Here is a 57,671-nt window from a genome sequence, read left to right as displayed (position 1 = left end):
CACAGCTTGGTTAAGTTGTACCATGAACGCTGTAATTTTATCTGCCCGCCACTTTACCCATGCCGCATCTTGGGAATTACTTGGGGGAGGATTCTTCGTTTCTTTGGTGTACAAAGCAACTGTATATTGGTCGTAGCCAAATTCGTGGGGCAAACTCATGTGATCGTCAAACTGAATGCCATCGGCATCATATTGGGTGACAGTTTCCAGCACTAGATTAGTGATAAACTGTTGCACTTTTGGATGGAACGGATTGAGCCACATCACCTCACCAGCCGCACTGATTGAAGTTTGGCTACCATCCCGCTTTTGTGTGAACCAATCAGGATAATTCATTGCCAATTCAGAGGTTGGGGGAGCCATAAAACCAAACTCGAACCAGGGAATTACCAGCAATCCTTTGCGATGGGCTTGGTTAATCAGGTCTGCAAGAATATCATGTCCATCTGAACCTTTGTAGACAAAAGGTTGAATACCTGCACGTTGTGCGATCGCACTAGGATACATTACATAGCCAGAATTCCACACCACAGGATAGATTGTGTTAAAGTTCAGCCGTCGTAATTGACTCACCGCATCTTGCACTTTGTCCCGATTTTTGAGGGTGTCAAAATCATTGTTGGTCATCCAAACCCCACGGATTTCCTGACGGGGTAACTGTGCGATGGCAGGGGTGAAACTGTCCACCAGTAATACGGTAAAAAAGGATATTAAAATGAGAATCGGAAAAAGAGACTTGAGTAGTCGCCGCCAAGTTTGAACAATAAAAGGTGATTTCATAGATTTGAATGATGCATTAGCTACCCACACACGCCATTGCTCGCTTTTACGATTGAATCTACTAACCATATAGTCTACAAGTATTTATGCTTAGTACAGGATTGATGAGTTGGTAGTTGTTCGTTCCCTGCTTATGGAACTTTTGCACCAGAAAAACTAAAGCAGACAATATTTAAGATAGTTGACGCAGCAAGTAGGCATTTGTGCCCAATAGATATTGGTATGGGGAATAGGGCATTGGGCATTGGGCATTGGGCATAGAGAATAGACAAGGGAGAGGGGGGAGACAAGGAAGAGACTTGTTCAATAATTCCCCCTTGCCCCCTGTCCCCTGTCCCCTGTCCCCTGTCCCCTGATCTTCACACTCCCCCACACCCCACCTGTGTCACAATAGAGAACTGTAATAAGAAAAATATTGTTAAGGTAATTTAGTGAGTCCAACTGCTCAATCCACGGCAAGTGCGCGTCGCGTGGTATTTCCTTTTACGGCAATTGTGGGCCAGGAAGAAATGAAACTGGCGCTCCTATTGAACGTGATTGACCCCAAAATTGGTGGTGTAATGATCATGGGCGATCGCGGCACCGGGAAATCCACAACTATCCGGGCGCTGGCGGATCTGCTGCCAGAAATTTCTGTGGTTGCCAATGACCCTTTCAGTAGCGATCCTAGCGACCCCGACTTGATGAGCGATGAAGTCCGCCAACTGTTAGAACAAGGGGCGGAAATTCCTGTAGCTCACAAAAAAGTCCAAATGGTAGACCTGCCGCTAGGAGCTACAGAAGACCGAGTTTGTGGCACAATCGACATTGAGAAAGCTTTATCTGAAGGTGTCAAAGCTTTTGAACCGGGACTGCTGGCAAAGGCTAACCGGGGCATTCTTTATGTGGATGAAGTCAACTTACTAGATGACCACCTTGTAGACGTGCTACTAGATTCCGCCGCGAGTGGATGGAACACTGTAGAACGGGAAGGTATTTCTATCCGTCACCCAGCGCGTTTCGTTCTTGTGGGTTCTGGAAACCCAGAAGAAGGCGAACTACGCCCCCAACTGCTCGATCGCTTTGGGATGCACGCAGAAATTCACACCGTAAAAGAACCAGCCTTGCGGGTGCAAATCGTGGAACAACGGGCGGATTTTGACCAAAATCCTCTAGTATTTCTCGAAAAGTACAAACCCCAGCAAGAAGCATTGCAACAGCAAATTGTCAATGCTCAACAGCTTTTGCCAGAAGTCAAACTTGACTATGATCTGCGGGTAAAAATTTCTGAAGTCTGCTCAGAACTGGATGTAGATGGTTTGCGGGGTGACATTGTTAGTAACCGCGCCGCCAAAGCCTTAACAGCATACGAAGGACGTAATGAAGTTACGGTTGATGATATCCACCGCGTAATTACGCTATGCTTGCGTCACAGGCTGCGGAAAGACCCCTTAGAATCGATTGATTCTGGCTATAAAGTCGCCAAAGTTTTTAGCCGCGTCTTTGGTGTCGAACTGCCAGAAAGTGATGCTGCACAAAAGAATGGCACAGGTCAAAAGTTAGGGGCTAGGGGTTAAAAGTTAAGAGTGAGGAGTTAGGAGTTTTGAATGGAAAGCTGCTTCATAACTCACAACTTTAATTCCTCACTCAAGACTGAGTATATAACTCACAACTCCTAACTCAGCATTCAACACTGACTATATAACTCCTAACTCATAACTCCTAACTCATAACTCCTAACTCATAACTCCTAACTCAACACTTAACTATGAGATTTTGGTCTTTTTGGCTCAACAGCTTTATTTTATCTAGCCAATACAACCCGCCCAGGTTTGTAGAATTATTGATGCTCTTATTAGCGATCGCTATGCTGGCAATAGCCAGTATTTTACCGGATATACCCTATTTAATTTTAGGCTTGAGCTTAGTAGTTGGGGCATCTATTTCCATCTTAGTGCGAGAAGCGATCGCCCCCTCACCTCAGACTCGAATTACCCAACTAACAGCATCGCTATTGCTTATCATCAGCCTCTATGGCTTTGCTGACTTAATGTACACTCTATAAAATTAGTTAGGAGTTATTAATCGTGTCTCTCCTAACTCATGTACAGACGCGATTAATCGCGTCTCTTTTCAATTACCAATTCTGCATTTCCACCAATTCCATACACAAATCATTGATTTGTTCCAAATCAGGTTTGTGAGGTAAGGCGGATTGTTCGTAAACAATTTCCATTTCAGTGACCAAATCTTCTGCCATTTTCATCACCTGCTCATAAGAATACTCACCCTTTAAAATAGCTTTTAAATCCTCAAAATCACCAGCTATTCTCCTATCTACAATCACTTCAGCCCGCCGTAATATTTCTACTCCACTGCGTAACAATCTAATGCAGTGCATCCCATGTTTGAGGTCAAAACCCGACTTTCTTTCCATTTCTGCTCTAGCTGGATTCCTATTTTCCTGCCAAGATAAGTAAGCCTTCCATTCTCTTAAAGCTATTTGATAACTTTGGCTTTTCTGAAGCAGGCGGATAAAATCTTTACGGCTATTAGTTAAATGTTGAGTATATTCCAAAGTTTCATTGGGTAAAGTATATTGTTTTAATACTCCTTTAAAATCAATATCTGCCGTCAGCAATTGGTATAGTTGTTCCGCTTCTTCCAAAAACTCAATCCGTCCTCTGATTAAGTTATAAAGATATTCCAAAAAAGCATTTAACTCATCTTTGCTGAGGGGTGCTTCGTCTTCTATGGCGAAGTCAGATGGCATTGGTTTTTTTTGCGGTGGTTTTAACAACCATTTTCGATGAGTTTCCATCTTTTTGATTTGGGCAAAGGCATAACCAGTGTAAGTATGTTTTACCTTTTTGCTCAAAAATAACTGTTTATGATTAATTAAATGCTGTCCAACGGCGCTTACAAAAGGATAGTTATTTAACCACAGTAACTCTAAAACATTGGGATTTGCGCCCGCTAATAACTGGAGGATTTTTCTTAATTCATATATAACTGTGTCTTTGTTGCCATCCAGGAATGGAAATATTCCTGGTTCATCCCAACCAGCATCCTTTTGTTCTATGCGATCAAATCCTAAGTAATACCTTTTGGGTGCGATAAATACTCCCCGATAATCAAAGTCTGAATCAGGACGATTTAAACCATAGCCGTGGCTACCTGCCAAACCAACTAAAATAGTTCTTTGCTCAACTTCTATTCTTTCCATATCACCTGATTAAAATATAGTCATCCTAACTCATGAGTTAAGCAGGTGGGAAGACGGAAAGTAGAGTTACTTAGTTTAACAGAAATGCCCCTAAAGGAGATGATGCAACGATATATCCTTGAGGAGCAAAACTTGTCAATTCAGTTGTTTTGATACTTTCGGTTTCCTAGAAAAGGAATTATCTAGGATTAATGTGCCGTCTAGTCCCCCATCCTGGATTGACAATGGCAGCTAAATCTTCTTCAGACAATTTGCTGATTTCACTGTCTAGTTCTTCGACGCTGAAATCATAGCCACGCTCTTGAGCAATCTTGATGAAGGCTTCTGGATCATCTGTTGCTTTGAGTCTTTGCTGTAATGCTTGATCTTGTTTTACGGCTTGAAAAAGTCGGGTAGCATTTTGCTGTGTCATGACAGTCTGTCTCCTGTTTTAAATATCAGGTTTGAATGTAGTAATCTGACTTCTGTGGATTCACTAAATTTTGTGAATAACCTTTAGATTAAGCGTGTAAATTTAATTTTAAAACAAAGAATAAAAATGTGTAGATTCTGATAAGAAAATATAAGTTTTAGTTTAAATATTTCTGCTAATTTTTAAAATTCAGCCCTAAGATGGAAGCTGTATTTATCTAAATAAGATTGATTTGGAATTGCAAATGCATTTTACATTTTTCGCGTAGATAATTCAGCCATGACGATTTTTAGCAAATGAAAGCTTGACTTGACACCTGTTAATAAAATAATATGTTAGATTGTCTGTCTAATTCCTGCTCGGATCAGGTAGACATAATTACAAAAGCTGGCAAAAGCGTCTCTACACGAGATAAAAACCAGCTACCTGTACGGCAACCTCAAGGACAATTCCATGACCTACGCGATTATTGAAACTGGCGGCAAACAAATACGAGTAGAGCCAGGGCGGTTTTACGATATTGAACTGCTTCCGACCGAACCAGATGAAAAAGTTACAATAGACGCTGTATTACTCGTGCAGCACGATGGTGAAGTCACCATTGGACAGCCACTAGTGACAGGTGCGACTGTAGAAGGGACTGTAATGCGACATTACAGGGGTCGTAAAGTCCTGGTATACAAGATGAAGCCCAAAAAGAAAACCCGCAAAAAGCGGGGGCATCGTCAGGAAATTACCAGACTTATGATTGATTCCATCACCCTTAACGGTGCAGTGTTTGCTTTCCAAGGAGAAACGGAGAAGGAAACCCCCGTTTTAGATGAGACTCCTGCCGAAGAAGTTGAAACCGCTGCTGAATAATAATAAAGAGAAGATACACAAGAGGAAATCATGGCTCATAAGAAAGGAACAGGTAGTACACGCAACGGTCGTGATTCTAATGCCCAACGTCTGGGTGTAAAGCGTTATGGCGGTCAAGTTGTGCGTGCAGGAAACATTCTCGTGCGTCAGCGTGGTACCAAATTCCACCCTGGTAACAACGTCGGTATTGGTAGCGATGACACTCTGTTTGCCTTAATCGACGGTGTTGTAATGTTTGAGAGAAAAGGCAAAACCCGTAAAAAAGTTAGTGTTTATTTACCCATAACTGCTGCTGAGGCAGCCCCTGCTGAGGCAGTAGCAAGTTAGAGTGTTTGGGTGGGAATAAGTGCCCACCCTAATCACTAGTTAGGGCTGGGATGTCCCAGCGGTTGCTTAAAAGTCGCTTTGTTCCTGTGTCGCGCATAGATTAGTATCAGAAGCATCAAAGCGCAGATATTCTTCAATAATAAAATATTACACACAGAAATTGGATTGCGTAGCTTGCCGTCGCAGGCATCGCATATCAAGCCTTAGGTACCAATTTTTGTCAGCTTTCGGATGATTGCACTAGATGTTCCAAAGTTTAGGATAGCCAGCCAGAGATATTATTGGTTCTGAAACTTTATGGATTAGGCGATGTGGTCTTCTGGGTCTAGTGACTTTATCACTGTCATACTATTTACAATTACTCATTTCTTACTTGCCCTGAAGGTAGGAAGCATCCGTCTAATTAAGTCTATGTTCCTGTAGAGGTTCTATGAGTCTGATTCTTCCCAAACGCACTTTATCCCGTCGTCGGTTACTGCAAGTATCTGGACTTTCAGGCGTAGGCTTTCTTTTAGCCGGCTGTGGGACAAATTTGTTCTCAGATAATCTGCGGCAAATATCTGAGCCACTAAACCAAAGTCTTGAAGCACTCCTGCTAACTCAAAAACCTGTACCTGAATTTCCTGTCAGTGCCATAGAACCAGACAAATTGCTGATTAATACCTTTGACTTCACCCCGCAAATTGATCCGGCGCAGTTTCGCCTGAAGATTGATGGCGAGGTTAGTAACCCGATACAATTGAGCATGGCAGATATTCAAAAACTCCCCTTGACTTCAATGGTAATTCGCCATGTCTGTGTTGAAGGCTGGGCTGCGATCGCTCAATGGGGAGGTGTGCGATTGCGAGACTTAGTAGCGCTGGTACACCCTAAGTCAAATGTCCGCTATGTCTACTTCAAATCTGCGGATGGCTACTATGAAAGCTGGGATATTGCCTCTGCTGTACATCCCCAAACTCTCATGGCTTATCAAAAAAATGGACAACCTTTATCAGTTGATAATGGTGCACCTATGCGTCTAGCATCCCCAATTAAACTTGGCTACAAGCAAAGCAAGTGGGTGACTCAAATTACATTCGTCAGCAATTTGTTACCTCGTAAAGGTTATTGGGAGGATCAGGGCTATGAGTGGTTTGCTGGGCTATAAGGGAGCTGGGGGAGAAAATTTTACCTTGTCATTCTTGTCCCTTGGCAATGGGATGTTTTTTTATTTGGAAGTTCCTTACATTTCTACACTATAGAGGGATGGGGAATTACGGGGATTAGTTAAAAATCCTTTGGTAAGTCACAAAAAATCGGACACCCAATATCTGAAACTCCCTATCCAGAATTGATTTTGACGAGCTAACTCGGACACGAGTTTTAGTCTACAAAGCACGGAAAAGTAACAGCATGACTACAGAGAAACTAAGTACCTTGCCATCATCTCCAGCCCAGACCGAATTAGAATTCATAGATTCCCCCGGTTGTCAATCAACGAGTCTGCACGATTCGGATGTCCCGGAAGTGGACTTGTTTAGTCCACTGAAAATTCGAGATATCACCCTGCCCGATCGCATAGCGATGTCACCAATGTGTCAATACTCAGCAGAGAATGGATTCGCAAATGATTGGCATTTTGTCCATTTGGGGAGTCGGGCTACTGGAGGCACTCATCTGATTGTAGTCGAAGCGACAGCCGTGACACCCCAAGGACGAATTACCCCCGGTGACCTTGGTCTTTGGGACGATATGCACATCGAGCCACTAGCTCGCATTGTCCGCTTTCTTCGTGAGCAAGGAGCGATCGCAGGGATTCAATTAGCCCATGCTGGCCGGAAGGCGAGTTGCAATGTTCCCTGGCTGGGTGGTACACCGTTAACACCTGAAGAAGGCGGTTGGCCGGTAGTCGGGCCAAGCCCAATTCCGTTTCAAGAGGGCGGTCCCGTTCCCATACCCCTCGATGAGGCTGGGATTGAAGAGGTGATTGAAGCCTTCGTTGCCACAGCGCAGCGTGCCGTTCAAGCGGGCTTTCAGATTATCGAAATCCACTCGGCTCATGGATATCTACTGCATTCCTTTCTTTCACCGCTAAGTAATCAACGAACAGATCGTTACGGAGGTTCGTTGGAGAACCGAATGCGTTTGTTACTGGAGGTTACAAGACGAGTCCGAGAGATTCTGCCAAGCGGGATGCCGCTTTTTGTGCGCCTCTCTGCTACCGACTGGGTAGAAGGAGGTTGGGATCTCAAGCAGTCAGTGATATTATCCCGTGAACTAAAGGAATTAGGCGTTGATTTGATCGATGTTTCCACAGGAGGCTTAGTCCCTCATGCCAGGATTCCCGTGCAGACAGGTTATCAAGTGCCTTTTGCTGCCAAAATCCGAGAAGAGGCTGGGATTAGGACAGGGGCTGTGGGGATGATAAAGGAGGCTGAGTATGCCAACCAAGTAATTACTCGTGGATGTGCGGATTTGGTTCTTATCGGTCGAGAAATGCTCCGCGATCCATATTGGTCGATTCATGCGCGTTCCCATTTGGATGAAGAACCGAACTGGGCTTTGCCCTACGGCTATGCTGTTAAACAACGCAGACAGGGTAAATAAATCTAAATGGCAGATGTTGCGATCGCAATTGATTTGTGTTTAACCGCAGATGATATTATGGCGATCGCTCTATCTGTTTTCACGAAAAAAGGCTACAGCGTTTATCTTGTAGCCTTTTCAAGGTATTTTGTATTCCCGCAAGAGTCGAATGAACTGATGGTCATTAGAACTTGGGGTTTAAGCCCCAAGTCTTGCCATATCTACTCTTAAACCTTAGTCGTGAGAAATCTTGATATTTCTGCATGTGCCAACACAGCAGCAGGTTCGCGCTGGAGAGCGTTGTAATACTTTCTCTCAAAGGTGTTGCCCGTCTCTAACGGTACAATCAGCGTGCGGACATCAGCAATCAACTTTTCAAAATCGTCCATCGATATCGGTTCATCTGCTTCGAGCATTTCATCAACTTGCACAACCACCTTAGAAATGCGATGTAGCCAAGCAAATTGTTCATGAGCGATAACTAGCTGAAGAAGTTCTCCGCTTGATACTCGTCCACTAACCTGTTCGTAGGCAATACGTTCTGTCTCCAGCAACATCTTATGAAGGTGGAGTAATTTGTTTCGTAAATCACGCAGATATTGATGTTGACGTATTCTTTGTGAAAGTGTGTTAGAAGTCAATGTTACCCATCCTTTCGTTACGATAGTCTTCAATGGCTTAAATAATTTCTGCGTCAGTATTCATCACGAATAGACTGTAGCGAACAACTGACCTAATACGGTTCGGTTAACAGTTTGTCTCTCGAATATCCGCCCAACCCCCCGATAAATTGGCGGGCTTTTTCTCCTCTTCACCCTCTTTGTAAGGGGATCACCACAGGCGGGGGGATCTTATCCGAACCCTATTGTCATCTGCCCAATCTCAGTTCATGTATTCGGTATCCTTTTTGAGACGCATGACATTTAACATATCTTTTTATGAATGTTATATCTTATATTTGATTACTCATATATTAGCATAAACTTATAAGAAGTACATAGTGTAGAACCTATCGAGAAAATATCAATTATGGGAAAACAGTCTTAATGTCGCTAGCATATGTAATTTTAGGTCTTCTTCAGCAGCAAGAAATGACAGGCTACGACCTCAAAACGAGCTGCTTTGATCAATGCATTGCTCATCTGTGGCCAGCAGACCAGGCACAAATTTATAGAACTCTCGATAAGCTAGTTGAGCAAGGCTGGATTACCTGTAAGATTGAGATTCAGCACGATCGCCCTAACCGCAAAGTCTACAGCGTAACGGAGGCAGGGAAAGCCGAATTTGCCCGATGGCTTGGGACTCATCAGCCGTTACCAACTGTACGAGAACCAATGCTTGTCCAGTTGCATTTTGCAGACCAGTTGCCGAATGAAACCATCATTTATCTACTGGAACAAGAATTGGCAGCTCGAAGCAAAAAGCTTGCTGAATGTGAAATCATTGATTTGCCATCACTTGATGACGAGTCTGCCAACCGTGAGCAGGTGATGCAAAGGCTTGTGCTGGAGTTGTTGATCCGAAGAGAACAGACTTATATTAATTGGTTGAAGATAGCGATCAATGTTATCAGTCACCAAAAACCATATGCATCACATTATCAGATTCTATAAATCAAGGCAATGACAACAATAGCAGTCAATCCGTATCTCGATCGCAATTTTGCTCCAATCCATGAAGAAATCACCACAGACAAATTGCTAGTCATCGGTGAATTACCCCTTGACCTATCGGGGATGTTTGTCCGAAATGGCCCTAACCCTCAATGGACACCCATCGGTGAATATCATTGGTTTGATGGGGATGGGATGTTGCATGGTGTGCAAATTAGCAACGGCGTAGCTACATATTGTAACCGCTACGTCCAGACAGCCGGATGGAAAAAAGAACGAGAAGCGGGTAAGGCTCTCTGGAGTGGGTTGTTAGAACCACCACAAATGGATAACCCCCACGGTGGCTACAAAAATACTGCCAATACTGCCTTGGTGTGGCACGCTGGTCAGATGTTGGCGCTGAACGAGGGAGGTAAACCTCACGCCATCAAGCTTCCTGAATTAGAAACTATTGGTGAGTACACCTATAATGGCAAGCTAGTTTCTGCCTTCACAGCCCATCCTAAGGTAGACCCGGTTACAGGCGAAATGATCTTCTTTGGCTACTCTCTGTTTGTGCCACCGTATCTGCAATATAGTGTAGTCTCAGCCCAAGGCGAACTGTTGCGGACAGTGCCAATTGACCTGCCAATGGGGGTGATGATGCACGATTTCGCTATCACTGAAAACTATACGATCTTTATGGATTTGCCGCTGACTTTTAGCGCCGAGCGATCGCAACGGGGAGAACCCGTTATGATGTTTGAGCGCGATCGCCCAAGTCGTTTTGGCATTCTACCACGTCACGGTAATAACAGTAATATCCGCTGGTTTGAAAGTCCCTCTTGCTACGTCTTCCATACCCTCAATGCTTACGAAGAGGGAGATGAAGTAGTGCTTATTGCCTGTCGCATGAGTTCTACCACTGTTTTGAGTTCTGATAATTTGCAACTCGACCCAGAAGGAAATATCTCCCGTTTACATCGCTGGCGATTTAATCTCAGTACGGGGACAGTGCATGAAGAGATGTTGGACGATGTAGCTTCAGAATTTCCCCGTGTCAACGAAAATCTGTTGGGGCGAAAAACCGGATATGGCTACAGTAACAAAATGGCAAATAGTCCCCTACCTTTATTTGAAGGGATCATTAAGTACAACTTCAGCAGTGGACAGTCCCAAACCCACGAATTCGGACAGGGGCGCTATGGCGGTGAAGCTGTGTTTGCGCCGCGTCCTGGTGCAATTGCTGAGGATGATGGTTGGCTTATAACTTTCGTCCACGATGAGAATTCAAACACTTCCGAATTAGTAGTGGTGAATGCCCAAGATGTAACTGCTGAACCTGTAGCGCGGGTGATAATTCCTCAACGAGTGCCTTATGGATTTCATGGTGCTTGGGTTGCACAGGAATAGTCAACTTAACGCTAAATGGGCGGTTACAAACCGCGTCTACACAGACAAAACCCACCTCCGCGGGTTAAAAAACCTTAATTTTCTCTTAGCCCACGGAGGTGTAGCTCCTGTTTGTGTAGCCACGATTTTTAATTGCTAGATATATTCTTCCTATTCCTCCTTGCTAACCTCAAATTATTGTTCCCTATACCCCCCAGCGTAGTTAATTACGCAGATTGTTCTATATGATTTGTGAGTTCCATAAGCAACACCAGACACTTTAAAAGCGGCGTTAAAAATGTTTTTTCTATGACCGCGATCGGGCACACCATCATCAATAATTAATTGCATGACAATATCTTGAGCGGTGTTTGGGCCATAACTGATATTTTCGCCTGCGGTTGTTTGCCATCTACCATAGCGGTTAATGCGATTAAAGGGGTTGCTACCATCGCTACCATCATGACCTGTAGCACCTTTTGGGCCTTGGTCTTTAACATGGTCTCTTGCTCCTAAAGACATACCTTTAGAGGCACTCAACGCTCCTACAGGACGTGCTGATTTCAAAAATGCGATCGCTTCATTGACTGCTTTGACTCCTTCTTGAGTTCGCAAATAGGTATTATTAGAAATTTTGACTCGGTTCCCCTCAAAGCGCTTTTTATAGTTTTCCATAATTGGAAGGTATGCTTTGGGGTTTGTTCGTACCTTATTTGTTTCCACAATTACCTGTTGTTCCAGCGGTGAAAGATAACTTGCCTTTGCTAATAAAGTTGGACTAGTTGGTTGAACTACTGCTGGATTAGAATTTGCCACAGACGGGCTAGATTGAAACAGTTGATTTGAGCAGCCGAAAATCAGGGCAACTGGCAAAAATACCCAAAATTTAATGCGATGCATTCATTACCTCACAATTTTTTTATGGATTAATTTAGTGAATTAGAAGAAATAATAATTTTTAACACCCAAAGAAGTTTGTAGACGCTTCTTTGTTTGAAATTTCAGAAGCGGCTTGTTGCCAGACATCAGAACTTTGATCAGTTCCCTAAGAAGAATGGAAATGAGTTGTTCAAGAGTATAGATAACGCTGCGATTGTCTTTGTTCCTTGAGTATTAAAAAAGGATTACTTAATACCTGTTGTAACCTAGCTAACACTCAAACGTAAAGCACAAAAAAATATTTCTACTTTATTACGCCTGTTTTTAAGTACAATAATTCAGAAAATTGGCTAATAAAAAATATAACGTAAATAAAAAGTTTGCATATTTGCGTTTGATAGAAAAACCCAGAGTTTATATCATGTCCGCTCAAATAGTGTTATTGCGATCGCTCGTTCTCAGCATTACCATAGGCGATCGCATCGTTTCACTCGCAATTCAACTAATTATTACACTTTGAGAAACCAGCGTTGCCGATACATCAGAACACCAACAGCCCACCACAACAACACGGTGACTATGGCAAACAACAGGGAACCATTCAAAACTCCCGCCCAAGATACGAAAAAATTCTGGTAAATCCAATTGTAGGTACTGGGAGCGTCTTTGCCTGTACCGATAGTGGTTCTGACTAAGATTTTAATCAACAAAACGGATGGAACGAAAAGTGCGATCGCATTTAAGCCCATAATTTCAAAAGGTTTACTCCAGCGACGTATCAGCCGGACTTCGATGAGTTCATAACAAGCTGCTAATAAAAGTAACGCCCAACCGCTGGTGAAAATTACATAAGAACTTGTCCATAGCTTTTTGTTAATGGGGAATATCCACCCCCACGCCCAACCGATAATTAAACAAGCAACTCCAAATAATCCTAAACCTATACTTGTGCGTGACTGTACAGGTTGGCTGCGTATCCATTGACCAGTGAAGTAGCCAGCAAGGACGTTTACTATAGCGGGAATACTACTGAACAGCCCCTCTGGATCTCCCATAAAGTTGAAACCATCACCTTTATATAGATGTGCTTTGGGAATAATCAGGCGGTCAATATAAGCGCCAAAATTACCTTCTCGCGTCAGCATTCCCGCGCCATAATCGGGCACTGGTAAATACATCATCGTTAGCCAGTAGCCGATAAGTAGCACTGCTGTAAGTATCCATTGCCCTTTACGCGGAAGGTTGAGAACTACCAAGGAAGCCAGCAAATAGGTAATGCTAATGCGCTGCAATACTCCCATCATGCGGATACTATTTAAGTCAAAAGTCCAAACACCTTGATTCCAAAAGCCATTTAGTAGTAAGCCTAAGGCAAAGAGAATGGCAGCGCGGCGTAAGATGCGCCAGTAAACATCTGAGGTTGGCTTATTATCTTTGGTGTATTTTGACAGCGAGAAAGTCATTGCTACGCCGACAATGAAGAGAAAGAAGGGAAATACCAAGTCTGTTGGTGTGCAACCGTGCCAATCGGCGTGGGCTAAGGGAGGATATACATCATCTGCGACTCCCGCCATATTGACGAGAATCATCGCAGCTATGGTAATGCCGCGAAAAACATCCAGTGAAGTCAGGCGCATAAGCGGAATTTTATGTTAGATGAGTATCTAAACTACCCCGCCTGATGCAGGTAATCAAGCAAAATTTATAATATGTCTAATCAAGAAATTGAATCAACTAAAGATTTTGAGCAAAACAGGATAATGAAAGAAAAATAAAAACTCCCTGAAGAATTAAATAATTTAAATCTTCCGCCAGAAATCAAGAAGAAAATAAGAACTTTTCTTTCTATGGGTCGCTTCTCGGAATAATCTATCTGAATGGAGCAAGAGGACTCCCTTTACAGTCGTCAGACTTAACGGGATGATGAATTGCGACCAATATAAAATTGAGCGTAGCAAATCATTGTTTTGGAAGTTCAAAGGTTATCAACGTAATTATTTAATTGTTCAACCGTGACACCTCCACAACTAGCCCGGAGGCGGAGCATCTCCGGCTCCGCACAAAATACGCACCAGTCCAAAAGTAAGGTTTGTTATAGAAGTATTTTTTAGCCAACCAGGGGTATTCTTTACGAATTAATCTACTACTCACTGTTTTGATATTTCCAATCAGTGTTGATAGTGGCTTATCTGGTTTATAGTCAATTAATAGATGCACATTGTCTGCTTCGCCATTAAACTCTAGTAATTCACAATCCCATTTTTTAAGGGTATCTGTGATGATTTCTTTTAGCCTGTTTAGTATTTCGGCATTAATAGCTTTTCTGCGGTACTTCACAACTAGAACAATGTGAGCGTTAAGCCTGTAAACACACGTAAAACCATGATGTTACATATATTGACAAGAGGTAGCGGTAAGCAGTATATTACCATAAGTTTCTCAATGCTGTATTGATGTTAGACGTACTGAAGGTCAGAATTTACCCAAACAAAGAACAGGAAATACCCCTAGCTAAAAGCTTCGGATGTTCCCGTTTTATTTGGAATTTCTACCTTAATAAAACTAATAATCAGTACGAAGAAACTGGTAAGGGAATGACTTACTGCCAGATGGCTAAAGACCTTACTCAGTTGAAGAAACTAGCTGATTTTGAATGGTTGCAAGAACCAACTGCTGCTGTTCTACAACAGTCACTAAAAAACCTGGAATCTGCGTTTAAAAACTTTTTTGCAAAACGTACAGGATTCCCAAAATTCAAAAGCAAGCATTCTAAACAGTCAATCCGATTTCCTGAAAGCTGTTCAATCAAAGATGGCGGATTAAAGCTACCTAAACTCGGTATTGTTAAAGCTAGTCTCTCAAAGAATATTAATGGCAAGATTAAATCTGTGACTGTTTCTAAAACAAGTACAGACAAATATTTTGCAGCAATATTATTTGAAACTGGAGATTTAACAAACGCTAAGGAAGGAAAAATATCAGGAATTGATTTAGGATTAACCAGTTTAATAACTGTATTTGACGGTGAAAGCTGTTATAAAGTTGACCCCATCAAACCCACTAGAAAATATGCCAAACGACTGCGAATTAGACAGAAAGCTTTATCTCGTAAAGTAAAGGGGTCTAGCAATAGATATAAAGCAATTAAAGTAGTTGCTAAAGTTCACGAAAAAATATCAAATACAAGACAAGACTTTCTCCATAAACTCTCACGAAATTTAGTTGATGATAACCAAGTCATAGTAACTGAGAACCTTTGTATTAAAGGGTTGACACGCACCAAATTGGCTAAGTCAATACATGATGCTGGTTTTGGCATGCTGCTTAATTTCATTAGTTACAAACTAGAGAGAGAGGGAGGTAAATTTGTTCAAGTTGACAGATTCTTTCCTAGTTCAAAGCTTTGTTCATGCTGCGATCATAAGAATGACTCGTTGAATTTAAGTGTCCGTGAGTGGATTTGTTCAAGTTGCCAAACAACCCATGATAGGGATGAAAATACCTCACGAAACTTGAGAGAAGAAGGCATAAAAATACTGTCAACAAATACGGTAGGACATACCGAACTTCAAGCTTGTGGAGAAGCAGTAAGACTCGTTGGTACTTGTACCCAAAAGCGTGTTTCTGAGAAGCAAGAATCTCCCGCTAACCGCTTTGCGGTGTAGCGGTCAGAGTGTCAATTCGCCAATTCTAGATAAAATTAATCAACAGCACATTACAAAAATACTTGAAAGTGTAGAAAAAGATAGTGAAAGAGATTGAGCTAGCTTATGGAAATAATGTAACGTGCGCCTCCGTTGGAGACTCACGTTAATGTAGTGCGTTACACTGCGTTAACGCACTCACAAATAAATTAACCCTTAAACTTCACCATTCAAAGTACGCACCAAAAAAGCCCATTTGTCTGCGGCTTCTTCGATAATTTTAGCTGTGGGTTTACCTGCACCATGTCCTGCCTTAGTCTCAATTCTAATTAACACTGGCGCATCACCTGCGTGAGCCTCTTGCAAAGCTGCGGCAAATTTGAAACTATGAGCAGGGACAACGCGATCGTCATGATCGGCTGTGGTAATTAAGGTTGCTGGGTAAGCTGTATCTGGTTTGAGATTCTGCAATGGCGAATAGGCATAGAGTGCAGGAAATTCCTCTGGATTGTCCGGGGAACCATATTCGGAAGTCCAAGCCCAACCAATGGTGAATTTGTGGAAGCGCAACATATCCATCACGCCGACTGCTGGTAAAGCTGCACCAAACAAATCGGGACGTTGCGTCATACAAGCACCCACCAATAAACCGCCGTTACTACCACCTGCGATCGCTAGCTTATCAGTCTTAGTATACTTATTAGCAATTAACCACTCAGCTGCACCAATAAAGTCATCAAAGACATTCTGCTTTTTATCCTTCATTCCTGCTTGATGCCATTCTTCGCCGTATTCTCCACCGCCGCGTATATTGGGCATAGCATAGACACCACCCATCTCCATCCACACCAACAGACTCACAGAAAAGCCAGGTGTCATTGAGGTATTAAAACCACCATAAGCATAGAGATAAGTGGGGTTATTTCCATCTAATTTAATACCCTTTTTGTGCGTAATAAACATGGGTACTCTAGTACCATCTTTGCTCTGATAAAAAACCTGTTTTGTCTCATAATCGTTAGGATTAAAATCTACCTCTGGCTGGCGAAAAACAGTACTTTTACCAGTTATCATATCGTAGCGATAGATAGTTCCTGGTGTAGTGAAACTGGTGTAACTATAAAAAGTTTCGGTATCATGACGCTTACCACCGAAACCACCTGCTGAACCGAGTCCAGGTAGTTCTACTTCTCGAATAAATGCACCTTTGAGGTCAAAAATTTTAATTTGGCTGTGAGCATCTTTGAGGTAATCAGCAACAAATTGGTTATTGAGTATCCCGACACTTTCCAATGTTTCTGCTGATTGGGGAATGATTTCTCGCCAATTTTCCTTGGCAGGATTTTTCGTGTCAATCGCAATAACTCTTCCCCGTGGTGCATTTAAATCTGTGCGAAAATAAAACACGCTATCATCATTGTCGATAAAGCTGTAATCTGCCTCAAACTGGTTAATTAGCTCTAAGACTTCAGCATTAGGGTTAGTCAAATCTTTGGAGAAAACCAAATTTTTGGAGTCAGTACCCAGCCAAACTGAAATTATTAGATAGCATCCATCTTCAGTAACACCGCCACTAAAACCCCATTCTTTTTGGTCAGGACGATGATAAATCAGTACATCTTCTGACTGGGGTTGACCTAATTGATGATAGTAGAGCTTTTGATAATAGTTAACATCTTCTAATTGAGTTTTTTCATTTGGCTCATCGTAGCGACTGTAGAAAAAACCTTGATTATCATGTGTCCACGACGCACCAGAAAATTTAATCCATTTCAACTGGTCTTGTAGGTCTTCACCAGTTTCGACATCCCGGACTTTCCACTCTTGCCAATCAGAACCAGAGGCGGATAAACCATATGCTAAAAGTTTAGCATCCTCGCTAATAGATAATCCTGAAAGAGCAACAGTGCCATCTTCTGAAAGTTTATTTGGGTCGAGTAAAACTTTGGGTTTGTCGTCTAGGCTTTTCAGAGTGTAGAGGACACTTTGATTTTGCAGTCCGTCATTTTTAAAATAAAAGTAGCGTTCGGTAGAACTATCTTGCAAAGATTCACCTTCTTTAAAAGGGATACCATATTTTTCATAATCCCAAAGTTTGGTGAGGCGCTGTTTAATTTTTTCCCTGGTAGGAATTTCACTCAAGTAGCCAAAAGTAATTTGATTTTGTGCCTCAATCCAAGTCCTTGTTTCTTCAGAGTCAGGATCTTCTAACCAACGATAAGGATCTGCGATTAAAGTACCGTGGTAGTTATCGACTTGATTGTTCTTGTGACTGGATGGGTAAGTGAGGGATTTTTTAGAGGAGTTCATAATCTCAGGTCAAAAGTGCTTCTTTACCGAAAGATTGGGTCTAAAGCCCTGTGCAAGTATTTGGTGTGGCAACCGTTGCTGTTCCACCTCACTACACTAGCCAGAACTGCTCTAACTGGGGGGAAGTCGTCAAGAAGTCTTTGAGTACAAGAACTCATAAATGTCTTGAATGTGGGCTTGTGCTAGATAGAGACTGGAACGCTGCTCGGAACATACTTGAGATTGGACTTCGTACCGTGGGGCACACGGGAACGCTCAACGCCTCTGGAGACATCGACCTCTGCATTGGTGGGGAAACTCCTCAATGTAAGCCGAGTCGTGGAAAGAGGAAACCCAAAGAGTGATCTTTGGAATCACCGTGGCTTTAGCCCGGTGAGGATGTCAAATACTACAAAGATAGACCCAAGACATTGAGCATAGACTGAGTAAAAGTATTTTGTTTTAGAGGCAAAGCGCGTTCGCTTTTAGCGTCTCGTAGAGAAAAAAGCGAAAAATGCGGTCTTGAGGAAACCCTAAGAGGAGCAATTTTTCAAGACAAATAGGACTTACGCATGAGTACCGGAAAAACACAGAAGTATTCGCAAAGCGTCTTGTAGAGAAGCGGCTGGTTGCAGACTACCACAGAGACACAGAGAACACGGAGTAATAAGAGATTGAGAGAGTTTTTGCGTAAGTCCTCAGGATTTAGGAGACTATTTGCCACCAACCGAATGCTGGGCCAATAAAACGGATAGTTGCCCATCCAATAACCATAAGGCCAATGCCTATCCAGGCACCACGAGTAGTCCAACTAACAAATAGTTCGGCTTGATTTTTTGTGATGGGAAGCCAAGGCAAGATCCGAGTCTCTTGACCGTATGTTTCCCCTAGTGTGGTTTTACGACGCTTTGCTTCACCCATAATCAGCAACTCAAATTTTACTTAGGTTCTAAATTTATCTTGCCAGGAATAATGGCTACACAAAGGTGATGAATGGCATCACCTTCATAAAATGTAAATTGAGCATAGGGCATTGACAAATTGCTTTAGGCAGAATTTTCTTCATCGGTATTAGAAAACAGACTGGGATCGAGATAGTTAATGCGTGCCAGAGGACTTAAGGCGGCAAGAATTTGAGCGCCGTAGCTGCGGTTAACTACACGACTATCAAGTAAAGCAACAATGCCTTGACTTTCTCGCACTGGAGCGATCGCTCTTTGTAATTCATTCAAGGCAGCCGGCAACAAATATAACCGAAACCAATCTTGATGCGATCGCTTATAACGAGCTACCCTACCAGCTACCAGGGGATTTTCTAAAGATGGTAGCGGCAAAGTAGCAATAATTAACAAATGAGGTGCAGGCAAGACTCGTTGATGTTCTCGCCAAAATTCCCAACCGCTAATCAAAATACCATTTTCATCTAAACAAGTTTTTTCTACTTGCACCCGCGAACCAAACTCTGAGGCCAGAATTGCCGCAACTTGAGACTTAAGTGGCACATCCCCCACCAAGATAACCGTTAATCCCGGTGCTGTAGCACTTAGACAAACCAGTGTGCGGACTTTGTGAATAAATGCCGCTTGAAATTCTGGCGTGTTAGGTAGGGGCAACTTATAAGGTACATACAGTTGAATTGCTTCTGCTTGACTCTCCGAAGAGAACTTCAAGCAAGTTAAATCGTCCAAACCCAGGCGCTGTCGGAAAAGAGGAGCCTCAGTTTCCGGTTCGATAGCGCTACCAATTAAAACTACTGGTTGTCGCTGCCAAATAGGCGAGAGGATTTCCCCTAATTCCATTGGGGCATAGTGTAAAGAAAATAAACCTTGTCGATGGGCAATTATCGCCCAGAAGAGAGGAGAGGGAGAAAGATTTTCATCAAGGCTTTGAAATTGCTGCCAGAAATTTTTCCAATTATCTGGGAGGTTGGCTTGATCTAAAGCCAAATACAGACGACTCAAAATTTCTATTTCTGGCTGGGAAATTAGATAACACTCATAGGGATTAGCTGGATGCTGAAAAAGCTCGTATGCCAGTTGTATCCGTGCTTCGCTAATTGCCTCAGCTTGGTTTGGGCAAGCCAGCATGAGTTGATCCCAATCATGGGGTTGAATATCTTGGGTAAGTTGATGACGCACCCAATCTTCGAGATCATCTACTCCATCAATAATCGTGGGAATGCCTTGGGGAAAGCGATCGCCACCAGCAAATTGTCCTTTTAACCAAGCTTCTGGGGAGGTCAACAGTAGCCCTTGGAACTCAGCACCAGGCCAAGCGTCACCTGTTCTAATCGATTTATTGGCTGGTAGCCACTGCTGTAGACGGGGAATTTCCACCCGCAGCAGAAGTTGCTGCACCGCTTCTTGAGCAACAATAATTACAGGGCCATGCCACATTAGGGCTGATGCTACGAAACTGGTACGATACCGCCCTTGATAGCCACAAACTGCCCCTACTTGAATGAGGGCGCTACGTCCCAGGCGCAAGGCGCGTGCTACCAACCGTGCCATCGTCAAATGATGGGGCCAGGAAGGGAACCCCGCCTGCGATCGCAAAAAGTTATGTAGTGAAAAATGAACTTCTGCCTCAATCACACGCTTTTAATTCCATACAAAGTGACTTTTACTTCCAATTGCCCCATTTCTATTATGTTGTTCTTTGTCATTGGTCATTTGTCCTTTGTTTTTGATCAATGACCAATGACTCATGACTAATCACCCAATACCCTGAATTATGCCAACTTACACAGGAATTTCCAGCGAAGCCTTCAGGCATCCACTAGATCGCCAAGCCGAGCAAGCTTTACGAAATTTACCAGGATTTGATTTAATCGCTCGTAAATTTGTGGAATTTATCTACGAACGCCCTCAGTTAGTCTATCTAATGGGTAACACCATCCAAGTCGGGCCGCGTCAATATTCCACTATTTACCAGATGTTTCGGGAATGCGTCCGAGATTTGGACATTTACCCAGAACCGACACTGTTTGTCTCGCAAAATCCCCAAGCAAATAGCTATGCGCTGGGGCAAGAGAATCCTTACATAGTCATAAATACAGGGATACTAGACTTACTAGACGAAGCCGAGATTCGGGTGGTGCTAGCCCATGAACTGGGGCATATTAAATGTGGTCATACTATTTTAATTCAAATGGCGATGTGGGCGATGAGTGCTGCTTCCGCCTTGGGAGAATTGACCTTCGGTCTCGGTAATATTGTCACACAAGGTTTGATTTATGCCTTTTTTGAGTGGCGGCGTAAAGCCGAGTTATCGTCAGATCGTGCCGCACTACTAGTGATGGATGACTTGAATCCTGTGATGACAACGATGATGAAACTTTCTGGCGGTAGTAACAAATATGCCAACGAATGTAGTTTACAAGAGTTTATCAAGCAGTCAGAAAATTATCAGGCACTGGATGAAGATGGACTAAATCAGATATATAAATTTTTGATCTACAATGGCGCTCAGGGTACGATGTTGAGCCATCCCTTCCCAGTGGAACGCTTGCATTACTTACGGGCGTGGGCAGTATCAGAAGAATACCAGCAAATTCGCCGAGGAAATTATCAGCGATCGCCTGCTTCAGGATCAGTAAATGTTGCAGCAGAATCTTCTGCAAATGAAACAGAAACTTTGCGCCGGCAAATTGAAGAATTACAACGCGAAATCGACAGAATGAAAAGGTCTGAGTAAATTCTTTTAGGGTTGCGTTGGACAAGCCTTTTTGAGGGGAGCCACTTGCTGATAAGGGAAATCCTTATCAGCAAGTGGGTTGCTGGGATCTTTCGGGGTAAAATATCACTAACCCAAGCATATTGTGGCAAAGACTATTTTTAGCCGTAGTTTACAAGTAACAATCTATTAATTGCATCAGGTTGAGTCCCGCAATTTTCTACAATAAGCGCAGGGACTTTGATTAAAGGTGTCAGTAAATAAATGCCTAAAACCGTTGCCGATGTGATGAGCCGCGATCCAATTGTCGTTCGGGCAGAAACTCCACTCAAGGAAGCTATCCAAATTCTCGCAGAACGCCACATCAGCGGATTACCTGTTGTGGATAATGTCGGTAAATTGGTGGGTATTATCTCCGAAACCGATTTGATGTGGCAAGAAACTGGTGTGACTCCACCTGCATACATTATGTTTCTTGATAGCGTTATCTATTTAAAAAATCCTGCTACATATGAACGTGACTTGCATAAGGCACTAGGACAAACCGTTGGGGAGGTGATGAGTAAAAACCCGATCACTATTTCCCCTGACAAAACTTTAAGGGAAGCCGCTACAATCATGCACGATCGCAAGGTTCACCGCTTGCCAGTACTTGAGGGCACGGGTCAAGTAATTGGTATCCTCACTCGTGGTGATATTATTCGGGCAATGGCAGCAAGTCAAGATTAGTCAGTAGTCATTAGTCATTAGTCAAGAGTTTTTTGACCCTTGAGTGTTGACTCATGCTGTTTTTTACACATTTGAAAATCAAGGATAACTAAATGAGTATTACTCCGGAGTCTGTTAAGCAATTGCTCAGTTCTGAGGATTTAGGCGATCGCTTACGTGCAGTAAATCAAATCCGGGAACTGGAACCTGCGATCGCCTTTGAATTGATTCAAACTGCTATTGGTGATCCCAATTCCCGTGTCCGTTACTCAGCAGTGAGTCAAATGGATACATTGGGAGCACAAGATTTACAGTTATCCTTGGATATTTTGCGCGATCGCTTGCTTCATGACTCCGAAGTAGATGTACAAGCGGCAGCAGCAGACTGTTTGGGTGCGCTTAAGTTACATGAAGCTTTTGAAGATTTGCAGCAGCTTTATCATACAACTGGTGAATGGCTAATACAATTCAGTATTATTGCTACATTAGGAGAGTTAGGCGATCCACGAGCCTTTGAACTACTCAAAGAGGCACTCTCATCAGAAAACGAATTAGTCCAAACTGCTGCTATTAGTTCTTTGGGTGACTTGGGAGATTTACAAGCAGTTCCCCTGTTGGCTCCCTATGCTAACAATCCAGATTGGCAAATTCGTTACAGACTTGTACAAGCCTTGGCTCGTTTGGGTAGTGCAGAAGCCAAATCTATATTAGAAACTCTAGCTGATGATGAAATGGAAGCGATCGCAACTGAAGCTAAAAATTCTTTGCAGTCAGTTTAAGGCTATCTTAGGTTAAGAAAAGTCATTCTTAAATAGATTTGTCTGATGATAAAAAAATTTCGACCTAGTTGGAAAAATGTTGCATTCCAGCTAAATCGAATAGATAAATTAGAGTTACTTTTAGTTTCTAAAAGTAACTTTTTTCTATTGAGGGTCTATTGAACGAAACTTTTACGTCGGCGAGACATAGCCATTACTGCACCGACTGCACCCAAGCCTAGTAATGCAGCTGGTTCAGGAACTGTACTTACCGCAAATCCTGTGAAACTTCCATAAACTGTTTGACCTCCCTCATAAGCTACTTTTGCATTAGTGTAACTTCCATCTAAAGGATTGTCTTTAATAGCAAAAGTGATATATCCTTCTGCTTTACTTCCATCCTCAAAGAGTCCTTTGAAACCTAAGTTTATATCTATTCCTCCAGGTTGGAGTTTGACATCTGCTGGAGCGATACTGGTCAAACTAAGCAGTTTTGTTCCGTCCAAAAGACCAACATCAATAAACGCAGAAGGTGAAGTAAATGGATTTATTTGGAAGCTTTTGATAAAACCTTTAGAATTAAGAATATTTGCAAAATCTCCTGTCCGCTGTGTAAGTGCAATTGATCCGTTATTGGGAATGAAGTTTACAAAGTTTTTGCTAAGAGCGACTTCAGTTAGCTCACCAGAAGAGTTGGCATCATAAGGTTGGTAGTTAAATGAACCAATATATGCTTGTGCAGAACCAGCAAAGCTAAACATCCCAGCAGTAGCTAAGGGGAGTGCAGCAGCAACAGCTAAAGTTGCATTTAGTAATGTAGATTTAAAACCAATCATTGTTGTTTGAAGCTCCTAGTAATAACCTTAAATCAAAGCAATTGCTTTACTTTTAATCTCAGTAATTTATGGAAAATACTGTCAGTGAAAGCGAAACTTGCGTGATGTATTTCTTATCTCCATAAAATCACATATATCCAAGGCCCGCAAGATTTACTTAGTTAGCTTCATCACATCTTTAATTAGTTTGTCATCTTCATAAAATTTTAATTACTTGTATAACTAGTCTTCGTATCTTTTTCATTCTATAGGGTTGAACAAGGGCTGGGAGTGAGGGCAGAACCTTGAAACAAAGGAGATTTTCCCTCAAGTTGAAACCAATGTACAGATCACACTCCTACCTATGTAGAGGAATCAGATTTTATTTTGGTAATGATTACGTACACTTAAAGTAAGAGGTGATTAATCTTTCTCTATTACCTGAAAATGCTAAGAGCCAAAGACCTGTGGCCAAGTTGTCACAACAAAAACTACAACGGCTGCGATCGCTAACAACCCTTGAATCAAATTTCCAACCAAAGACCCAACTACAATTCCTATGCCCGCCTTAACCGCCAACCGGAATTCACGTCGGTAAAGATACTCACCAATAATTGCTCCCAAAAGTGGCCCTAGTAAAATACCTAACAGTGGGCCGCCAAAAGGCAAGGTTGGCAATAATCCCAAAAAACCCACTACCAAACCAACAATTGCGCCAATTTGCCCCCACTTGCTAGCTCCAGCTTGTTTTGCTCCTACATAGCTAGCTAAAAAATCCACTCCGACACTGAGCACTAAAACTATAATTGTCACAATTAATGGAATCTTGATAGCTGCAAAAGAACTACTAACGATTCCCCAGACGATAATTGCAATTAAAATTAAGCTGCTACCAGGAATGGCAGGAACTACAGCACCGATGATACCCACAAACATTACAGCAAGTAATAGCCAATAAATAATTTGCATAGATAGAATTGTAAATTTCTAAATTTCTGAGTCAGTTAGTCATTATTAGGGGTGCACAGCTAGTTGTGCGCCCCCATTGCATATTGTATCTGGGCGAGATACTGAAAAATGCTGAGATTTCAACCTGAACCAAATATAATTTTCTAGTTCAATCTGCTAAAATCTCTCTCTAGATCGCTCTTGGCTCGTCTTGGGAAATGTCGGTTGTGGGGACTAATTAAGTTGCTGGACAGATGCGATTTACACTGTTAAAAAAACTGAACAGCAAGCGCCTTACCTGCGGTTTGTTTATTACCCAAAACTCTAACCACAGGCGTAGTGAAAGCACAAGCCGTTCGTACTAAGTAACTGAACTTCCCAAACACTCCAAGACAAAGTTTAAAACCAATGACGAGAAAAATTTTAACTGGACTGAGTTCAGCAACCTACGAACACCCTTTTGATCGCAAAGCCTTGGCTTCTTTGCAAAATATGCCTGGTGTCTCTTTGCTACTTAAAAAAATTAACGAATACGGCATCGATCGCTTACTCAGACTGCAAAGCCTTGGTAGTGAAATCAGAATTTCATCCCGTAATTTTCCCCAACTACATGAGACATTTGTAGAAACCTGCCAAATTCTTGATGTTACTCCACTTCCTGAACTGTATCTGTTTCAAGGTACAGGTCACATTGAAACTTACATTGTTGGGGTAGAAAAACCCCTTGTCGGTATAAATTTAGATGGAATGGAGTGGCTTGACGCAGATGAGTTGCTTTACGTTTTCGGACACGAAATCGCTCGCATCAAGAGTCAGCATATGGTTTATCACCAAATGGCAATTGTTATGCCAACTTTGAAAAATTTGTTGAGCAGTACCACATTGGGTGTCGGTGGCTTGGTAGCTAGCGGAATGGAACTGGGTTTGTATAATTGGCGGATGATGGCTAGGTTTACTGCTGATCGGGCTGCAATGCTTGCTTGCCAGGATATTGACGTAGCAACCACTACACTGATGAAACTGGCAGGTTTACCAGATGAGTACTTGACTCCTGCTGTAATCGAAGATTTCCTTGTCCAAGCCCGTGAGTTTGCATCTAATAGCTTTGATACTGTTGATAAGGTCACTAAAGTATTAAGCTATACAGAACCTGGGCTTTCCTGGGTAGTTATGCGGGCTGGCGAGTTATTGAAATGGGTTGATTCAGGAGAATATGAGAATGTAATTCAACAGAAAAATTTAAAGACACCGGAAGATCCGGAAGCAAAAGAAGTAAATGCACCAGAAGAGAAGGAAGGGTGGAATTTTTTGACTTCTTGGTAACTTAATAATTCGTAATTCGTAATTCGTAATTCGTAATTAACTAGATGGCATTTCTTGATGTAGAGAGGTACAGCTTAACCTCACTCCAAGCTGTGCTTTATCTCCCCTCTCCTTATCCTTCGTAAGGAAAGGGGCTGGGGGTGAGGTTTTGACATGTACTTTATGCATCTGGGAAACACTATAAAGTCGAGCTAAGAGTAACTGCTAATTTATCAGCAATTCCTGCAATCCAGTTTTCATCTTGTTTGGTGTAACTGCGAGGAGCATTCGCGCCCAAAATTAGGGCACCTTGGTTACCAATAGGTTGACAAATGACACCTTGAGTATTCTCTGGTAAATAATCAAATTCAAGCCTACCTGGATATATTTTTAGAGCAACTAGATAAATCGGCTTTTGTTTTTCGAGTACCTGTTTTAAGATTACTCCTGGTACAACCTCAGATTTAGTACCCAGAATCCCGCGACGCAACAAAACTTTACCTTGATAAAAAACCACCAGCGATCGCGTTACCGTATTAGTCAACAATAAATGAGATGCCCAGGCTAGTTCTGTTTTAACGGTATCTGGTAAATCTGCTGCTAGTACAAAACCTTCTTCTCCAATTAGTTCTACAGTATCAGGCGATCGCGGCTGAACTTGCTGCCAAATTAAACCCGTCAAAATTAACACTGCACTCAAAATTACACCCAGCACATCACCACGCGATTGAGACTGGGTTAATTCCGGTGTTAATAAACGGTTAATCAGCAAAAGCACAGCGCCTAGCCCACCCACGACAATGGGTAGGCGCCGCAAAACTCGATTAGGATCAGGTTTAGTCATCCTTGGAAAAAGTTATGAGTTATAAGTAAGTTATTAGTTATGAGTTGAAGAAAGTTTTTAACTCCTCGCTTCTAACTCCTCACTCCTAACTATTTTCATTCCTCCCCTGGTTCAATAATTCGCTGGAAAAGATAACCAGTACCTCGTGCTGTAAGAATCAATTCTGGGTTGCTAGGATCATCTTCTAACTTTGCCCGCAAACGAGATATATGCACATCCACAACGCGGGTATCAACATGGCGCTCTGGTGTGTAACCCCAAACTTCCTGCAAAATTTCTGAACGAGAAAAAGCTTCTCCAGAGCGACTGACTAACAACTCTAACAAGCTGAACTCCATACCCGTCAATCGAATCCGCTCATCGCCTTTGTAGACTTGTCGCTTATTCGTATCGATTTTAATATTAGCGACATGGATTACTCCAGAACTGGGAATGCCAGTTCCACCGGTTTTGTCTACCCGCCGCAACACCGAGCGAATTCTAGCTTCTAGCTCTTTGGGGGAAAATGGTTTAACTACGTAGTCATCAGCACCCAATTCTAGCCCGGTGATGCGATCGGCTACATCCCCCAAGGCTGTTAGCATAATAATGGGGACATCTGATTCTTTTCGTAGTTCTTGACATACACCATAGCCGTCTAGCTTTGGCATCATTACATCCAAAACCACCAGATCAGGATCAGTTTTGCGAAAAGTTTCTAAAGCTTCTTCCCCATCGCCAGCCGTCACAACATCGTAGCCAATCATGGAAAGGCGCGTTTCCAAAATCCGGCGAATGCTGGCCTCGTCGTCTACCACCAAGATTTTTTCTTTATGGCTTTCCAAGTTTCTCTATGCTCCTTCACTAAAAATTTACATGATTAATTTTTAATACCATAATATTAAGATATCATTCCATCAATTGATTTGGAAAAAGCTCCAAATACTACTATTATTGGTTTTTAGTTTTTTTCAAGAATTAAGTAAATATTAAGATTATTTAATAAGATTTAAGAATGGCAAAGCCAAAAACCTTTTACGTTTGTAACGAATGTGGAGCAGAATCGCCCCAGTGGTTTGGTAAATGTCCAGCTTGCGGCACTTACAATTCTCTAGAAGAACAAATTTCTATTCAGTCCTCAGTAGATGTACCCAGCCGGGGAGGAGTGAGTAGTTGGCAATCAACTCAAACCAATGGCAAATCTCATGCTAAACCAGCTAAAGCACGAGCCTCTTTAACATTTGACCAAATTACTGATCGTCAAATTGCCCGCTGGGAGTCTGGTTATGAAGAATTGGATCGAGTGCTTGGGGGCGGAGTTGTCCCTGGCTCTATGGTGCTGATTGGTGGTGATCCGGGTATCGGTAAATCGACTTTATTATTGCAAGTATCAAATCAATTGGCACAGAAATATCGCATCCTTTACGTAACTGGTGAAGAATCAGGACAACAAGTAAAATTAAGAGCTTCCCGTTTGGGAGTATCAAAAACCCTAAGTGTGGTGAATGAGGAGAAGGTAGCAGTAGTAGTAGATACTACACTTCCTATAGACCCTGACAGTATAGGTGCAGATTTATATGTACTGCCAGAAACAGATTTAGAAGAAATTTTACGGGAAATAGACTCTCTCAAGCCAAACGTGGCGGTTATTGATAGTATCCAAACGGTGTTTTTTCCGGCGCTGACTTCTGCGCCAGGTTCGGTGGCTCAGGTACGGGAATGTACGGCAGCATTGATGAAAGTGGCGAAGCACGAAGATGTCACTATGCTGATTGTGGGACACGTCACCAAAGAAGGAGCGATCGCCGGGCCAAAAGTCTTAGAACATTTAGTGGATACGGTGTTGTATTTTGAAGGCGATCGCTTTGCCTCCCATAGGTTATTACGCACAGTAAAAAATCGCTTCGGCGCAACTCACGAAATCGGCATCTTTGAAATGGTGGCAGATGGATTGCGAGAAGTCTCCAACCCCTCAGAGCTATTTTTAGGCAACCGTGACGATCCCGCTCCTGGTACTGCTATTGTCGTTGCTTGCGAAGGAACTCGCCCGATAGTTGTGGAATTGCAAGCTTTGGTTAGTCCCACCAGTTATCCCTCGCCTCGTCGGGCTGCTACTGGTATAGATTATAACCGTTTGGTGCAAATTCTCGCCGTCTTAGAAAAACGGGTGGGAATTCCCATGTCCAAGTTAGATTCTTACGTTGCTTCAGCGGGTGGGTTAAATGTGGAAGAACCAGCGGTAGATTTAGGAATTGCGATCGCGATCGTAGCTAGTTTCCGCGATCGCATAGTTGATCCCGGTACAGTATTAATCGGTGAAGTTGGGTTAGGCGGACAAGTGCGATCGGTTTCCCAAATGGAACTGCGATTGAAAGAAGCTGCTAAATTGGGATTTAAACGAGCGATCGTGCCAAAAGGGACAAAATTTCCCGACTTGAATATTGAGATATTACCAGTCTCTAAAGTAATAGATGCGATTATTGCCGCCATCCCCCATCAGGAACTAACAGCAGACGATTTAGAACCTGATGAAGATGAGTAAACAATAGCCTCCTTTTTTAAGGGTGTTGGGAGGATCTAAATAGCAGCACAATTGCGGGCGGCGGGGATTGAGCCAGAAGTGTGATGAAATGTTTTAGGAAAAATTGAAAGCCACTGATCCCCGGCTTGTTTGACAAGTCGGGGATCTTATTTCTCACAAATGATTAAGTAGGGCTGAATACCAGTTGTTAGGTAAGACGAGGGTTTAACAACTGCGATCGCCATAATTTTATTAGGATTGAATATACTGCCGATTGTAGACTCTATCAGAATTGCTAAAAATCTACCTTGCCAAAAACTGAGATTTATGGGTTGTAAAAATAAAATATCAGTAAAACTACGGTTTTGACCAATGGCGTGGAATCCAGGGCAGCAATTGTTTGGCGATCGCTACATTCTCGAAAGAGAATTGGGTAGGGACGGAATTGGCATTACCTACCTCGCTAGACCTTCATCCTTAATCGGCAGTATCAGAATAGAAAAGCTGGATAAATTTCACCTGTTCAAAACAAGTAGAAACAATTCAAGTCAGTGACGAAATGAATGTAGATATTGCTCCTGATGGCACAATTTATGGAATTGAATTGCTCAATGCTAACCACCAATTAGGTGCTGATGAACTAGATGAATTATTGTAGCTTCAGGGTGTTTTCTGATATGCAGCATCATTTTCTGCTGTTGAGGAATCACCTGTCCTGAAAACTTTGATAACCGATGCCGAAGCAGCTATATCATAATGATATTGGCTCTAGAAAGGTTAATTTTTGAGAGCGATCGCATATTCGGCACTGGAAATACATATAATAATTTCTTTGGCAAGTCTATAGCAACCTCAGTTTTTGTGAAAAACTATGAAATCACGCTATATCCTTGCTGTTCCAAAGCTCAGTGCCAATTGAGTTACTAGGGGTAAGATGTGGTTCATCTGCGAATCCAAAAAGCGATGCCCAAAGCAGTCGCAGATATTACCGCAGACACTGGTCATGTTCCGGCTGCTAAAATACCTAAATATAAGTAGTCTTAGAGAACTACCCAGTTGAAAATTGTCTATTTGGTCACACAAGACCGTCAAAAGATTGTAGAAAAGTGTATTTCCTTGTGTTGATAGTGGTGTTAATCTCAATTTTAGGGATGTTATAAGCCTTTATCTGCTAGAGTTTCTGACTTTCAGCAAACTAAATAATCTATCAACAATAAAATCGCTAGGAGTGCGATGAGATGTCACAGTCCCCTATGACAAGACCAGAAATAGCTGCTGGAACTCTAATCGATAACCGCTATATTATCCAAAAACTTCTGGGACAAGGAGGATTGGGGCGAACTTACTTGGCGTTTGATACTCGCCGCTTTAATGAAGCTTGTGTTCTCAAGGAGTTTGCACCCATTAGCACAGGGGAGAGTGGACTAGAACAATATCGCAACTTATTTAAAAGAGAGGCAAAAATTCTTCATCAATTGCAACATCCTCAAATTCCTAAGTTTTTGGCTTGCTTTGAAGGAGATGGTCGGCTATTTCTAGTACAAGAGTATGTTGATGGTAAAACATATTCGAGGCTGCTGGGAGAACTTCAACGTCAAGGAAGGAATTTTTCTGAAGAGGAAGTTATACAGTGGCTAAAGAATCTGCTTCCTGTTTTGGAATATGTCCATCAGCACAACATCATCCATCGAGATATTTCTCCTGACAACATCATGTTACCTGATGGTAAGTATCTGCCAGTGCTGATTGATTTCGGTGTAGGCAAGCAAATTGCTGACATGAATGAAGGGAGAAGTTCCAACCACCAGGTGACCTTTGTTGGCAAAATGTCTCTTGTCGGCAAAGTGGGATATGCTCCCCGCGAACAGATTAGCTTGGGTTTATGTTCCCCCTCTAGTGACCTTTATGCTTTGGGAGTAACAGCTATTGTACTACTCACAGGTAGAGATCCATCCTTACTAATGGATCAGTACTCCTTAGAATGGAACTGGCGTTATTATACTTACGTCACTGATAATTTTGCTCAAGTACTTGATTGTATGTTGGCAGACAGGCCTAACAAACGATACCAAACAGCTAGGGAAGTTCTCATAGATTTAGAGCGGATTGGAGAACCACAAGTGGTAATGTCTCCTGCAATCATGGTTGATGATTTGCCTCCCACGGTATTTAATCCTGAATTTCAGGCTATGTCGGCAATATCGCAGTCATACAACCAACCTGGAGAAACAATTTTTAGTTCACCTAGTTCACCTTTTAGTCCACAAACTGGGCGAATTGAACAACAAGAACCTTCACTCCAACCAGCATTTATCAAACATTGTCAGCAAGAGTTAGCCTACTACATTGGCCCAATGGCAAATCTGATTATAGAAGAAATATTAGCTCAAAATCCTTATATTTCACCTGAACAATTTGTTGAACTCATAGCCATAGAAATTCCTGATTTTCAAGCAGCTTTTGAATTCAAAAAAACCTTATTCTCATAGAGATTTTGACCACCATTAATTTAGAGATAATTTTGAATTGTTGAACTAAATCTAAAATTTTAAGTTAAGAGCAACTAAGCGCAGCCAGTTTTATGGTGGGGTCTAAATCTCTGTTACAGAACTGAATTACGAATTACGAATTACGAATTACGAATCATTTTACTCCCCTGTACCTCCCTGAGTGCGTTTGATTCTTTTCATTGCCATTTCTAAACTTAATTGCATCCGTTTAAAGGCTTTAGCTAAATTACCGATTTCATCATTAGACATCTGCTCAAATTCAACTTCCATATGTCCGGTACTAACTTCTTCGGCTATGCGAGTCATGCGTTTGAGAGGCATAACAACTTGTCTATTCAAGAAAAAGTTGACTAGCAAGATAGTCGCTATAAAAATAGTTGATACAATTAAGATAATTAGTAAGGAAGACTGATTAGCTTTGTTGATAACATTATTCGCAGGTACTGATATAATTTGAGCGCCGACAATTTCATTCAACTTCCACCCAAATCCATTAGCTGTACCATAAAGACTAATCATACTTGGAGGTGCAGCTTCAGGTACACTATGACACTTCAGACAGCTTGCTTCAGAAATTGGGAGTGGACGAGCAATATAAAAGATGTCCCCACCAGGAATTGAGCGAAATCCACTCACTTCTTTAAGGTCTGGTTTATTTCTGAATCTTTCTACAATTTCAGTCTCAAAACCGTCAGCCTTATCCCGAAGATTTGTGGGATTGAGAGTTGCTTCTTTATAAAAGAAATCACGGTAATCTGTTGTTTTCCGTAAAATCTCAAAGACCTCCCTTGCTGAGTATGCAGGCACACTTTGCGGTAAAAATTCAGTTTCCAATTTATCAGCTAGCTCTGGATTCACTTGAGTACTGGTGTATTTACGAACAGAACTCATGGTTTCCATGAGCATAAGACCTGTTGAGCTAATATCTTGTTTAGCATTCTCTCTGAGCAGAGAAGAAAGAGCAAACCCACTCAAGCTCAGACCGAATGTCAGAATTACCAATAGCAAAATTGTAAACTTTTGTTTCAAATTCAGATTTTTTAGCATAATTTTAGATTACCTACAAGTCAAATTATTATGAATAAATATGGCAAAAGTCACCGTTTACTCTACCATGAGCAATCAACTCTCATTTGGTATAAAGGCATAGTTTAGCTAAAACTATTAGGGTATACCTAACCTTATATTAGTAATTATTGAGGTTAATAAACATGTTCTCTAAGTAACTAAGTTCCAAAAAGCTACAACAGCAAAACAAAATTGAATTTCCAAAAATTCGTATTGGCTGTTCTGATCCCGTGCCAAAATAAATACCAGCAATTGTCAAATACTACTAATGGTGTGGAATGCAGGAAAGTCTTTATTCGGTGGACGCTACATTATTGAAAGCCAACTAGGCGAAGGCGGAATTGGCATTACTTATCTTGCTAGAAATCAACGGAATCAACTGCGAGTGATAAAAACCCTCAAAGAAGAAATCCTGAATCACCCCGCCTGGATACTCCACCGAAACAAGTTACGGCAAGACTTCCGTGATGAAGCAGTTCGGCTTGCTGTGTGTCACCATCCTCATATAGTACAGATAGAAACTATCTTCGATGAGGGAAATTTGCCTTGCATGGTAATGGAGTACATCGAAGGCGAAGACTTAGGACAGCACCTGAGACGCATGGGGGTGCTATCAGAAGCAGAAGCTTTGCTCTACATTAGGCAAATTGGCGATGCTTTGACGCTAATTCACTCTAAAGGCTTGCTGCATCGGGATCTCAAACCACGCAACATCATGATCCGCATTGATAAATCAGAAGCAGTGCTGATAGACTTTGGTATCGCTAGAGAATTTATTCCCAATATGATCCAAAGGCATACAGTGTATCGTACTCCTGGTTTTGCCCCACCTGAACAGTATGAATCAGAAGCGCCACGAGGAGAGTACATTGATATCTACGCCTTAGCTGCTACATTGTATAATTTGCTAACCGCAGTTATACCGACAAGTGCTGATGATAGACGTCACAATGTTAATTTAGAACCACCACAATATTTTAATCCTAAGATCAGCGATAGGGTAAATCAGGCTATTATGTGCGGCATGGATCTGGAGTCAACCTATCGTCCCCAATCTGTGCAGGAGTGGTTGGATTTATTGGGCCCTGATACTGGCGAGAACATAGCACCAATATCATCCACTTTGGTAATAACGCCTAGACTTAAACCACCTCCACCTGTTGTAGTTGTATTAGATCAGCAGAACTGGCAATGCGTACAGACCCTCAGAGGTCATTCTAGTATGGTTCATGCGATCGCCATTAGCTCAGACGGACAATTGATTGCTAGTGGCAGTAATGACCATACTATTAAACTTTGGCAATTGGGTACTGGCAAGCTAGTGCGTCAACTGGGTCGTTGGTCTTCTGGTCATTCCAGTATGGTTCATTCTGTAGCTTTTAGCCCAATCTCCTCAAAGCTTTCTTATCAAGGTGAGTCAGGCAAATCTGCGAGAACCGCAGACCTGAACTGGGGAATTTTGGCTAGCGGTAGTTGGGATAACACCATCAAATTGTGGGATGTAAACACAGGCAAAGAAATTCGTACTCTCATTGCTCATGCTAACTGGGTGAATTCCGTTGCTTTTAGTCCAGATGGCAAGTTTCTGGCTAGTGGTAGTGCTGACTGCACAATTAAACTGTGGCAAGTACACACAGGTATAGAAATCCAAAGTTTCATAGGTCATTCTGACTCAGTTTCGTCAGTCGCCTACTCTCCGAGAACACCTGCAACGAATAGCAAAGATAGACAGCTTGTAGCTAGTGGCAGTAATGATTACACCATTAAACTATGGCAAGTCTACACAGGTAGAAACATCTCCACATTATTGGGTCATTCCTTCTTCGTTAACTGTATTGCATTCAGCCAGGATGGGGAAATTATCGCCAGTGGCAGTGGTGACAACACCATTAAACTGTGGCATGTAAACACAGGCAGAGAAATTCGTACTCTCATAGGTCATTCTGATTCAGTTTGGTCAGTTGCCTTTAGCAAAGATGGGCAATTTCTCGCTAGTGGTAGTTGGGACAACACTATCAAACTGTGGCATTTACACAGTGGGAGAGAAATCAGCACACTTACAGGGCATTCCAACTATGTTAGATGCGTCGCCTTCAGTCCCGATGGACAAACCCTAGTTAGCGGTGGTGATGACGATACTATAAAGATTTGGCGACGGGGATCATAAATAATTCGTAATTCGTAATTCATAATATTTTTACTTAGTATGGTTCTGTAGTTTTAAACCTACAGATAGAACTGTGATCGCCCAAAAATTGTAACAATAATGACGACAACCGTTATTTTTGAGCAATAGATTATATGGGCTTTGGTATTGGTGATTTATTCTGGATTTTTCTCCTTCTGACTTCTTTGCAACCCCTTTGGCAAAAACGTCAAATAGAATATCGGCGCTTGCGTGCTTTACAACAATTCCAGCAGGAACGCAAAAGTCGGGTGATTTTACTGATTCACCGCCAAGAGTCTATTAGCTTATTGGGAATTCCCTTATCTCGCTACATTACTATCGAAGACTCAGAACAGATACTGCGAGCAATTCGCCTCACACCCCCAGATGTGCCGATTGACTTAATTTTGCACACTCCTGGTGGTTTGGTTTTAGCTACAGAACAAATCGCCAGAGCATTAATTCGCCACCAGGCAAAAGTCACAGTCTTTGTACCTCACTATGCTATGAGTGGCGGTACCATGCTTGCCCTCGCCTCTGATGAAATTATTATGGATGCTAATGCTGTCTTAGGTCCAGTTGATCCCCAATTAGGTAATTACCCAGCAGCAAGTATCCTAAAAGTAGTCGAAGATAAACCCATCAGTGAGATTGATGACCAAACTCTCATTATGGCCGATCTCTCACGCAAAGCAATACAGCAGGTACAGAGATTTGTACGGACTCTGCTTAAAGACAGTATACCCAAACAAAAAATTTTGCCAGAAAATATCGAATCGATTATCGAAGCCTTGACAACCGGGCGCGTAACCCACGACTATCCCATCACTATTGAAGAAGCAACAGAAATGGGGCTGCCCGTAACCGTCGGACTGCCCCATTCTATTTATGATCTCATGGATTTGTACCCACAGCCACAAGGAGGGCGACCCACCGTTCAGTACATTCCTATGCCTTATAACGACCGCCGTCCAATTCTACCTACACCCAAGGGCAGACCCTTAGAAGAACCAAATCAGATGACTTGAGGGAGTTTGAGGTAGGAGTTTTTGGTAGCGACTAGGGTGTAGCTGTTGGCGTAGCTGTTGGCGTAGCTGTTGGCGTAGCTGTTGGCGTAGCTGTTGGCGTAGCTGTTGGCGTAGCTGTTGGTGTAGCTGTTGGTGTAGCTGTTGGTGTAGCTGTTGGTGTAGCTGTCGGTTTAGCTGTTGGTGTAGCTGTCGGTTTAGCTGTTGGTGTAGCTGTCGGTTTAGCTGTTGGTGTAGCTGTTGGTTTAGCTGTCGGCTGACTAAAGACTGTCTTTGCTTCTTCATTCAGCTTTTGGCGGAGTGCTAAATCAGCAATTCCAGTTTCTGACAACTGATATTTCTTCTGATACTCCTTCACCACTGCTTCCGTGCGGGAACCATAAAAATGATCGCGCGGGAGGGGAGGATTTGGCTTTACCACTGCATTCAAATTTGCTTGCAGAATTTGAACAATGTTAGCTGCAAAATCTTGGGTTTTTGGCCCTGCTATCCCATCAACTGGTTTTAGCTTATAACCCGTCTGAAATTCACGAATTGCCTTTTTAGTTTCCTCATCCGTCAAAGCACCATTTGTTACCTTGACGTTATAGCCTAACCCTCGCAACACAGCACGGAATTGCTGGGGCGTATAGCTACGTTGAAGGGCTGCGAAACCTGTGTCTGCAATTACCATACTAGCAGTTATCAGGCAAGTAACAGCAAAGGTCGCGCTTGATTTTCCAAACCCACACCACATAATTTAAAACTCCTTTGGGTTAAATCAGCAGGATTATAAATGTTAACAGCTGCATTTTAAGTTTGTTTAATAACTTTTTTCGCCGTTATTTAATGATTTTTGAATAATTTGTGATTTATTTTTGTCATATTTAAGTCAATTTACAAAAAATAGTTTGTGTCATCCATCAAAAGACGTATCTTGTATGAGCAGAGATACAGCAGTTATCATTTGAATCGAATGCACCCTCTTGAGCGCTAAATTACATTAAGAGCCACAGATGTGCGTCCCTAGGGGGTCGACTCAACTGTAAATCGCTGTAATTGGTTAGAAAGAGCCGAAAATTAGTAAATGAAAAAGCTTATATTCCAAATATCAAAAATATGTATAATATATGACAAAAAATGAAAAACATAAAATCTTCTAAACAGCGGAATCTTTGGTTTGAAAGATTTATGGCAATTGCTGCCACAGTAAATTTAGGTTTAGTTTTGTTTAATTTAAGTTACGTACCTTGGCGAGATTTCTACTTGCGAAAACTTCCTCAAATTATTCAGATTTATGACCCAATAAAAGGTATCGAACCCCATCGAGACACAAAAAGTTATCTAGAAACAATAGACGCATTAGAAGAACAAGTCAGCAAAACAGGGTTACAGTCGCCTCAAGTAAATAGCAGACTAGAGGAAATAAGGCGTCTAAGCAACGAGATTATTGACACTAACCCGTTTGCGGGAGTGAATAAGAGTGGGACTCTGGAAAAAATCAAAAAGCGGATGCGATCGCACATCGGTAACGAATCTGCAAAACAGTCCTTTGGTACTTTTTGGAGTCAGCCTTACTTATCACAAAATGGCTGGGTTAAAGAAATTAATTTTTTTAACGAGAGCATCCGCCCTTTGATTGCATCTAACTACTACCGCCAAATCGGTGAGAATGGCGAACTTGTTGATAACTTCTGGATTATTGACTTACCCTTTGTGATTTTATTTGGCGTAGAGCTGCTGGGACGCACTTTCTTGATCAGACGCCAACATCCTGGTTTAAGCTGGTTTGAAGCGCTATTGTGGCGTTGGTACGACCTATTTTTACTACTGCCATTTTGGCGCTGGTTGCGAATCTTACCTGTATTAGTCCGCCTCGATCAAGCGCGGTTATTGGATCTCCATCCAGTGAGAAAGCAAATTCATCAGGGGATTGTCGCCAATTTTGCCGAAGAACTCACAGAAGTAGTAGTGGTGAGGGTAATTAACCAGGTTCAGGGTTCAATTCAGCGAGGTGACTTTACGCGCTGGCTCTTACAAAAAGAAAATTTACGTCCCTACATAGATATTAATAATGTCAATGAAGTGGAAGCGATCGCAAGCCTTTTGGTAAAAACAATTGTTTACCAAGTATTACCGGAAATTCAACCTGCGATCGTTGCTATTTTACGCCACAACATTGAAACCGTCTTCCATCAAGTCCCCGTCTACCGCAACCTCCAGAACCTCCCTGGTGTGGGACAAGCCCAAACCCAATTAAGTGAACAAATGGCGACTCAAATCACAACTAATCTTTACAAAACTTTAGTTAGCGCTGTTGAAGATCCTGTTGGCGCAAAACTCACCAGTCAACTCGTACAAAGCTTTAGCGATGCCTTGGGATCTGAAATCAAAGAAAAACACGTACTTTCAGAAATTCAGAGCTTACTTTTTGACTTCTTAGAGGAAATCAAACTCAACTATGTCCAGCGTTTATCCCAAGAAGACATAGACCAAATTATTGAGCAAACCAGGCAGCTACGAACACAAGTATCAGTTCCAGCAGTAGTGAATAAAGGTACTACTTTGCCAGAAAGACGGGAAGGGTAGAGAGAGCAGAGGAGCAGGGGAGCAAGGAAACAGTGAAGCAGTAGGGAGAATACGCAATGCCCAATGACTATTGACTATCCAAGAAATGCGCTAAACTCGAATTAGGCGAATCATTATTGGTTCGTCACAAGACTTCTTGGAAGATATACCTATCGCAGGAAGTGGGTCGATGCCCACTTTTTTTATTGAATTCTCTCATGGCTCATCCTTTAGTTCCACAAATTATTGATTTAGCGACACCAGTGGCAGAAGAACTGGGATTGGAAGTGGTTGGCGTGGTTTTTCACACCAACCAAAGTCCACCAGTATTGCGGGTAGACATTCGCAATCCTGAGCAAGACACTGGGTTGAACGATTGTGAGAGGATGAGCCGTGCTTTAGAAGCTTCCTTAGATGCTGCCCAAATTGTTCCAGATGCCTATGTCTTGGAAGTGTCTAGTCCTGGGATTTCGCGGCAACTGGTAACAGACAGGGAGTTTATTTCCTTTAAAGGATTTCCTGTCATTATCTCCACTTCGCCACCCTATGACGGACAACAAGAGTGGACTGGTCAGTTAATTCGCCGGGATGAGACAGCACTTTACTTAAATCAAAAAGGTCGTGTAGTCGAAATTCCCCGCTCCCTAATTACTAAGGTGCAACTAGACGAGCACCGATAAACAAAGAGCTATGGCTCAGGAGTTAAAGACTAGAGTACTTTGGCTCAAGGCAAGAGGTTAGGGGTTAGACGTTAGGGACTAAGGGCTAGAGATTAGGGGCTAGTGTAAAGCTATCCTCTAATCTCTGGCTCTAATGCGTAGTTTTCAGTTCCCATTCGCCACTCCCCATTCCCTAATTTTTAAAGGAGATTGCTTATGTCAATGGTTACTTTACCTGGATTAAAAGAATTAATTGAAAGTATAAGTCGAGAGCGGAATTTACCCCGTCTTGCAGTTCAATCAGCTATTAGAGAAGCACTACTCAAAGGCTACGAACGTTATCGCCGCGCCCAGAATTTAGAGCGCAAACAGTTTGATGAAGACTATTTTGAAAATTTTGAAGTAGAACTCGATATTGAAGGAGAAGGATTTCGCGTTCTTTCCACCAAAACCATTGTCGAAGAAGTCAATAACACAGACCACCAAATTTCCTTAGATGAAGTTCAACAAGTAGCTCCGGAAGCGCAGTTAGGGGACTCTGTAGTGCTGGATGTGACCCCAGACCAAGGAGAATTTGGTCGGATGGCGGCGATGCAAACCAAGCAGGTATTGGCTCAAAAATTACGGGATCAACAGCGCCAGATGGTGCAAGAAGAGTTCCAAGATTTAGAAGGAACAGTCCTGCAAGCAAGAGTCCTGCGGTTTGAGCGGCAATCTGTGGTTCTGGCAGTGAGTAGTGGCTTTGGTCAGCCAGAAGTAGAAGCCGAATTACCGAAGCGGGAACAGCTGCCCAACGATAATTATCGGGCAAATGCAACCTTTAAGGTATATCTCAAAAAAGTTTCCCAAGGCCAGCAACGAGGGCCACAGTTGCTTGTGTCTCGCGCTGATGCTGGTTTAGTGGTTTATCTTTTCGCCAACGAAGTCCCAGAAATCGAAGATGAAGTGGTACGGATTGTTGCCGTAGCTAGGGAGGCAAACCCCCCCTCCCGTTATGTCGGCCCCCGGACTAAAATAGCAGTAGATACCCTTGATCGCGATGTAGACCCAGTTGGTGCTTGTATTGGAGCCAGGGGATCGCGAATTCAAGTGGTAGTCAACGAATTACGCGGTGAAAAAATAGATGTAATTCGTTGGTCACCAGACCCAGCAACATATATTGCCAATGCCTTAAGTCCAGCACGGGTGGATGAAGTACGCTTAATGGACCCCGAATCCCGGCAAACTCACGTACTCGTGGCTGAAGATCAACTGAGTTTGGCCATTGGGAAAGAAGGGCAAAACGTCCGTTTAGCAGCCCGCTTGACTGGTTGGAAAATTGACATCAAAGACAAAGCTAAATATGACTATGCAGGAGAGGATACCAAATTCGCAGCCGTCAGAACCAAATATCAATCAGAGGAATTAGAGGAAGACGATCTTGACTTTGAGGAAGAATTAGAAGATGAAAATCAGGACGAATTAGAAGAGGAGGATACTTTTGACAATAACGATGACGAGTAATTGATTAATTTTGTAAAGTTTTGATACTGTAGATTGTAGTCTCAGTCTCAAGGATTATTTTCTCAAAAGCTACTTGGTATAAGTAAAAAATAGTAATAATAAACTTCTTTTTACATCCAAAATCCTGGACTGAGATCACAGAAAACCGATGAAACCAAATTATCGGCGCTGTATTAGTTGCCGCAAAGTAGGCTCCAAAGATGAGTTTTGGCGGATTGTCCGCGTCTTTCCATCGGGAAAGGTACAATTAGATCAGGGCATGGGGCGTTCTGCCTACATTTGTCCAGAAACGAGTTGCTTACAAGCGGCTCAAAAAAAAAATCGACTAGGGCGATCGCTACATGCATCAGTGCCAGAAACACTGTACCAAAGCTTGTCGCAACGTCTAGCCCGCAGCAATACCCAAAACCAAATTTAGTTGGAACAACTTTGTGACGTCATCATCATAGGAATTGTGCGAGAGCCGAAGTCGTGCTTTCATCACACCCTCTGTTGATCGTTAAGGTTAGTGCCAAAATAGTAAATGGGTGTAAAAGGCATTCGGCTCTCCAATAATTAAGAGGGACGAGGCAACATTCCCAGAACAAGATGTAATCGATTGTGTTGTGGAAGACTCAGAATCAACAAAACAAGAAACTACAAAATGGCAACCTGGTAGCGCTCAGGCGCAGTTCGGCGTCAGGGGTTCCTATAAAAATCTTTTATTTAAAAAATTTTTATGGGTGTCCCTCAACCATCATTCCTGGTGGGGATGCCATTATTAAACCGAAACATCTCTCTTTCCTGATTGGAGGCACCGGCAAAATCTGAACGGCAGTCTAAAAACAGTAATCCAAGGATGGAGATGTCGCAAACCAGGCAACCATCCGCTAAAACTGTAAATTAAAGGGGAAGAGTGGATGAACAACGGCAAAGTTAGAATTTATGAATTATCAAAGGAATTGAATTTGGATAACAAAGAGCTACTAGCAATTTGCGACCAGCTCAACATCGCGGTCAAAAGCCATAGCAGCACGATTTCAGAATCCGAGGCAGAAAACATCCGCACGGCTGCGGAAAAACTCGCAGCTATGAATGTCTCCGCCAAAAAGGAACTAGGTACAACCAGCCATAAACCAAATTCACCACCAAACGGCGGACCTGCGCGACCTGCTGCACCCCACAAACAGCAAATTTTGGAAATACGCAAACCCAAAATATTGAGAAATACTACCTCCAACGCCCCAGAGGCGTCAGTTGCTACCAATACCCAAGCTGCCTTGTCTGAAGCTAATCCTCCCTCACCTCCACGGCCCTTCGCTACACCAGTCTCACCTATGAAGCCGACGGCACCAACTCGACCCGTACCCCGGAATCAATCTGAGACCCAAGAGCAACCTCCTGTCACAGACTTGGAACAAACGCCAAGTCCAAATCAGGCATCGGAAAAAATAGCATCCCAAAAACCGGAAAAAATAGTTCCAGCCAGAGCGAAACCGGAAAAACCTCAAAAACCGCAACTAGTTGCTCCTCCGGCAAGACCTGCGGCGGAAGAAGCCCAGGTGGCAGATGAGCCAGTCTCTCAGGCAGATAAACCGATCCTCAAACGCGACCAACGGCTACGGCCTGCCGAAGGCGATCGCGAGCAAATTAAGCCCAGAGTTGCTAAACTGCCAACTGACCAGTCTCCAACATCTGCACCACAAAGACAAGCTCGACCCACCCCTGCACCCACCAGACCAGAGCAGAGGGGCAGTAGACCATCTGCACCATCGCAACTAGGAGAGGGGCAACGACCCAGACCAGCCCGCCCTGGTGAATCAGTAGCAGCCGCAATGCCGATCGCTACTCCACCTAGACAGATGTCAGGAATAGCAGGCAAATCTCAAGGATTGGGTGATGAGCCAGTCGCACCTGATCTCCTCGATTTGAAACGCCCAAGTCCACCTCGCCCCACCAAAGGCGGTAAGAAGTGGGTAGAAGAGGAAATAATTGACGAAGTTAAAGAGAAAGCCAAAGCTGGCGTCAAAGGCAAGCGGATCAAGCCGATACTGGATGATGAGTTTGAAGAAGATTTGCTGGATGATGACGATCTCGACTCACCAGCCACCGTCCAAGTCAGCCTTTCCATTGCCCGTCCTCCTAAACCTAAAGCTACTCGACCTGTGCAGATGCCAGGCGCAACCCTTGCTAGCGCCCCAACTGCTAGAGGAAGTAGAAAACCTGGTTCTAAGTCTGGTTCTGGCCGTGACCATCACAATAACCGTCGTCAACAAGAAGCCGATACAAAACGTGACCGTCCCGAAAAGGTCACGATCACAGGCCCGTTGACTGTGCAAGAGTTGTCTGACGTTTTAGCCGTTCCCGATACAGAGATTGTGAAAATCCTGTTCCTTAAAGGCATGGCGGTGAGTATCACCCAAAATCTGGATATTCCCACAATTACCCTGGTAGGAAAAGAACTAGAAATAGAAGTCGAAACTGCCGAGCGAGAAGCAGAAGCTCGGAAAATTACAGAAATGGTCGGCGCAGAAGACCTAGAATATCTCCACCGCCGTCCACCTGTCGTGACAATTATGGGTCACGTAGATCACGGTAAAACAACCCTGCTCGACTCAATCCGCAAAACAAAAGTGGCTGCTGGCGAAGCTGGTGGGATCACTCAACATATTGGTGCATACCATGTGGATGTGGAACATGAGGGCAAACCACAGCAGATAGTCTTCCTGGATACTCCTGGTCACGAAGCCTTTACAGCAATGCGGGCCCGAGGAGCACGGGTAACAGATATTGCCGTGTTGGTAGTAGCTGCTGATGATGGTGTGCGTCCCCAAACCATTGAAGCCATTAGCCACGCCCAAGCAGCGGGAGTGCCAATTGTTGTTGCAATCAACAAAATCGACAAAGAAGGGGCACAGCCAGAACGCGTCAAACAAGAACTCACCCAGTATGGTCTGACCTCAGAAGACTGGGGTGGTGAGACGATCATGGTTCCCGTGAGCGCGATCAGGGGTGAAAACCTGGATACGCTCTTAGAGATGATTCTGCTAGTAGCAGAGGTTGGAGAACTATCTGCCAACCCAGATCGTACCGCCAAAGGAACTGTAATTGAAGCACATCTGGATAAAGCCAAGGGAGCAGTTGCTACCCTGCTAATTCAGAATGGTACCCTGCATGTGGGAGATATCTTGGTAGCTGGCTCGGCTTTCGGTAAAGTCCGGGCGATGGTGGATGACAGAGGTAAGAGAGTAGACATTGCTTCTCCTTCCTTTGCCGTCGAGGTGTTGGGCTTAAGTGATGTGCCAGCAGCAGGCGACGAGTTCGAGGTCTTCCAGAACGAAAAAGAAGCCAGAGCACTCGCTAGCGATCGCGCAGACAGACAACGCCTATCCCGTTTGTTACAGGGACGTGTTACCCTTACAACCCTGTCCGCTCAAGCACAAGAAGGCGAGTTGAAAGAACTCAACTTGATCTTGAAAGGAGACGTACAAGGTTCCGTAGAAGCAATTGTGGGAGCGCTCAAGCAAATCCCCCAAAACGAAGTCCAAATCAGGATGCTGTTGGCTACTGCTGGGGAAATCACCGAAACAGATATCGACTTAGCAGCTGCCAGTAACGCTGTGATTATTGGCTTCAACACCACCTTTGCCAGTGGCGCTAGACAAGCCGCTGATGAAGCGGGTGTGGATGTCCGGGAATACAACGTGATCTACAAACTACTAGAAGATATCCAAGATGCCTTGGAAGGTCTTTTGGAACCAGAGTTGGTCGAAGAACCCTTGGGTCAAACCGAAGTGCGTGCCGTCTTCCCAGTCGGTCGCGGTGCTGTTGCCGGTTGCTACGTTCAATCTGGCAAGCTAGTTCGCAACTGCAAAGTCAGGGTGCGACGCGGCGGTAAGGTGATCTTTGAAGGCGTCCTTGACTCCCTAAAACGGATGAAAGAAGATGCGCGTGAGGTCAACGCCGGTTATGAATGCGGTGTCGGCATGGATAAATTCAATGATTGGGTCGAAGGTGACATCATCGAATCCTATCAAATGGTTACCAAGCGCCGCACTCTCACCTTAACGAGATAGTGCTGAGGGTAAAATGGTTAGAAGTTAGGAGTGGTAAATTAGGAATTAGGAGTTAAAAGCTGCTAATTCCTAACTCCTAACTCATAACTCATAACTTTTTATAATATGCATTCATTTCGCTCTGAACCGATTTTGTGGATTCACGTCGCTGGATTGGCGACGTTGCCTGTTTTTTTAATACTCTGCTTATTGTTCCTGTCTGTAGGCGAGCCGTTTTTGCCAGTCTGGATGGAGCTATTCTTAGTTGCCGCTATTGGTGTTCTCCCCCTGCTATGGATGCAGTTGCGTCGCCCTTTTTATATATTTGCTCTTTTAGGAATAGCCCTAAAGCCAGAAAATCTGACTGAGCGGCAGCGAAAAATTCTCTGTTTAATTAATACAAAGTTAAATCGTATCCTGGCATTAGTGGCAGCAGTATTGTCAATTTGGGTGCTGTGGAATCTTTACCAAATTGCTCCATTAGTAGCAGATTCAGCTAAATTTCTCCCACAATGGCGCAGCCTCGCACTACTGCTGGCGGGATTAGCCTTTTTAGGCAGCAATTTATTTTTACAAATACCTGTGAGTGTAATGCGAGTTTTGGTGACTAATGACACAGAATTCGCTGGCATAGAGCCATTATCTTTAGAAAAGATTAAGCAGGATTTCACAATTTTAGGGGTGCGGGTGAATCAAATCGTGCCCCGGTTGTTGCAATCTTTGTTTAGGATTAATACAGATTCGTAGCAGCCCTCAAAGTAATATTATTTACTTTAAAAGGCTAGAAATAAGCAACAGGGGAGCAGGGTGATAATTTATAACTCTTGACCCCTGACTATTGACTGTTGAAGTTAAAATAAAGGAATGAGGAACTATGGCTCAAATTCCAGCTTCTAGCGATCGCCAATTTTCTGCTGATACTGAAATTTGGTATAGCCTCAAATGTGCGATCTCCACTAGTTCCGGTTTTCAACGCTGGCAACTAGAACGTGATGCTCAATTACAGGGAATTCGCTTGGAACAACAGGTACAACGTTATTTAAGGGAAACTTTAGAAACTTTAGCTTACTAAAAATTTAGTAAATCTTGTAAGCTTGTTTGCAAGCGACGGAGTTGACGGTATGCACCTTCCAAGCGTTTGCCATCAACTTCCACTTCATTGGTGGGATAATTTTCAATAATTTCGATTAGCGACACCTGCCCATCTTGACTCGCAGAAAGCACCAACGCTGCTCGCAAAGCCTGTCGGTCTGCTCTCCGAGAGGGTGTATAAATAACCTGACTAATTTGATCCAAAATAATATTACCAATCCGGCTATTCAGCACTCTATCTAAAAATACAACGTTTACCTTTACCGGCTCCGTTAAATACTGACGAATGGCTTTGGGGTCTTGTCGTGCCAAAGCGAAATTAACTCGTAGCGAACGTGAAAGTTCACCTGTTTGGGCAAAGGTAGATAGCTCCTCCACTGAAATTGATTCACGAAAGATACCATAATTTAGCACTACTCGTTCCGCAGCAAAGACAGGAGTGGACAAAAGTAGAAGACAGGTACTACCTATTAAAACTAAAGCGCGACGCAGCCCCAAAAATTTAAAACGCATTTCTTCCGATTTCCAACAAGTTTGCTTTTACTGTGATGCTATTTCAGCAACATTATTTACAGCATCTAGCTTTGGGCAATACAAAAAAATAAATCATTTAGTAGGTGGAATGAGCGCTTATACAAGGCAGCGAGAGACTTGTTGACACATCCGCTTCATCCCGAAAGCCCCTAGTACAGCTTGGCTGAAATACAGCTACCATCTCAATTAACAAGACTTGAGGCGTAACAAGGGGCTTAAGTTCCTTGTTTGTTAAAGGTGGGTAAATTTCGCCTATAGTTTACTAGTAGAATTTTCTGAATAAAATAATATAACTAATGTATAAGTTCTGTGATCTATCTAAGGAATTTAGCTGAATCAGCCCTAATCATCCAGTATAGTTTTGCATGGGTTTTACAGCAGCTACAAGGCTGCTTGCTACCTTCAACCTTGTCCGACAAACCGTAATTCAGCACATCACAGACTCAAAAAATGAAATACCGGGGTTTTCACGTTTCTCCATCGGAGATTTTTCACCTTCTTTCTAGCAGCCATCTCAGATATACTTTACGCGTGGGAGCCGGACTAACGGCAATGCTTGTTGTTTCTAGTGGGTCAATACTACTATCTGGTGAGGTTAATGCTGGTGCTACTCACCCAGAAAGTATCAGCCCAACTCTCACAGCGCAAGCTCCTGCAACAGCCGCAGCGATTTACGTTAATCCAGCAACTGGTACAGATAGTGCTGGTGCTGGTACAACCTCAACTGCACCCTACAAAAGTATCAGTTTCGCTCTCAGTCAAGCCCAACCAGGTGCAATTATTCAATTAGCACCTGGGAACTATAACCAGGAAAGTGGCGAAACCTTCCCGCTGTTGCTGAAACCAGGGGTGACACTGCGGGGTGATGAAGCTACAAAAGGTCAGGCGATATTGATTACAGGTGGAGGTTTCTACACGAGCCGTACCTTTGCAAGACAGGACATTACCATCCTTGCCGACCAAGATACCACGATCGCTGGTGTAACTGTCACCAACCCCAATAGCCGGGGTACGGCTGTGTGGGTGGAGTCAACTAATCCCATTATCAAAAACAGTACTTTTACTAACAGTGTGAGAGAGGGTGTTTTTGTCACGGGTACAGGCAATCCCAAAATTGAAGGTAACCTCTTTGTGCAAAACCAAGGCAATGGGATTTCAATTGCTAGAGCTGCCCAAGGAGAAATCAGGAATAACTTATTTCAGGATACTGGTTTTGGTCTGGCGATCGGTGGCACTTCCACACCCCTAATTGTGGAAAACCAAATCGTCCAAAACCAAGACGGTCTTTTTATCTCAGAGTCTGCAAAGCCAGTATTGCGTAAGAATGTCATTCAGAATAATAAGCGGGATGGAGTAGTAGCGACTGTCAACGCTTTACCCGACCTTGGCACCAACGAAAATCCTGGTGGCAACCTTATTCGCAATAACACTCGTTATGATGTGAACAACGCTACTAAAACCGGTCAAATTATTGCTGTTGGCAACGATATTGATCAGAAAAAGATTTTCGGCTCAGTAGATTTTGTTGCCGCAGCTGTCGACGTACCACCTGGAGGACCTGTCGCCTTTAAAGATGTGCCAGCAAATTACTGGGCAAAAACCTACATCGAAGCTTTAGCCTCCCAAAATATTATTGCTGGCTTTCCTGATGGCAGCTTTAAACCCAATGATCCTGTAACCCGCGCTCAATTCGCCACTATTGTTACTAAAGCCCTAACACCACCAACCAAACGCACAGCAATTAAATTTAAGGATGTAGCAAGCAATTTCTGGGCTTACGCTGCAATTCAATCTGCTTACCAAAGTGAATTTGTTTCTGGTTATCCCGATGGCACTTTTAAGCCACAGCAGCAAATTCCGAGAGTGCAGGCGTTAGTAGCCTTAGCTAATGGTTTGGGCTTAACTGCGAATAATCAGAATGTCCTTTCCTTTTACACCGATGCTGCCCAGATTCCTAATTATGCGATCGCTCCTGTTGCGGCTGCAACTGCACGGCAACTAGTAATTAACTATCCCACAGCCAAGCAACTCAATCCTAATCGAGAAGCGACTAGAGCCGAAGTTGCTGCCTTTGTTTATCAGGCACTCGTCAATGCTGGACGTGCTCAACCAATTCCTTCATCCTATTTGGTAACAGTTCAGTAAATGCCTAGTAGCGTTGCGCGTAATTCGTAATTACGTTTTTGCAAAGGTTTCAGACATTTCAAAAGGGTGGTTTATTGCCGCCTGTACTACTTCGCAAATTGGAAGCGCCAGACTAACAAATTATCAGTCTGGCGCTTCCAATATTGTGATTTTTCTGAACTTTAAGGTTTTTTAAACATAAAATTTGGGGTCTTTAAATATAGCTGACCCCATTTGAATGTGATTGGTTTTATGGTCAGGGTCTTTATATTGGCTGACCCCGTTTCAACGATTTCTAGTTTCTCAGAAATTTTTGCTTTTTGATATTTCCTAATAATTTTTTTATTTTTTATCTTTTGATATTTTCATCTTTATCAAAGCATTAATAAATTTGAAGAATATAAATATATATAAAAGGAAAGTAATAAAAAATAACCACTAAAATTTCTCCCTTCAGGAATTAGAATTTTTACCCGATTGGGTGCTTCGTTGCCGACGCTGTTCCCAGCGCCAGAGGAAAACCATTAGGGCAACTATTCCTAGTTGGAGAGCCAAACTAGGCAAAGCACTCTCAACATCTCGTCCGGCAAGCACTTGGAAGAAAAAGACGAATGCACCGAGTGAGCCAGAAGCAGCGAAAGCGATGTAGAAAAATTGTCGTAAGCCGCGATAAGGAGCGGCTATTTCTGCTTTGAGGCTGGCGTATTGTTCAGGGTTAAGGCGATTTTTGCGATTTTGATCTACCATGATTAAATCATGTTATACTCTTAGATTGTGAACGCCGATGTGGCTCAGTGGTAGAGCAGCTGATTCGTAATCAGCAGGCCGTGGGTTCAAATCCCATCATCGGCTTTGATGAAAGTATTACCCAATACTAAAGTCTGACATAAATCAAGCATTTAGCAAAATGGGTGTAAAAACTATCGCACTCCAATTGATTAGATTATATTTTGTAGATTAAATGAGTTTTGAAACTTTACTCAAACTCAGTTTCGCAAAAAGCTTTTAATAAATCGATACAATTAGCGATCGCTCCTAAATGAGCAATTTCATAGCCATGTGTATTTTGGGTAGGAAACGCCAAACAAGCAGCACGCCCAACATGACCAAATTTCATAGCAATTGAGGCATCGCTACCAAATCCGCTCAAAGTTGTTAACTGCACTGGTATATCGAGTTGCTTGGCACTATGGCGCAGTTGTCCATTTAGCCCCTCATCATATATCCCATAAGCATCTTGAGATAAAAGTACAGGGCTTTCCCCATCTTTCACAGGATATTCCTCAGATAATGGACAAATTTCTAAAGCAATCAAGGCATCCAAAGGCTGGTTTTGAGTGAAAAATAGCGCCCCAATTGCTCCTACTTCTTCTTTAGCTGATGCCACTAAATAAACATCAAAAACTGGCTGTTTCAAGTCTTGAGCTAAAGCTAGCAAAATGGCAACAGAAGCTTTGTTATCTAAGGTGTAACCGGCAATATGATCCTTTAACCGAATTGGCCGCTTGCGATGCTTACCGATTACCATTCTAGTTCCAGGTCGAATGCCAGCTGCTTCTAATTCAGCAGATGTGAGCTTCGTTTCAATCCAGGCATTTTCCCACTTAACAGTAGTATCTTCCTGCTGCACTTTTTGGGGCGATTCGTGGGAAACGTGGCGGGAACCAAAGCTGAGAATACCGTTAATGGTTTCGTTATCTCCGAGTAAATCGACAACGCCTTCGCCGTAAACCCACGGGAAAGAACCACCGAGTTTGCGGACTTCCACGCGACCTTCATCACCGAGATTCTTGACAATTGCGCCAATTTCGTCTTTGTGTGCCGTGATAGCGATCGCTCGGTCTGGACTTTTGCCTGGAATCTTGGCAATAATATTATCGGCGCGATCGCACCATACTTCTACACCCAGCGCCGCAAATCTTTGCATCAACAACTGATTAATCTCAGCTTCTACACCACTAGGAGAATGGTGCATAACTAATTCTTCAATAATTTCAAATAAGCGATCGTAATCCCACATCAATACAGTTAGTTTAGTTTTCAACTGTTGTATGAGACAATTGTGCATCAACAACCCGACCTGCTGTTATAAGTGCTGATCTTTTTTGTTGACGCTTCAGCACTCCTAGCACACCAAAAGCACCAAGAGCTAAAATCCCCAAGTTTATCGCAGGTTCAGGGACAGACTTAGCCTCAATCGCCGCTAGTGCAGTATCTGCTACCAACTTATGAACGCCTGTTGTTGGATGCACAGAGTCAAAGAAGAAATAATCGTTTGGTTGAGAACATACACTTGTGATTGTCTGTAAAGTCCCTATTACGCAAGGGGTAGCCACATCTTTAAACCCAAATTCCCCTGGATTGGCTTGTACTTGATTAAAGAGGGAAAACACATCCACAGAAATCAGATTCAGGTCAGAGTTATTGCTAAACTTGCCTATTTCCTCTGCTAATCTTGTGTTATGGTCATTTGTCAAACCAGTCAAGTTACCAGATTGACCTGTTGCGAATGCAAATGGAATCTTGCCCAAATCGGGTAAATTAAAGACTAAAATATTTTTTGCGCCAGATGAGGCAAGTAACCCTACTGCATCTGATAAATTCTGGACTGTTTGAGCCGGATTGATAGCTTGACCAAACAGATAATCATTTGCACCTCCCGATACAGCATAAAGTGCATTTGGATCAAGCTTCTGATTGGCTTGGAAAATCTGTTGTGTCAACAAGCCGACTTGCTCTAGTACTCCCGGTAACGGTGCATTAGGTACAACAGCATTACCCTGACCAGAATTAGCGCCGCCCACAGCAAAGTTAATACCTTGATTGGGAATAGTAGGATTTAAAGTAATGTATGGAGAGGGTTTTAATCCTAGCTGCTCTCCGAGGTAGTCTACCCACACTTGCTCATTGGAAAAACGCCCTTGAAAGTAGGGTGGATCTTGGGGAATGGCTGTTGTCGGAGCAACTAAACCACCAGTAGCAGCGAAAACATTGCCAGTATCAGAAAGACTGTCGCCAAATACATAAAATTTGCTAAAACTCGCAGCATTCGCTTTGAGCGGCAACATAAAAGATAAGAGAACAAATCCTGCTGCTACAGCTTGTTTTTTCATATTTGTTTTACCTGTGATATTTTCTAGCTTGTTTAAAAGCAATGAAAGGGCTATAGTTCGACAACTTGTCTTTAGAGTTACTTCAAAACTAAGTAGGTCTATTGAGTAACTTACGTTGTTTCACTTAACTATGCCTCAAAAATTCATCAAACACAGGTAAAAACGCTGAAAATACTTAGATTTACCTTTTCTTAATAAAAAATAGTTGTTGTACAAAGAAATGGCAAAATTTACCTCCCAAAAGGTTTTAATTGCTCACTTTTATGCTGATGATAGACCAACCGCCTTTTAACTTTGCTTTAATTTCAAAGCCTCAGTAGCCGACACACCCTCACCCTGAGTGCCGAAATACCACAAAGCCGTAGCAGCCTCAGCACGAGTTACTGGTTTTTTGGGTTGAAACAGAGTCGTATAACCAAACACCCGTCGAATATTCGATTGTTCGCTATTCTGGTAATCAGCCAACACTGCTTTTAAAGCCTTAGGGTCAATTCGCGCTGCATCTTGGAAACCCCAGGTTTGTTTGACCGCATCTAAGTTAGCAGAGGGTAAAGCTTGGCGAGTATCTAAGGGTAATTTCCACAGCAGCAACTGTTCCCGCGTTAGGGGTGCATCAGGACGAAACAAAACTACTGTAGAATCTCCAGACAAAGGACTAGGAATTAATCCAGCCTCAGCTAATCCCTGAATTGCTGGAAAATCAGGGTCTTTTGCGGACACATCACTAAAAGCTGGTTGAGTACTTTCTGAAGCCAAACGAATTTGTTTAGCTGGATTGCTGGCATACATGGCATTGTTAGCAGCAATTAGCCAACGGGCGTATTCCCGATGTGTAACGATTTTATTGGGTTCAAACTGGTTAGTTATGGCAGTAGAGTTGCTCTTAGTTGCCTTTGGTTCTAGAGATAAAACACCTAATGCAGCCAAGTCTTGGATGTGTTGCCGCCATTCTTGCGGTACCTTATTCAGATCGTTGAATTCCTGAGATTCAGGTGTTGCTGTAGGAGTTGTTTGGTTATTAGCTGTACTTGGTGGCTGCGCTGCCAAGTTTGCAGGTGGTATTGGGCCAATAAACTGTGTATCTCCTGGTTGAGGAACGGCGTTAGTAGTTGCGTTAGAACTTGTAGTTGGGGTAGGTTGTGCCGTTGCAGTACTATTCGGTACGTACTCAATTAATAATTCAGTGGCTGTTTGGGGTTGATTAAGTGTAGCGTTAGTAACTGATTTAGGCTGAATGGAAACCTTCAACAGCAAATCATTACGACGTGCCTCAAAAGCACCTCCCGCATCATCTGTTGGCTGTTGTAAAATCTGCCAGTTATTTGTTTGAAACTGGCTACTATAAAAGCTAGCAATAAAGTTGCTGGGGTCAGAACTTAACCAACGAGTTGAGACTCTGTTTTCTGAGCCACTAGCAGGTGTAACTTCCTGTAGTTTGGCATTGGAATATAGTGGGATATCTTTGGGAAAATCAGATGGTAACTGAAGTGTTGATTCGTTTTGCTGTGCTTGCGGTTGGTTACCCTGAGATTCTCCAAAGACAACTGGATTGCTTTGCAGCTTAGGATCTGCCGCCAAAGATTGCTCAAGGTTTTTGGCGACTGGACTGTTAGCACAGGCTGTTAACGAAGTGAGTAGAACAGCCCAAATTAGAAATACAGATGGACGTTTACAGGGAAGCACAGGAAATCACAAATTGAGTTTCAATTCCTACCCTAGCGCAGACTGTTCATTAAATGTGATTTGGACATTGGACATTGGGAAGAAACAAGGGAGAAACTTGTTTAATAATTCTCCCTTGTCCCCGTTGTTCCCTTGATCTCTCCCTCTTCCCCTGCTTATCTTCGCCTTGGTGAAGATGATATCTCAAAAAATTAGTAAACGGTAGCTTTTGCTACCGTGTTGTCTTCGTTTTACGCTTATTTGTTTTACGCTTATTTATATAGTTCCCTAAAATTCTGGCAAACTAACATTTTCGGAAAAAAAATAAAAATAAAGCTGTAATACTTGCTATACAAGAGTTGTATGATTTTGATGCTTGAAGTAATACTCCACCACAGGGATTATGAAAGGTTAAGAGAGTTCATGGTAAGCACTTTAGTGATTAGATGAGGGCTAGAGCCACCCACTACGAACTGCTCAAAATTAATATGGCAGACTACCAGATTGTGAATCAGTTTTTCAGATAGTTCTGTAATTATTCAGTTGCCAGAGCAGATAACTGATTGATAACTCACCAAAAAACAGTGTAGCTACCAAAAGCTTTAATCTTCTTCCAGATGCACTAGCAGTCAGGCGATCGCAAAGCAATGGAAGTGATAGACTAGGATTAAAGCCCCCCTTAGCCTCACTCAAGGAGGGGAATAGATCAAGTTCGCTAACGCTCACTTACAATCGATTCTGGAAATTATTCATCTGACGATGGTAAGCTGAGTAAGGCAATAGCCAGAAAATGCCAGTGTTAAGCAATTTCAGGAACTTAGCGTAAGTTTATGGTTCTTGGAGTCCGGGGTCATAGGCAAAGTAGCCAAGTGTCGCGGCAGTTTCCCTAATATCTATAAATAGATTTTCTGGGGAAATGCTACTTGTGCTGTAGTCAAGAGTTTCTTGGCAGCTTCGAGAGCAGTAAGTGCTTCCTCTAGAAATGCGTAGTTTACCGCCGTAGGCATCGCCTCTATGTTATCCAATGCTTTCTCTGGGGCAATCCATCCCCTGTTCTTCTGGGATAGGGCAAGATTCTTTAGGAAGGCTGGGTACAGGGTATGCTTTGCAAGTTATAGAGGTAGTACATAGTCAGCTATGACTGTTTACCCAATCCTACAAATGATTGGGTAGAGGCAAAAAAGACACTTCATCGGATGCACTGGCGGTTGAGAAAACCCTCTACAAACTTGGTCTGAACAGTTAACAGCTTCCTGATAGATTAGATACAATTAGCATCTGCGTTTGCTTGGGTGATGGCTTGTTCAAAGCGAGTACTCTAATTGACATGCTGCTCCACTAGCCGATTTGACATAGTATTAAAACTTTTACCTGCTAGCTCTGGCGAAAATTTTTGAATCAGGGCAAATTAAGACTTATATTCAAGAGCAAGGGTGTTTCTTGGAGATGAAGTCAGCCAAAAAGGGGCAAAAGGTTGAAAAACATATGTCTGATGTCAAAAATTCAGGTCTGATAAGAGTATGAAAATCTAAAATAGATATTAAATTGAAGAAAAACAACGACCATTGACAACCGTCAGTCCATTTTACTTTCTGTAAAGCGTCGCCAGGTTGTTACCAGTGCTGAAACACGATTACATGCAAGTTTCCCAGGATCAGCCTATTTATTCTGAGGCTCCACTCCAGCTGTTACTGTTTGTTGATGGACGCCCAAAGTCCCGACAGCAGGTACAGCGAATACGTGCTTACTTAAAAGAATTGCAGGCTGAGTATAGTTTTGAACTTCAAACTATCGATGTTGGACAACAACCTTACTTAGCAGAACACTTTAAGCTGGTAGCAACGCCAGCTTTAATCAAAATCCATCCCGAGCCACGACAGGTTCTGGCTGGGAGTAATATCATAGCGCAATTGAAAAACTGGTGGCCTCGTTGGCAAGTCGCTGTAGACGCTTACTTAAAATTACAGGAAGACTTGCAAGAATGTATAGACGACAATTCTAGGGTGACATTACCCAAATCTACTATCCGTTCAGTTGCTGTTTCTGCTGAACTAATCCGACTCTCAGACGAAATTTTTCGCTTGAAACAGGAAAAAGATAATCTCCAAGAGCAGCTACAGTTTAAAGATCGGGTAATTGCTATGCTGGCGCACGATCTTCGTAATCCTTTAACTGCTGCCGCGATCGCAATTGAAACTCTCCAATCTAATTACAATCTAGAGACAGGTCAATTCCAGCGCCTCAAGCCATCGATGACGGCACATCTATTAAAACAAGCCCGCAATCAAACTAAGGTCATTGACCGGATGATTGCCGACCTTTTACAGGTAGGTCGTGGTAAAGATACAGAATTCCCGATTATACCACAAAAAGTACAGTTAGGCAAACTGTGCTTAGAAGTTCTGGAAGAACTGTGCGATCGCTACACCGCCAAATCGCAAGAGGTAGAAACAGATATTCCTAATGACTTGCCATACGTATACGCTGATACAGAACGCATCCGCCAAGTGCTAGTAAATCTGTTGGATAATGCCATCAAATATACGCCAGAAGGTGGCAAAATTAGCGTTGCCGGATTACACCGCACTACCCAAAAAGTTCAGTTTAGTATTGGCGATACTGGGCCTGGTATTCCTGTAGAGAATCGCGATCGCATCTTTGAAAACCACTTCCGCCTACAACGGGATGAAGGTACAGAAGGTTACGGAATTGGTCTTTGTTTATGCCAACGAATCATCCTGGCACATTATGGCCAAATTTGGGTGGACTCTGCCCCCAATAACGGAGCATGGTTCCACTTCACACTACCAGTGTATCCTTCTTAGAGATTGGTCATTCAAATGACTAACGACAACTAAGAACTTGAAACAAAGCGATCGCGCCCCCCAGCCTTTGCTTGGTAGAGTGCCTTATCTGCCTGGACAATCAAATCTGAAGGTGAAGATTCCCAAGTGGGGACAACAGTCGCCACGCCCATACTGAGGGTGACATACTGACTCACCGCAGACCCGTCGTGAACAATTTGCAAATCTTTAATTCCCGCTTGTATCGCTGCGGCAACGTGAACTGCTCCAGATGCAGGGGTGTATGGCATAATCACAGCAAATTCTTCGCCACCATAACGCGCTACCAAATCCTGATGTTTTTGGGCTTTAAGGTTTAAGACAGCACCCACCTTTTGTAAACAGACATCCCCAGCAGGATGGCCATATCTATCGTTATAAAACTTAAAAAAGTCGATATCACACAAAATCATTGATAGTGGAGATTCCTCTTGTGCGAGATTAATCCACTGAGTATTGAGATAATCGTCAAAGCGACGACGATTAGCCAACTCAGTTAAACCATCTACATTGGCCAGGTGCTGCAAAGCTTGGTTTGCTGCCTCTAATTGTTTGTATACTTGCGCTTGCTGTAGCAGTCGGCGCAGGCGCTGGCGCAATACAGGCCAGTGAATTGGCTTAGTGACATAATCAGTCGCCCCTGCATCAAAAGCACGGTTTACAGAGTCCTCATCGTCCAAACATGTGATCATCAATATGGGAGTGCGCTCCCATATCTTGGAGATAATAGTATTGTTAAGAGTCGAGTCAGTATCAAAGGTTGCAAGGGCCGATATTAGATTATTCCTGGCAATCTGGAGCAAGTGCTTACAGCAAGTAAAGCCATCCATCACAGGCATGACAGCATCTAGCAAAACTATATCCGGTTTGATAGTCTCGTAAGCATCTAAACATTGCTTACCATCATTGACCTCGACCACTCGATAACCTTCTTGTTCCATAGCTTTACGCAACAACACTCGGATAGTCTTGTCATCATCAGCCACTAGAATCAGTGGTGGTTGCTTAGAAAGAGAAAATGGGCTTATGCCTGACATGAGTTGCCTTCCACTTGCGGGACTATCCGAGAAAAGGCTGTGCAACTCAATCGCACAGGGGCGATCGCTCTTTTTATCAATGCCAGAATTTGCGGCAAAGGTGTGTCTGGCTTCACAATCAACTGTTTTTTGACAATAGACTGCTCAATGTTAGTGAGCCAAGCAAGCGGTAGATAACTAATACCAATTTTATATGAAGCTGCATATAATAGAGAAAACAAACTCGATAAATTAAAATAACCATGAGCCGCCCTTTT

The 57,671-nt window shown here is 42.9% G+C and carries 52 protein-coding genes, 1 tRNA gene and 2 pseudogenes (1 of these 55 running past the window's edge); 31 read left to right on the top strand and 24 right to left on the bottom strand.

Annotated features, from left to right (window positions below):
- Positions 1–780, bottom strand: partial view of a glycoside hydrolase family 10 protein gene (locus tag ACEYW6_RS23510; RefSeq protein ID WP_230966070.1) — the 5' portion only. The gene continues 417 nt to the left of window position 1, outside the view; the window shows 780 of its 1,197 coding nt (coding positions 1–780); the start codon lies at positions 778–780; its stop codon lies beyond the left edge, outside the window.
- Between the two features lie 431 nt (positions 781–1,211).
- On the opposite strand from ACEYW6_RS23510, the gene bchI reads away from it, so the two are divergent.
- A complete protein-coding gene (bchI, locus tag ACEYW6_RS23505; RefSeq protein ID WP_196512223.1) occupies positions 1,212–2,336 on the top strand; it encodes a magnesium chelatase ATPase subunit I in 1,125 nt (374 codons plus the stop codon).
- A gap of 191 nt (positions 2,337–2,527) precedes the next feature.
- Positions 2,528–2,824, top strand: a complete 297-nt coding sequence (locus ACEYW6_RS23500; RefSeq protein ID WP_412981650.1) for a hypothetical protein — start codon at positions 2,528–2,530, stop codon at positions 2,822–2,824.
- Between the two features lie 72 nt (positions 2,825–2,896).
- Here the strand turns inward: ACEYW6_RS23500 and ACEYW6_RS23495 are convergent, their stop codons facing one another.
- Positions 2,897–3,985 carry a DNA polymerase beta superfamily protein gene (locus ACEYW6_RS23495; RefSeq protein ID WP_412981649.1) on the bottom strand — a complete coding sequence of 363 codons (1,089 nt, stop codon included), beginning with the start codon at positions 3,983–3,985 and terminating at the stop codon, positions 2,897–2,899.
- Positions 3,986–4,163: 178 nt separating this feature from the next.
- Entirely contained in the window at positions 4,164–4,397 is a 234-nt protein-coding gene (locus tag ACEYW6_RS23490; RefSeq protein WP_196512226.1) for a Nif11-like leader peptide family natural product precursor, read from the bottom strand.
- Positions 4,398–4,850: 453 nt separating this feature from the next.
- Here ACEYW6_RS23490 and rplU point away from each other — a divergent pair, with 453 nt between their 5' ends.
- The 5 genes from rplU (at position 4,851) to ACEYW6_RS23465 (ending at position 8,381) form a co-directional block, all read left to right on the top strand.
- Positions 4,851–5,258 carry a 50S ribosomal protein L21 gene (gene rplU, locus ACEYW6_RS23485; RefSeq protein ID WP_412981648.1) on the top strand — a complete coding sequence of 136 codons (408 nt, stop codon included), beginning with the start codon at positions 4,851–4,853 and terminating at the stop codon, positions 5,256–5,258.
- A gap of 30 nt (positions 5,259–5,288) precedes the next feature.
- Entirely contained in the window at positions 5,289–5,585 is a 297-nt protein-coding gene (gene rpmA, locus ACEYW6_RS23480; RefSeq protein WP_099099325.1) for a 50S ribosomal protein L27, read from the top strand.
- A gap of 430 nt (positions 5,586–6,015) precedes the next feature.
- Positions 6,016–6,732 (top strand): molybdopterin-dependent oxidoreductase, encoded by a 717-nt coding sequence (locus ACEYW6_RS23475; RefSeq protein WP_412981647.1) that lies wholly within the window; start codon positions 6,016–6,018, stop codon positions 6,730–6,732.
- A 245-nt stretch (positions 6,733–6,977) separates the two neighbouring features.
- A complete protein-coding gene (locus tag ACEYW6_RS23470; RefSeq protein ID WP_412981646.1) occupies positions 6,978–8,171 on the top strand; it encodes an NADH:flavin oxidoreductase/NADH oxidase in 1,194 nt (397 codons plus the stop codon).
- Positions 8,172–8,177: 6 nt separating this feature from the next.
- Positions 8,178–8,381 (top strand): hypothetical protein, encoded by a 204-nt coding sequence (locus ACEYW6_RS23465; RefSeq protein WP_412981645.1) that lies wholly within the window; start codon positions 8,178–8,180, stop codon positions 8,379–8,381.
- Here the strand turns inward: ACEYW6_RS23465 and ACEYW6_RS23460 are convergent.
- Positions 8,378–8,791: a hypothetical protein gene (locus tag ACEYW6_RS23460; RefSeq protein ID WP_190895776.1), complete on the bottom strand. Its 414-nt coding sequence runs from the start codon at positions 8,789–8,791 to the stop codon at positions 8,378–8,380. The genes ACEYW6_RS23465 and ACEYW6_RS23460 overlap by 4 nt on opposite strands.
- 405 nt (positions 8,792–9,196) lie before the next feature.
- Here ACEYW6_RS23460 and ACEYW6_RS23455 point away from each other — a divergent pair, with 405 nt between their 5' ends.
- Positions 9,197–9,763 carry a PadR family transcriptional regulator gene (locus tag ACEYW6_RS23455; RefSeq protein WP_196512372.1) on the top strand — a complete coding sequence of 189 codons (567 nt, stop codon included), beginning with the start codon at positions 9,197–9,199 and terminating at the stop codon, positions 9,761–9,763.
- Positions 9,764–9,772: 9 nt separating this feature from the next.
- A complete protein-coding gene (locus tag ACEYW6_RS23450) occupies positions 9,773–11,155 on the top strand; it encodes a carotenoid oxygenase family protein (protein WP_412981644.1) in 1,383 nt (460 codons plus the stop codon).
- A 174-nt stretch (positions 11,156–11,329) separates the two neighbouring features.
- Here ACEYW6_RS23450 and ACEYW6_RS23445 read toward each other — a convergent pair whose 3' ends face one another.
- The 3 genes and pseudogenes from ACEYW6_RS23445 to tnpA all read right to left on the bottom strand — a co-directional run bounded on the left by ACEYW6_RS23445 (position 11,330) and on the right by tnpA (position 14,362).
- Complete coding sequence (locus tag ACEYW6_RS23445) at positions 11,330–12,034, bottom strand: CAP domain-containing protein (RefSeq protein ID WP_412981643.1); 705 nt, start codon at positions 12,032–12,034, stop codon at positions 11,330–11,332.
- Between the two features lie 488 nt (positions 12,035–12,522).
- A complete protein-coding gene (locus tag ACEYW6_RS23440) occupies positions 12,523–13,650 on the bottom strand; it encodes an acyltransferase family protein (protein WP_412981642.1) in 1,128 nt (375 codons plus the stop codon).
- A 338-nt stretch (positions 13,651–13,988) separates the two neighbouring features.
- Positions 13,989–14,362, bottom strand: a pseudogene (gene tnpA / locus ACEYW6_RS23435) (IS200/IS605 family transposase).
- Between the two features lie 104 nt (positions 14,363–14,466).
- Between tnpA and ACEYW6_RS23430 the strand changes: the two are divergent.
- Positions 14,467–15,678: an RNA-guided endonuclease InsQ/TnpB family protein gene (locus ACEYW6_RS23430; protein ID WP_412981641.1), complete on the top strand. Its 1,212-nt coding sequence runs from the start codon at positions 14,467–14,469 to the stop codon at positions 15,676–15,678.
- A 195-nt stretch (positions 15,679–15,873) separates the two neighbouring features.
- Here ACEYW6_RS23430 and ACEYW6_RS23425 read toward each other — a convergent pair whose 3' ends face one another.
- Positions 15,874–17,967: a prolyl oligopeptidase family serine peptidase gene (locus ACEYW6_RS23425; RefSeq protein ID WP_412981640.1), complete on the bottom strand. Its 2,094-nt coding sequence runs from the start codon at positions 17,965–17,967 to the stop codon at positions 15,874–15,876.
- A gap of 53 nt (positions 17,968–18,020) precedes the next feature.
- Between ACEYW6_RS23425 and ACEYW6_RS23420 the strand changes: the two are divergent.
- A pseudogene (locus ACEYW6_RS23420) lies at positions 18,021–18,311 on the top strand (zinc ribbon domain-containing protein); the annotation flags it as partial.
- Positions 18,312–18,651: 340 nt separating this feature from the next.
- Here the strand turns inward: ACEYW6_RS23420 and ACEYW6_RS23415 are convergent.
- Complete coding sequence (locus ACEYW6_RS23415; RefSeq protein WP_190894802.1) at positions 18,652–18,867, bottom strand: DUF2839 domain-containing protein; 216 nt, start codon at positions 18,865–18,867, stop codon at positions 18,652–18,654.
- 125 nt (positions 18,868–18,992) lie between these two features.
- The gene (locus ACEYW6_RS23410; RefSeq protein WP_412981639.1) at positions 18,993–20,540 is read right to left on the bottom strand and encodes a helicase C-terminal domain-containing protein; all 1,548 of its coding nucleotides are present in this window, start codon (positions 20,538–20,540) and stop codon (positions 18,993–18,995) included.
- 139 nt (positions 20,541–20,679) lie between these two features.
- Between ACEYW6_RS23410 and ACEYW6_RS23405 the strand changes: the two genes are divergently transcribed.
- The 3 genes from ACEYW6_RS23405 (at position 20,680) to nblB (ending at position 23,108) form a co-directional block, all read left to right on the top strand.
- Complete coding sequence (locus ACEYW6_RS23405) at positions 20,680–21,642, top strand: M48 family metallopeptidase (protein WP_196512365.1); 963 nt, start codon at positions 20,680–20,682, stop codon at positions 21,640–21,642.
- Positions 21,643–21,885: 243 nt separating this feature from the next.
- Positions 21,886–22,350: a CBS domain-containing protein gene (locus ACEYW6_RS23400; protein WP_190894799.1), complete on the top strand. Its 465-nt coding sequence runs from the start codon at positions 21,886–21,888 to the stop codon at positions 22,348–22,350.
- Positions 22,351–22,442: 92 nt separating this feature from the next.
- Positions 22,443–23,108 carry a phycobilisome degradation protein NblB gene (nblB, locus tag ACEYW6_RS23395; protein ID WP_412981638.1) on the top strand — a complete coding sequence of 222 codons (666 nt, stop codon included), beginning with the start codon at positions 22,443–22,445 and terminating at the stop codon, positions 23,106–23,108.
- Positions 23,109–23,263: 155 nt separating this feature from the next.
- Here the strand turns inward: nblB and ACEYW6_RS23390 are convergent, their stop codons facing one another.
- Positions 23,264–23,923: a PEP-CTERM sorting domain-containing protein gene (locus tag ACEYW6_RS23390; RefSeq protein ID WP_412981637.1), complete on the bottom strand. Its 660-nt coding sequence runs from the start codon at positions 23,921–23,923 to the stop codon at positions 23,264–23,266.
- Positions 23,924–24,352: 429 nt separating this feature from the next.
- Entirely contained in the window at positions 24,353–24,871 is a 519-nt protein-coding gene (locus tag ACEYW6_RS23385; protein ID WP_190894796.1) for a DUF456 domain-containing protein, read from the bottom strand.
- Positions 24,872–25,258: 387 nt separating this feature from the next.
- Here ACEYW6_RS23385 and ACEYW6_RS23380 point away from each other — a divergent pair, with 387 nt between their 5' ends.
- Positions 25,259–26,173 (top strand): M48 family metallopeptidase, encoded by a 915-nt coding sequence (locus ACEYW6_RS23380; protein WP_412981636.1) that lies wholly within the window; start codon positions 25,259–25,261, stop codon positions 26,171–26,173.
- A gap of 178 nt (positions 26,174–26,351) precedes the next feature.
- Here ACEYW6_RS23380 and ACEYW6_RS23375 read toward each other — a convergent pair whose 3' ends face one another.
- Positions 26,352–26,996: a cofactor assembly of complex C subunit B gene (locus ACEYW6_RS23375; protein ID WP_412981635.1), complete on the bottom strand. Its 645-nt coding sequence runs from the start codon at positions 26,994–26,996 to the stop codon at positions 26,352–26,354.
- Between the two features lie 95 nt (positions 26,997–27,091).
- Entirely contained in the window at positions 27,092–27,820 is a 729-nt protein-coding gene (gene rpaB / locus ACEYW6_RS23370; protein WP_190894793.1) for a response regulator transcription factor RpaB, read from the bottom strand.
- Between the two features lie 170 nt (positions 27,821–27,990).
- Here rpaB and radA point away from each other — a divergent pair, with 170 nt between their 5' ends.
- From radA to ACEYW6_RS23350, 4 genes are all read left to right on the top strand, one after another.
- On the top strand, positions 27,991–29,517 hold the full coding sequence (gene radA / locus ACEYW6_RS23365) for a DNA repair protein RadA (protein WP_190894792.1): 1,527 nt from the start codon (positions 27,991–27,993) through the stop codon (positions 29,515–29,517).
- Between the two features lie 351 nt (positions 29,518–29,868).
- Complete coding sequence (locus ACEYW6_RS23360; protein ID WP_412981634.1) at positions 29,869–30,051, top strand: hypothetical protein; 183 nt, start codon at positions 29,869–29,871, stop codon at positions 30,049–30,051.
- Between the two features lie 4 nt (positions 30,052–30,055).
- On the top strand, positions 30,056–30,154 hold the full coding sequence (locus ACEYW6_RS23355; RefSeq protein ID WP_412981633.1) for a hypothetical protein: 99 nt from the start codon (positions 30,056–30,058) through the stop codon (positions 30,152–30,154).
- Positions 30,155–30,734: 580 nt separating this feature from the next.
- Positions 30,735–31,985: a protein kinase domain-containing protein gene (locus ACEYW6_RS23350; protein ID WP_412981632.1), complete on the top strand. Its 1,251-nt coding sequence runs from the start codon at positions 30,735–30,737 to the stop codon at positions 31,983–31,985.
- Between the two features lie 159 nt (positions 31,986–32,144).
- On the opposite strand, the gene ACEYW6_RS23345 is transcribed toward ACEYW6_RS23350, so the two are convergent.
- On the bottom strand, positions 32,145–33,053 hold the full coding sequence (locus tag ACEYW6_RS23345; protein ID WP_190894790.1) for a DUF3365 domain-containing protein: 909 nt from the start codon (positions 33,051–33,053) through the stop codon (positions 32,145–32,147).
- 289 nt (positions 33,054–33,342) lie between these two features.
- Here ACEYW6_RS23345 and ACEYW6_RS23340 point away from each other — a divergent pair, with 289 nt between their 5' ends.
- Positions 33,343–35,241 carry a protein kinase domain-containing protein gene (locus ACEYW6_RS23340; protein ID WP_412981631.1) on the top strand — a complete coding sequence of 633 codons (1,899 nt, stop codon included), beginning with the start codon at positions 33,343–33,345 and terminating at the stop codon, positions 35,239–35,241.
- A gap of 134 nt (positions 35,242–35,375) precedes the next feature.
- Positions 35,376–36,269 (top strand): SDH family Clp fold serine proteinase, encoded by an 894-nt coding sequence (locus tag ACEYW6_RS23335; RefSeq protein ID WP_412981630.1) that lies wholly within the window; start codon positions 35,376–35,378, stop codon positions 36,267–36,269.
- 31 nt (positions 36,270–36,300) lie between these two features.
- Here the strand turns inward: ACEYW6_RS23335 and ACEYW6_RS23330 are convergent, their stop codons facing one another.
- Positions 36,301–37,002 carry a peptidoglycan-binding domain-containing protein gene (locus tag ACEYW6_RS23330; protein ID WP_412981629.1) on the bottom strand — a complete coding sequence of 234 codons (702 nt, stop codon included), beginning with the start codon at positions 37,000–37,002 and terminating at the stop codon, positions 36,301–36,303.
- Positions 37,003–37,385: 383 nt separating this feature from the next.
- Here ACEYW6_RS23330 and ACEYW6_RS23325 point away from each other — a divergent pair, with 383 nt between their 5' ends.
- The 7 genes from ACEYW6_RS23325 (at position 37,386) to ACEYW6_RS23295 (ending at position 46,081) form a co-directional block, all read left to right on the top strand.
- Positions 37,386–38,834 carry a hypothetical protein gene (locus ACEYW6_RS23325; RefSeq protein ID WP_412981628.1) on the top strand — a complete coding sequence of 483 codons (1,449 nt, stop codon included), beginning with the start codon at positions 37,386–37,388 and terminating at the stop codon, positions 38,832–38,834.
- Positions 38,835–39,031: 197 nt separating this feature from the next.
- A complete protein-coding gene (rimP, locus tag ACEYW6_RS23320; protein ID WP_196512349.1) occupies positions 39,032–39,493 on the top strand; it encodes a ribosome maturation factor RimP in 462 nt (153 codons plus the stop codon).
- Between the two features lie 195 nt (positions 39,494–39,688).
- Positions 39,689–40,975 (top strand): transcription termination factor NusA, encoded by a 1,287-nt coding sequence (gene nusA / locus ACEYW6_RS23315; protein ID WP_190894784.1) that lies wholly within the window; start codon positions 39,689–39,691, stop codon positions 40,973–40,975.
- Positions 40,976–41,123: 148 nt separating this feature from the next.
- Complete coding sequence (locus ACEYW6_RS23310) at positions 41,124–41,393, top strand: YlxR family protein (RefSeq protein ID WP_104905836.1); 270 nt, start codon at positions 41,124–41,126, stop codon at positions 41,391–41,393.
- A 481-nt stretch (positions 41,394–41,874) separates the two neighbouring features.
- Positions 41,875–45,030 (top strand): translation initiation factor IF-2, encoded by a 3,156-nt coding sequence (gene infB, locus ACEYW6_RS23305; RefSeq protein ID WP_412981627.1) that lies wholly within the window; start codon positions 41,875–41,877, stop codon positions 45,028–45,030.
- Positions 45,031–45,135: 105 nt separating this feature from the next.
- The gene (locus ACEYW6_RS23300; RefSeq protein WP_190894782.1) at positions 45,136–45,756 is read left to right on the top strand and encodes a low-complexity tail membrane protein; all 621 of its coding nucleotides are present in this window, start codon (positions 45,136–45,138) and stop codon (positions 45,754–45,756) included.
- Between the two features lie 127 nt (positions 45,757–45,883).
- Positions 45,884–46,081 (top strand): hypothetical protein, encoded by a 198-nt coding sequence (locus tag ACEYW6_RS23295; RefSeq protein WP_069073454.1) that lies wholly within the window; start codon positions 45,884–45,886, stop codon positions 46,079–46,081.
- On the opposite strand, the gene ACEYW6_RS23290 is transcribed toward ACEYW6_RS23295, so the two are convergent.
- Positions 46,078–46,614 (bottom strand): alpha/beta hydrolase, encoded by a 537-nt coding sequence (locus ACEYW6_RS23290; RefSeq protein ID WP_412981626.1) that lies wholly within the window; start codon positions 46,612–46,614, stop codon positions 46,078–46,080. The genes ACEYW6_RS23295 and ACEYW6_RS23290 overlap by 4 nt on opposite strands.
- A gap of 471 nt (positions 46,615–47,085) precedes the next feature.
- On the opposite strand from ACEYW6_RS23290, the gene ACEYW6_RS23285 reads away from it, so the two are divergent.
- Positions 47,086–48,780: a DUF1565 domain-containing protein gene (locus tag ACEYW6_RS23285; RefSeq protein WP_412981625.1), complete on the top strand. Its 1,695-nt coding sequence runs from the start codon at positions 47,086–47,088 to the stop codon at positions 48,778–48,780.
- A 432-nt stretch (positions 48,781–49,212) separates the two neighbouring features.
- Here ACEYW6_RS23285 and ACEYW6_RS23280 read toward each other — a convergent pair whose 3' ends face one another.
- Positions 49,213–49,506 carry a DUF3493 domain-containing protein gene (locus ACEYW6_RS23280; protein ID WP_412981624.1) on the bottom strand — a complete coding sequence of 98 codons (294 nt, stop codon included), beginning with the start codon at positions 49,504–49,506 and terminating at the stop codon, positions 49,213–49,215.
- A 33-nt stretch (positions 49,507–49,539) separates the two neighbouring features.
- On the opposite strand from ACEYW6_RS23280, the gene ACEYW6_RS23275 reads away from it, so the two are divergent.
- Positions 49,540–49,611, top strand: a tRNA-Thr gene (locus tag ACEYW6_RS23275).
- A gap of 124 nt (positions 49,612–49,735) precedes the next feature.
- Here the strand turns inward: ACEYW6_RS23275 and ACEYW6_RS23270 are convergent.
- The 4 genes from ACEYW6_RS23270 to ACEYW6_RS23255 form a co-directional block, all read right to left on the bottom strand.
- On the bottom strand, positions 49,736–50,779 hold the full coding sequence (locus ACEYW6_RS23270; RefSeq protein ID WP_412981663.1) for a M42 family metallopeptidase: 1,044 nt from the start codon (positions 50,777–50,779) through the stop codon (positions 49,736–49,738).
- A 13-nt stretch (positions 50,780–50,792) separates the two neighbouring features.
- Positions 50,793–51,872 (bottom strand): SGNH/GDSL hydrolase family protein, encoded by a 1,080-nt coding sequence (locus tag ACEYW6_RS23265; RefSeq protein WP_412981623.1) that lies wholly within the window; start codon positions 51,870–51,872, stop codon positions 50,793–50,795.
- 288 nt (positions 51,873–52,160) lie between these two features.
- Positions 52,161–53,555, bottom strand: a complete 1,395-nt coding sequence (locus ACEYW6_RS23260) for an S-layer homology domain-containing protein (protein ID WP_412981622.1) — start codon at positions 53,553–53,555, stop codon at positions 52,161–52,163.
- An 872-nt stretch (positions 53,556–54,427) separates the two neighbouring features.
- Complete coding sequence (locus tag ACEYW6_RS23255) at positions 54,428–54,559, bottom strand: hypothetical protein (RefSeq protein ID WP_269141782.1); 132 nt, start codon at positions 54,557–54,559, stop codon at positions 54,428–54,430.
- A 594-nt stretch (positions 54,560–55,153) separates the two neighbouring features.
- Between ACEYW6_RS23255 and ACEYW6_RS23250 the strand changes: the two genes are divergently transcribed.
- Positions 55,154–56,359, top strand: a complete 1,206-nt coding sequence (locus ACEYW6_RS23250; RefSeq protein WP_412981620.1) for a histidine kinase — start codon at positions 55,154–55,156, stop codon at positions 56,357–56,359.
- Positions 56,360–56,388: 29 nt separating this feature from the next.
- Here the strand turns inward: ACEYW6_RS23250 and ACEYW6_RS23245 are convergent, their stop codons facing one another.
- Both ACEYW6_RS23245 and ACEYW6_RS23240 read right to left on the bottom strand, forming a co-directional pair.
- Positions 56,389–57,414, bottom strand: coding sequence for a diguanylate cyclase domain-containing protein (locus ACEYW6_RS23245; protein WP_412981619.1), 1,026 nt, complete (start codon positions 57,412–57,414; stop codon positions 56,389–56,391).
- A partial coding sequence (locus ACEYW6_RS23240) for a hypothetical protein (RefSeq protein ID WP_412981618.1) occupies positions 57,402–57,671 on the bottom strand: 270 nt, incomplete at its 5' end. The genes ACEYW6_RS23240 and ACEYW6_RS23245, both read right to left, overlap by 13 nt.

The organism is Nostoc sp. UIC 10607, from assembly GCF_047228265.1.
Classification (GTDB): Bacteria; Cyanobacteriota; Cyanobacteriia; order Cyanobacteriales; family Nostocaceae; genus Nostoc; species Nostoc foliaceum_A.
Note: the sequence above shows the minus strand (reverse complement) of the source record. Positions and strands in the feature narration are given on the sequence as shown.

Bases quoted from the DNA above. Each gene is read 5' to 3' on its own strand.
- ACEYW6_RS23500 (WP_412981650.1), top strand. From the start codon at position 2,528: ATGAGATTTTGGTCTTTTTGGCTCAACAGCTTTATTTTATCTAGCCAA.
- ACEYW6_RS23495 (WP_412981649.1), bottom strand. From the start codon at position 3,985: ATGGAAAGAATAGAAGTTGAGCAAAGAACTATTTTAGTTGGTTTGGCA.
- ACEYW6_RS23490 (WP_196512226.1), bottom strand. From the start codon at position 4,397: ATGACACAGCAAAATGCTACCCGACTTTTTCAAGCCGTAAAACAAGAT.
- rplU (WP_412981648.1), top strand. From the start codon at position 4,851: ATGACCTACGCGATTATTGAAACTGGCGGCAAACAAATACGAGTAGAG.
- rpmA (WP_099099325.1), top strand. From the start codon at position 5,289: ATGGCTCATAAGAAAGGAACAGGTAGTACACGCAACGGTCGTGATTCT.
- ACEYW6_RS23475 (WP_412981647.1), top strand. From the start codon at position 6,016: ATGAGTCTGATTCTTCCCAAACGCACTTTATCCCGTCGTCGGTTACTG.
- ACEYW6_RS23470 (WP_412981646.1), top strand. From the start codon at position 6,978: ATGACTACAGAGAAACTAAGTACCTTGCCATCATCTCCAGCCCAGACC.
- ACEYW6_RS23465 (WP_412981645.1), top strand. From the start codon at position 8,178: ATGGCAGATGTTGCGATCGCAATTGATTTGTGTTTAACCGCAGATGAT.
- ACEYW6_RS23455 (WP_196512372.1), top strand. From the start codon at position 9,197: ATGTCGCTAGCATATGTAATTTTAGGTCTTCTTCAGCAGCAAGAAATG.
- ACEYW6_RS23450 (WP_412981644.1), top strand. From the start codon at position 9,773: ATGACAACAATAGCAGTCAATCCGTATCTCGATCGCAATTTTGCTCCA.
- ACEYW6_RS23445 (WP_412981643.1), bottom strand. From the start codon at position 12,034: ATGCATCGCATTAAATTTTGGGTATTTTTGCCAGTTGCCCTGATTTTC.
- ACEYW6_RS23440 (WP_412981642.1), bottom strand. From the start codon at position 13,650: ATGCGCCTGACTTCACTGGATGTTTTTCGCGGCATTACCATAGCTGCG.
- ACEYW6_RS23430 (WP_412981641.1), top strand. From the start codon at position 14,467: ATGTTAGACGTACTGAAGGTCAGAATTTACCCAAACAAAGAACAGGAA.
- ACEYW6_RS23425 (WP_412981640.1), bottom strand. From the start codon at position 17,967: ATGAACTCCTCTAAAAAATCCCTCACTTACCCATCCAGTCACAAGAAC.
- ACEYW6_RS23415 (WP_190894802.1), bottom strand. From the start codon at position 18,867: ATGGGTGAAGCAAAGCGTCGTAAAACCACACTAGGGGAAACATACGGT.
- ACEYW6_RS23405 (WP_196512365.1), top strand. From the start codon at position 20,680: ATGCCAACTTACACAGGAATTTCCAGCGAAGCCTTCAGGCATCCACTA.
- ACEYW6_RS23400 (WP_190894799.1), top strand. From the start codon at position 21,886: ATGCCTAAAACCGTTGCCGATGTGATGAGCCGCGATCCAATTGTCGTT.
- nblB (WP_412981638.1), top strand. From the start codon at position 22,443: ATGAGTATTACTCCGGAGTCTGTTAAGCAATTGCTCAGTTCTGAGGAT.
- ACEYW6_RS23390 (WP_412981637.1), bottom strand. From the start codon at position 23,923: ATGATTGGTTTTAAATCTACATTACTAAATGCAACTTTAGCTGTTGCT.
- ACEYW6_RS23385 (WP_190894796.1), bottom strand. From the start codon at position 24,871: ATGCAAATTATTTATTGGCTATTACTTGCTGTAATGTTTGTGGGTATC.
- ACEYW6_RS23380 (WP_412981636.1), top strand. From the start codon at position 25,259: ATGACGAGAAAAATTTTAACTGGACTGAGTTCAGCAACCTACGAACAC.
- ACEYW6_RS23375 (WP_412981635.1), bottom strand. From the start codon at position 26,996: ATGACTAAACCTGATCCTAATCGAGTTTTGCGGCGCCTACCCATTGTC.
- radA (WP_190894792.1), top strand. From the start codon at position 27,991: ATGGCAAAGCCAAAAACCTTTTACGTTTGTAACGAATGTGGAGCAGAA.
- ACEYW6_RS23360 (WP_412981634.1), top strand. From the start codon at position 29,869: ATGGCGTGGAATCCAGGGCAGCAATTGTTTGGCGATCGCTACATTCTC.
- ACEYW6_RS23355 (WP_412981633.1), top strand. From the start codon at position 30,056: ATGAATGTAGATATTGCTCCTGATGGCACAATTTATGGAATTGAATTG.
- ACEYW6_RS23350 (WP_412981632.1), top strand. From the start codon at position 30,735: ATGTCACAGTCCCCTATGACAAGACCAGAAATAGCTGCTGGAACTCTA.
- ACEYW6_RS23345 (WP_190894790.1), bottom strand. From the start codon at position 33,053: ATGCTAAAAAATCTGAATTTGAAACAAAAGTTTACAATTTTGCTATTG.
- ACEYW6_RS23340 (WP_412981631.1), top strand. From the start codon at position 33,343: ATGGTGTGGAATGCAGGAAAGTCTTTATTCGGTGGACGCTACATTATT.
- ACEYW6_RS23335 (WP_412981630.1), top strand. From the start codon at position 35,376: ATGGGCTTTGGTATTGGTGATTTATTCTGGATTTTTCTCCTTCTGACT.
- ACEYW6_RS23330 (WP_412981629.1), bottom strand. From the start codon at position 37,002: ATGTGGTGTGGGTTTGGAAAATCAAGCGCGACCTTTGCTGTTACTTGC.
- ACEYW6_RS23325 (WP_412981628.1), top strand. From the start codon at position 37,386: ATGAAAAACATAAAATCTTCTAAACAGCGGAATCTTTGGTTTGAAAGA.
- rimP (WP_196512349.1), top strand. From the start codon at position 39,032: ATGGCTCATCCTTTAGTTCCACAAATTATTGATTTAGCGACACCAGTG.
- nusA (WP_190894784.1), top strand. From the start codon at position 39,689: ATGTCAATGGTTACTTTACCTGGATTAAAAGAATTAATTGAAAGTATA.
- ACEYW6_RS23310 (WP_104905836.1), top strand. From the start codon at position 41,124: ATGAAACCAAATTATCGGCGCTGTATTAGTTGCCGCAAAGTAGGCTCC.
- infB (WP_412981627.1), top strand. From the start codon at position 41,875: ATGAACAACGGCAAAGTTAGAATTTATGAATTATCAAAGGAATTGAAT.
- ACEYW6_RS23300 (WP_190894782.1), top strand. From the start codon at position 45,136: ATGCATTCATTTCGCTCTGAACCGATTTTGTGGATTCACGTCGCTGGA.
- ACEYW6_RS23295 (WP_069073454.1), top strand. From the start codon at position 45,884: ATGGCTCAAATTCCAGCTTCTAGCGATCGCCAATTTTCTGCTGATACT.
- ACEYW6_RS23290 (WP_412981626.1), bottom strand. From the start codon at position 46,614: ATGCGTTTTAAATTTTTGGGGCTGCGTCGCGCTTTAGTTTTAATAGGT.
- ACEYW6_RS23285 (WP_412981625.1), top strand. From the start codon at position 47,086: ATGAAATACCGGGGTTTTCACGTTTCTCCATCGGAGATTTTTCACCTT.
- ACEYW6_RS23280 (WP_412981624.1), bottom strand. From the start codon at position 49,506: ATGGTAGATCAAAATCGCAAAAATCGCCTTAACCCTGAACAATACGCC.
- ACEYW6_RS23270 (WP_412981663.1), bottom strand. From the start codon at position 50,779: ATGTGGGATTACGATCGCTTATTTGAAATTATTGAAGAATTAGTTATG.
- ACEYW6_RS23265 (WP_412981623.1), bottom strand. From the start codon at position 51,872: ATGAAAAAACAAGCTGTAGCAGCAGGATTTGTTCTCTTATCTTTTATG.
- ACEYW6_RS23245 (WP_412981619.1), bottom strand. From the start codon at position 57,414: ATGTCAGGCATAAGCCCATTTTCTCTTTCTAAGCAACCACCACTGATT.